Origin of the sequence: Flavobacterium sp. NG2 (assembly GCF_034119845.1) — a bacterium.
Classification (GTDB): Bacteria; Bacteroidota; Bacteroidia; order Flavobacteriales; family Flavobacteriaceae; genus Flavobacterium.
In genome coordinates this window covers 1,885,486-1,943,156 of the sequence record NZ_CP139420.1, presented here as the reverse complement: position 1 = coordinate 1,943,156, position 57,671 = coordinate 1,885,486, and the positions used below count along the sequence as shown (strand labels likewise).

Annotated in this window: 49 protein-coding genes and 1 pseudogene (2 of these 50 only partly in view); 14 read left to right on the top strand and 36 right to left on the bottom strand. The window is 33.3% G+C overall.

Going from position 1 to position 57,671, the window contains the following annotated elements:
- The 6 genes from SLW70_RS08320 to SLW70_RS08295 all read right to left on the bottom strand — a co-directional run.
- Positions 1 to 46, bottom strand: partial view of a MaoC family dehydratase gene (locus SLW70_RS08320; RefSeq protein ID WP_320891647.1) — the 5' portion only. It extends 398 nt beyond the left edge of the window; 46 of the gene's 444 nt are visible here — the first part of the coding sequence; its start codon is at positions 44 to 46; the stop codon falls past the left edge of the window.
- Positions 47 to 56: 10 nt separating this feature from the next.
- Positions 57 to 1,127, bottom strand: coding sequence for a Gfo/Idh/MocA family oxidoreductase (locus tag SLW70_RS08315; RefSeq protein WP_320891646.1), 1,071 nt, complete (start codon positions 1,125 to 1,127; stop codon positions 57 to 59).
- A gap of 448 nt (positions 1,128 to 1,575) precedes the next feature.
- Positions 1,576 to 2,808 carry a sugar ABC transporter substrate-binding protein gene (locus SLW70_RS08310; protein ID WP_320891645.1) on the bottom strand — a complete coding sequence of 411 codons (1,233 nt, stop codon included), beginning with the start codon at positions 2,806 to 2,808 and terminating at the stop codon, positions 1,576 to 1,578.
- On the bottom strand, positions 2,808 to 3,950 hold the full coding sequence (locus SLW70_RS08305) for a CaiB/BaiF CoA-transferase family protein (protein WP_320891644.1): 1,143 nt from the start codon (positions 3,948 to 3,950) through the stop codon (positions 2,808 to 2,810). Before SLW70_RS08305 ends, SLW70_RS08310 begins: the two co-directional genes overlap by 1 nt.
- Before the next feature lie 11 nt (positions 3,951 to 3,961).
- Positions 3,962 to 5,104 carry a CoA transferase gene (locus SLW70_RS08300; protein WP_320891643.1) on the bottom strand — a complete coding sequence of 381 codons (1,143 nt, stop codon included), beginning with the start codon at positions 5,102 to 5,104 and terminating at the stop codon, positions 3,962 to 3,964.
- A gap of 74 nt (positions 5,105 to 5,178) precedes the next feature.
- The gene (locus tag SLW70_RS08295) at positions 5,179 to 6,231 is read right to left on the bottom strand and encodes an L-rhamnose/proton symporter RhaT (protein WP_320891642.1); all 1,053 of its coding nucleotides are present in this window, start codon (positions 6,229 to 6,231) and stop codon (positions 5,179 to 5,181) included.
- Positions 6,232 to 6,346: 115 nt separating this feature from the next.
- Between SLW70_RS08295 and SLW70_RS08290 the strand changes: the two genes are divergently transcribed.
- The 5 genes from SLW70_RS08290 (at position 6,347) to SLW70_RS08270 (ending at position 11,729) form a co-directional block, all read left to right on the top strand.
- The gene (locus SLW70_RS08290) at positions 6,347 to 7,117 is read left to right on the top strand and encodes an IclR family transcriptional regulator (RefSeq protein ID WP_320891641.1); all 771 of its coding nucleotides are present in this window, start codon (positions 6,347 to 6,349) and stop codon (positions 7,115 to 7,117) included.
- Positions 7,118 to 7,563: 446 nt separating this feature from the next.
- Entirely contained in the window at positions 7,564 to 8,262 is a 699-nt protein-coding gene (locus tag SLW70_RS08285) for a hypothetical protein (protein ID WP_320891640.1), read from the top strand.
- On the top strand, positions 8,256 to 10,598 hold the full coding sequence (locus tag SLW70_RS08280) for a DEAD/DEAH box helicase (protein ID WP_320891639.1): 2,343 nt from the start codon (positions 8,256 to 8,258) through the stop codon (positions 10,596 to 10,598). The genes SLW70_RS08285 and SLW70_RS08280 overlap by 7 nt, the downstream gene beginning before the upstream one ends.
- A gap of 488 nt (positions 10,599 to 11,086) precedes the next feature.
- Positions 11,087 to 11,326, top strand: coding sequence for a hypothetical protein (locus SLW70_RS08275; RefSeq protein ID WP_320891638.1), 240 nt, complete (start codon positions 11,087 to 11,089; stop codon positions 11,324 to 11,326).
- A complete protein-coding gene (locus tag SLW70_RS08270) occupies positions 11,307 to 11,729 on the top strand; it encodes a type II toxin-antitoxin system VapC family toxin (protein ID WP_320891772.1) in 423 nt (140 codons plus the stop codon). The genes SLW70_RS08275 and SLW70_RS08270 overlap by 20 nt, the downstream gene beginning before the upstream one ends.
- Before the next feature lie 162 nt (positions 11,730 to 11,891).
- Here SLW70_RS08270 and SLW70_RS08265 read toward each other — a convergent pair whose 3' ends face one another.
- From SLW70_RS08265 to SLW70_RS08250, 4 genes are all read right to left on the bottom strand, one after another.
- Positions 11,892 to 14,024, bottom strand: coding sequence for a T9SS type A sorting domain-containing protein (locus SLW70_RS08265; RefSeq protein ID WP_320891637.1), 2,133 nt, complete (start codon positions 14,022 to 14,024; stop codon positions 11,892 to 11,894).
- Between the two features lie 498 nt (positions 14,025 to 14,522).
- Positions 14,523 to 15,773: an NAD(P)/FAD-dependent oxidoreductase gene (locus SLW70_RS08260; protein ID WP_320891636.1), complete on the bottom strand. Its 1,251-nt coding sequence runs from the start codon at positions 15,771 to 15,773 to the stop codon at positions 14,523 to 14,525.
- A gap of 6 nt (positions 15,774 to 15,779) precedes the next feature.
- Positions 15,780 to 16,088 (bottom strand): 2Fe-2S iron-sulfur cluster-binding protein, encoded by a 309-nt coding sequence (locus tag SLW70_RS08255; protein WP_220763684.1) that lies wholly within the window; start codon positions 16,086 to 16,088, stop codon positions 15,780 to 15,782.
- Between the two features lie 13 nt (positions 16,089 to 16,101).
- Positions 16,102 to 17,253 carry a cytochrome P450 gene (locus tag SLW70_RS08250; RefSeq protein ID WP_220763685.1) on the bottom strand — a complete coding sequence of 384 codons (1,152 nt, stop codon included), beginning with the start codon at positions 17,251 to 17,253 and terminating at the stop codon, positions 16,102 to 16,104.
- Positions 17,254 to 17,755: 502 nt separating this feature from the next.
- On the opposite strand from SLW70_RS08250, the gene SLW70_RS08245 reads away from it, so the two are divergent.
- On the top strand, positions 17,756 to 18,592 hold the full coding sequence (locus SLW70_RS08245; RefSeq protein WP_320891635.1) for an AraC family transcriptional regulator: 837 nt from the start codon (positions 17,756 to 17,758) through the stop codon (positions 18,590 to 18,592).
- Positions 18,593 to 18,976: 384 nt separating this feature from the next.
- On the opposite strand, the gene SLW70_RS08240 is transcribed toward SLW70_RS08245, so the two are convergent.
- The 6 genes from SLW70_RS08240 to SLW70_RS08215 all read right to left on the bottom strand — a co-directional run bounded on the left by SLW70_RS08240 (position 18,977) and on the right by SLW70_RS08215 (position 27,951).
- On the bottom strand, positions 18,977 to 19,774 hold the full coding sequence (locus SLW70_RS08240) for an alpha/beta hydrolase (protein WP_320891634.1): 798 nt from the start codon (positions 19,772 to 19,774) through the stop codon (positions 18,977 to 18,979).
- A 2-nt stretch (positions 19,775 to 19,776) separates the two neighbouring features.
- Positions 19,777 to 22,281, bottom strand: coding sequence for a glycoside hydrolase family 2 TIM barrel-domain containing protein (locus SLW70_RS08235; RefSeq protein WP_320891633.1), 2,505 nt, complete (start codon positions 22,279 to 22,281; stop codon positions 19,777 to 19,779).
- Positions 22,282 to 22,311: 30 nt separating this feature from the next.
- Positions 22,312 to 23,181 carry a family 16 glycosylhydrolase gene (locus SLW70_RS08230; protein WP_320891632.1) on the bottom strand — a complete coding sequence of 290 codons (870 nt, stop codon included), beginning with the start codon at positions 23,179 to 23,181 and terminating at the stop codon, positions 22,312 to 22,314.
- 24 nt (positions 23,182 to 23,205) lie between these two features.
- Complete coding sequence (locus tag SLW70_RS08225; protein WP_320891631.1) at positions 23,206 to 24,324, bottom strand: Zn-dependent alcohol dehydrogenase; 1,119 nt, start codon at positions 24,322 to 24,324, stop codon at positions 23,206 to 23,208.
- 237 nt (positions 24,325 to 24,561) lie between these two features.
- On the bottom strand, positions 24,562 to 26,049 hold the full coding sequence (locus SLW70_RS08220; RefSeq protein WP_320891630.1) for an alpha-L-fucosidase: 1,488 nt from the start codon (positions 26,047 to 26,049) through the stop codon (positions 24,562 to 24,564).
- Positions 26,050 to 26,088: 39 nt separating this feature from the next.
- Complete coding sequence (locus SLW70_RS08215) at positions 26,089 to 27,951, bottom strand: sulfatase-like hydrolase/transferase (RefSeq protein ID WP_320891629.1); 1,863 nt, start codon at positions 27,949 to 27,951, stop codon at positions 26,089 to 26,091.
- Positions 27,952 to 28,309: 358 nt separating this feature from the next.
- Here SLW70_RS08215 and SLW70_RS08210 point away from each other — a divergent pair, with 358 nt between their 5' ends.
- Positions 28,310 to 29,173, top strand: coding sequence for a family 16 glycosylhydrolase (locus SLW70_RS08210; RefSeq protein ID WP_320891628.1), 864 nt, complete (start codon positions 28,310 to 28,312; stop codon positions 29,171 to 29,173).
- A 280-nt stretch (positions 29,174 to 29,453) separates the two neighbouring features.
- Here the strand turns inward: SLW70_RS08210 and SLW70_RS08205 are convergent, their stop codons facing one another.
- Complete coding sequence (locus SLW70_RS08205; protein ID WP_320891627.1) at positions 29,454 to 30,725, bottom strand: Ig-like domain-containing protein; 1,272 nt, start codon at positions 30,723 to 30,725, stop codon at positions 29,454 to 29,456.
- A gap of 192 nt (positions 30,726 to 30,917) precedes the next feature.
- Complete coding sequence (locus SLW70_RS08200) at positions 30,918 to 32,312, bottom strand: S41 family peptidase (RefSeq protein WP_320891626.1); 1,395 nt, start codon at positions 32,310 to 32,312, stop codon at positions 30,918 to 30,920.
- A gap of 87 nt (positions 32,313 to 32,399) precedes the next feature.
- Here SLW70_RS08200 and SLW70_RS08195 point away from each other — a divergent pair, with 87 nt between their 5' ends.
- From SLW70_RS08195 to SLW70_RS08170, 6 genes are all read left to right on the top strand, one after another.
- Positions 32,400 to 32,642, top strand: a complete 243-nt coding sequence (locus SLW70_RS08195) for a hypothetical protein (protein ID WP_320891625.1) — start codon at positions 32,400 to 32,402, stop codon at positions 32,640 to 32,642.
- Positions 32,643 to 32,648: 6 nt separating this feature from the next.
- Positions 32,649 to 33,176, top strand: coding sequence for a DUF4252 domain-containing protein (locus tag SLW70_RS08190; protein ID WP_320891624.1), 528 nt, complete (start codon positions 32,649 to 32,651; stop codon positions 33,174 to 33,176).
- Positions 33,177 to 33,974: 798 nt separating this feature from the next.
- Positions 33,975 to 34,733: a hypothetical protein gene (locus SLW70_RS08185; protein WP_320891623.1), complete on the top strand. Its 759-nt coding sequence runs from the start codon at positions 33,975 to 33,977 to the stop codon at positions 34,731 to 34,733.
- A 36-nt stretch (positions 34,734 to 34,769) separates the two neighbouring features.
- Positions 34,770 to 35,195 (top strand): DUF5675 family protein, encoded by a 426-nt coding sequence (locus tag SLW70_RS08180; protein ID WP_320891622.1) that lies wholly within the window; start codon positions 34,770 to 34,772, stop codon positions 35,193 to 35,195.
- Positions 35,176 to 35,391: a hypothetical protein gene (locus SLW70_RS08175; protein ID WP_320891621.1), complete on the top strand. Its 216-nt coding sequence runs from the start codon at positions 35,176 to 35,178 to the stop codon at positions 35,389 to 35,391. Before SLW70_RS08180 ends, SLW70_RS08175 begins: the two co-directional genes overlap by 20 nt.
- Positions 35,378 to 35,554 (top strand): hypothetical protein, encoded by a 177-nt coding sequence (locus SLW70_RS08170; RefSeq protein ID WP_320891620.1) that lies wholly within the window; start codon positions 35,378 to 35,380, stop codon positions 35,552 to 35,554. Before SLW70_RS08175 ends, SLW70_RS08170 begins: the two co-directional genes overlap by 14 nt.
- Before the next feature lie 87 nt (positions 35,555 to 35,641).
- On the opposite strand, the gene SLW70_RS08165 is transcribed toward SLW70_RS08170, so the two are convergent.
- The 14 genes and pseudogenes from SLW70_RS08165 to SLW70_RS08105 all read right to left on the bottom strand — a co-directional run bounded on the left by SLW70_RS08165 (position 35,642) and on the right by SLW70_RS08105 (position 53,288).
- Complete coding sequence (locus tag SLW70_RS08165; protein ID WP_320891619.1) at positions 35,642 to 35,974, bottom strand: YegP family protein; 333 nt, start codon at positions 35,972 to 35,974, stop codon at positions 35,642 to 35,644.
- 164 nt (positions 35,975 to 36,138) lie between these two features.
- Positions 36,139 to 36,318: a hypothetical protein gene (locus SLW70_RS08160; RefSeq protein ID WP_320891618.1), complete on the bottom strand. Its 180-nt coding sequence runs from the start codon at positions 36,316 to 36,318 to the stop codon at positions 36,139 to 36,141.
- A gap of 18 nt (positions 36,319 to 36,336) precedes the next feature.
- Positions 36,337 to 36,759 carry a DUF6943 family protein gene (locus SLW70_RS08155; protein ID WP_320891617.1) on the bottom strand — a complete coding sequence of 141 codons (423 nt, stop codon included), beginning with the start codon at positions 36,757 to 36,759 and terminating at the stop codon, positions 36,337 to 36,339.
- Between the two features lie 1,131 nt (positions 36,760 to 37,890).
- Positions 37,891 to 41,691: a hypothetical protein gene (locus SLW70_RS08150; protein WP_320891616.1), complete on the bottom strand. Its 3,801-nt coding sequence runs from the start codon at positions 41,689 to 41,691 to the stop codon at positions 37,891 to 37,893.
- A 105-nt stretch (positions 41,692 to 41,796) separates the two neighbouring features.
- Entirely contained in the window at positions 41,797 to 42,639 is an 843-nt protein-coding gene (locus SLW70_RS08145) for a nucleotidyl transferase AbiEii/AbiGii toxin family protein (protein WP_320891615.1), read from the bottom strand.
- Positions 42,614 to 43,612: a type IV toxin-antitoxin system AbiEi family antitoxin gene (locus SLW70_RS08140; protein WP_320891614.1), complete on the bottom strand. Its 999-nt coding sequence runs from the start codon at positions 43,610 to 43,612 to the stop codon at positions 42,614 to 42,616. The genes SLW70_RS08145 and SLW70_RS08140 overlap by 26 nt, the downstream gene beginning before the upstream one ends.
- A gap of 290 nt (positions 43,613 to 43,902) precedes the next feature.
- Positions 43,903 to 44,850 (bottom strand): hypothetical protein, encoded by a 948-nt coding sequence (locus SLW70_RS08135; protein WP_320891613.1) that lies wholly within the window; start codon positions 44,848 to 44,850, stop codon positions 43,903 to 43,905.
- On the bottom strand, positions 44,843 to 46,732 hold the full coding sequence (locus SLW70_RS08130) for an AAA family ATPase (protein ID WP_320891612.1): 1,890 nt from the start codon (positions 46,730 to 46,732) through the stop codon (positions 44,843 to 44,845). The genes SLW70_RS08135 and SLW70_RS08130 overlap by 8 nt, the downstream gene beginning before the upstream one ends.
- Positions 46,733 to 46,771: 39 nt before the next feature.
- The gene (locus tag SLW70_RS08125) at positions 46,772 to 47,368 is read right to left on the bottom strand and encodes a hypothetical protein (protein WP_320891611.1); all 597 of its coding nucleotides are present in this window, start codon (positions 47,366 to 47,368) and stop codon (positions 46,772 to 46,774) included.
- 24 nt (positions 47,369 to 47,392) lie between these two features.
- Positions 47,393 to 47,536: pseudogene (locus SLW70_RS16685) on the bottom strand (hypothetical protein); the annotation flags it as partial.
- Positions 47,537 to 47,553: 17 nt separating this feature from the next.
- On the bottom strand, positions 47,554 to 51,219 hold the full coding sequence (locus tag SLW70_RS08120) for a hypothetical protein (protein WP_320891610.1): 3,666 nt from the start codon (positions 51,217 to 51,219) through the stop codon (positions 47,554 to 47,556).
- A gap of 36 nt (positions 51,220 to 51,255) precedes the next feature.
- Positions 51,256 to 51,882: an AAA family ATPase gene (locus SLW70_RS08115; RefSeq protein ID WP_320891609.1), complete on the bottom strand. Its 627-nt coding sequence runs from the start codon at positions 51,880 to 51,882 to the stop codon at positions 51,256 to 51,258.
- Positions 51,883 to 51,974: 92 nt separating this feature from the next.
- Positions 51,975 to 52,835 (bottom strand): transcriptional regulator, encoded by an 861-nt coding sequence (locus SLW70_RS08110; protein ID WP_320891608.1) that lies wholly within the window; start codon positions 52,833 to 52,835, stop codon positions 51,975 to 51,977.
- A 147-nt stretch (positions 52,836 to 52,982) separates the two neighbouring features.
- Positions 52,983 to 53,288, bottom strand: a complete 306-nt coding sequence (locus SLW70_RS08105) for a helix-turn-helix domain-containing protein (RefSeq protein WP_320891607.1) — start codon at positions 53,286 to 53,288, stop codon at positions 52,983 to 52,985.
- A gap of 421 nt (positions 53,289 to 53,709) precedes the next feature.
- Here SLW70_RS08105 and SLW70_RS08100 point away from each other — a divergent pair, with 421 nt between their 5' ends.
- Positions 53,710 to 53,880, top strand: coding sequence for a hypothetical protein (locus SLW70_RS08100; protein WP_220762811.1), 171 nt, complete (start codon positions 53,710 to 53,712; stop codon positions 53,878 to 53,880).
- Here the strand turns inward: SLW70_RS08100 and SLW70_RS08095 are convergent.
- The 4 genes from SLW70_RS08095 to SLW70_RS08080 form a co-directional block, all read right to left on the bottom strand.
- A complete protein-coding gene (locus tag SLW70_RS08095) occupies positions 53,857 to 55,344 on the bottom strand; it encodes a hypothetical protein (RefSeq protein WP_320891606.1) in 1,488 nt (495 codons plus the stop codon). The two genes, SLW70_RS08100 and SLW70_RS08095, sit on opposite strands and share 24 nt — an antisense overlap.
- A gap of 349 nt (positions 55,345 to 55,693) precedes the next feature.
- Positions 55,694 to 56,512, bottom strand: coding sequence for an isocitrate lyase/phosphoenolpyruvate mutase family protein (locus SLW70_RS08090; protein ID WP_320891605.1), 819 nt, complete (start codon positions 56,510 to 56,512; stop codon positions 55,694 to 55,696).
- Between the two features lie 18 nt (positions 56,513 to 56,530).
- A complete protein-coding gene (locus SLW70_RS08085; protein WP_320891604.1) occupies positions 56,531 to 57,421 on the bottom strand; it encodes a hypothetical protein in 891 nt (296 codons plus the stop codon).
- Positions 57,422 to 57,436: 15 nt separating this feature from the next.
- Positions 57,437 to 57,671 carry the 3' portion of an ester cyclase gene (locus tag SLW70_RS08080; RefSeq protein ID WP_320891603.1) on the bottom strand. 221 nt of this gene lie beyond the right edge of the window, so the window shows 235 of its 456 coding nt (coding positions 222–456); the start codon falls outside the window, past its right edge; the stop codon is at positions 57,437 to 57,439.

Below are 57,671 nucleotides of genomic sequence, written 5' to 3'. Positions count from 1 at the left end.
TACTACCTAATTCGTAGTCTTCATAAAATCGTGATACAATATGCATGTTTTTTATTTTAGATATTATAATTGGGACTTACCCCACCTTTGTCATTCGATTCATAAGCCGCTTCGACAATCGCCATCGAATGCACCACATCTTCTACACTCGTTGGTAATTCGGTTGTGGAACCTTCTACAAAGCGCATCAACGAAGCCATCGTTCCCACAAAAGCATCTGGAAACCACGAGCCTTCAAGAGGAACTTCAACCCATTTTGGTTCTTCACCTTCTTTGAGAATACAATATTGAAACAAATCAGGTTTTCCATTTGGGTAATCTAGTAATAAACCAATTCGTGCTTTGATAGCTCCCTTTGTTCCTTCCCATTTCACAAAACTTTCTTGATTTTTTTCACCAAAATTATGATCATGATTGGTATTGATAATAGCGCGAATCGAATCTTGATAATCCATAATAGTTGTGGTTCGGGTCGAAGACATCGGTTTGGCAGGATTGCGAAGGGTTTTGGAATATACCCCTTTTGGATTTCCTAAAAACGAGCGGATCAAATCAATATAATGAATGCTGTGTTGCTGGATTTCTAATCTTGGATGATGGACCACATTGGGAAAATATTCCCAAGGTGTATAAGTCGTAAGTCTTACTTCAAAATCATACAATTCGCCTATTAATCCTTGTTCTATTAAATATTTTGCTGCCATCACATAAGGTGCAAAACGCATCTGACAGTTGATGGCTGCTTTTAATTTTTTTCTTCTACAAACGTTCAGAATTTCGAGAGTTTGCTTAAAATCATCTCCCATTGGTTTCTGAATCAAAACTGCCGCCCCATCAGGTAATTGTTCTAAGGTTTGCACAAATTGATTCGGCATTAATGTTAAATCAAAAACAGCATTTTCTGGAGCATCTTGAACCATTTCAGCTACTGTTTCGTAAACCATCGGAATACCAAACTGAGTCGCTAATTCTTCAGCCCTTGGACGTGTTCTATTGGTAATTCCAGCTATTGTAAATCCTACACTTTTATAGGCAGGCAAATGAGCATCACGCACAATGCCTCCCGCACCAATGATGTAAATAGGGCGATTCTCTAAAGGCAATTCGGGTTTGTAGTTAATATCCATTTTAATTCTTTTTGCTAATTTCTATAAATTGCTGTATTTTGTATGTTACATATGATTTATTAGCTACCACATATCCGTAATTCGTACTAAATAATAGCTATAATTGAATGTCGTGTCTAAATGAATTCTTTTGCCACGGATTTCACAGATTAGCTTAGATTAATTCTTTAATTGACCTGAAAATCTTTTTTATCATTCTAATTCTAGCTTACTCTTTTGATAATCTGCCAAATTTGCGTGAAAAAACATTACACGCAGATTTACGCAGATTTGGCAGATTTTCGCAGATAATAGTTTAGATTTTAATCTATATTAAAGGTAGGAACGCTTTGTCACCTGAGCGAAATCGAACGAACGAAGTAAAGCACCCCACTTTCTTAAAACCTGTGGCAAAAACTCTTTTAATAATGGCGACTTTAAATCCTTCACCTTATTTACTCTTAAAAATCTAATTTTCTATTTGGTCAATTTTTAGTTGTGCTTGGTTGAGAATGGTTTCGATATCCTTTTCACTATTAATCACATCGAGAACGACTTGATCAATTACATCAGCAATGGTTGACCAATTGCTCTTACGTGGTAACGAACGGGTGTTTTGATGCAATTCTTCTAATTTGTAATAATATGGAACTACTGTATTGACTTCAGGGTCATGCCAAGTGGATTTTCGGCAACCAATACCGCCTTCTAAAGTCAATAATTTATCATTTTGAGCATTGACCGCAAACTGGATAAAATCATAGGCTAACTGTTTGTTTTTACTGCCTTTTCCTATTACGTACATCCAATAAGCATTCAACGAAACACCTTCGCCATTAGGTCCGGCTGGCACATTAGTCACATCCACTTTTCCTTTTACTTTCGAATCTGCATAGACTTCGCTGAATGAGGCAAATCCAAACCAATTCACCATCATCGCTAGATTCCCATTGGCGAAAGCCATACCAGACTTAACCGAATCAAAGTTTCTAGAATCAGGATGAATTGCATTCGTATTTTGTAACGCCTTACGATAAAACTCCATTCCTTCAATCGCAACCGCTGTATTGATTTTTATTTTTTTATTTGCATCAAATAAATCACCTCCACGGGTCCACAATTGCAAACAAAAATCAAAAACCGTATTGTGACCATCAGGAAAAGCTGCAAAAGTAGTCCCGTACAAATTTTCCTCTGGTCTGTTGAAAAAATCGGCCACTTCCATCAAATCATCCCATGTTTGGGGTACTTGCAACGGTTTCCCATAATCTCTGTAAAAAGCGACACCTTCGTCTATGGATTCAAATAGGTCTTTTCGATAAATCAAACATTCAGGTCCATCATGAAAAGGCAATCCATAAGTCCCACCGTCAAAACGTTGTTTGTACAACAAGGATTCTGACCAACCTTCTGGGAAATTTTCTGGTGCTTTTTTAGCAATATAGGGAGTTAAATCTTCGATGGCTTGGGCGGCATAGGCCTCGGTAATCCAATCGGTATTGATTAAGGAAACATCCCAATCGCCATTAGCCAAACCCTTATTTTTTAAAATAGTATCGTATAAAGGATGAAGGTCGAATGCGACAGCCTCCAACTCAAAATCACAGTTTGTTTTTTGACAAAAAGAATCCCAAATTCTAGCTATTGATGATTCGAAAGCATCAAATTTACGTACCGCTATTTTAAACTTTGGCTTTTTCATTATATCTTAAATTCATTGCTTATGGATTCATTATGCTCGCCTAATACGGGTGAGCCTAAGGGGGAAGTAAAATATTGTCCGTCAATTTTAATCGGGCAACGGGTGGTTTCGTATTCAAAACCATCTCCCATGCGCACTTTTTGAATCATTTCTAAAATTTTGAATCCATCATGAGCAAAAAGTTCGTCCCAACTCATCACTTGCGCACACCAAATATCGGCGGGTTCTAACAAACTCAACCAATGCTCCGTTGTATGGGTTAGTAAATGTTGAGCTAAAATCTTTTTGATTTCGTCACGTTCCGTAAACCAACTCGCTCTTTCGGGATAATTTAATAAAGCTTCACAGTCTATTAATTCGCCAATAACTGGAATTGCTCCCATGGCTAGTGACATATAGCCTGATTGTGTTTGATAAATTCCGTAAGGCGCACCTAAATACGCATGTGCACTATTACTCTCAGGACGCACTGTAGGTTGGCCTCCATCGTGATAAAAAGTAGTAATCGATTCAAATTGAAAATCTAAAATAGATTCCAACATAGAGACCGAGATTTTACTTCCTTCCCCTGTTTTGGCTCTTTTGATTAAAGCAGCCAAAATTCCTTGAGCCAAATGAGCTCCTGATAAAATATCAACAATAGCTACTCCTACAGGAACAGGACCATCGGTGGCTTTTCCGTTTAGCCAAGTCAAACCTGATAAGGATTGTGCTAATAAATCCTGTCCGGGTTTTGCCTTCCAAGGACCTTCGGTACCATAACCTGAAATGTTTCCGTAAACAATGGAAGGATTAATTTTTTTTACAGTTTCGTAATCCAAGCCCAAACGGTCAATAACACCGGGGCGAAAATTATGAACTAACACATCTGCTTTGGCAATCAATTTTAGTACTTGTTGTTTGTCGGCTTCCTTTTTTAAATCGGCTTGAAAACTTTCTTTATTTCGATTAATCGCTCTAAAAACAGAAGATTCGCCATTTAATATGACATTGGAAACATATAATTGACGGCAAATATCACCCGTTTCTGGTTTTTCTACTTTGATGACACGCGCTCCTAAATCAGCTAAACGCAAAGTAGCGGAAGGAGCCGATAAAAACTGACTCAAATCAACGATTAATATATCTTGTAATGGTTTCATTTTGGCTTGGGTTACAAATTAAATTCTTTTCTAATATCGTTTGTATGTTGTCCTACTCGGGGTGCTGGTTTTTTTGCAAAAATTCGTTCGTCATTCACACGAATCGGACAACGTAAGGTATGCACCTCTTCACCGGATAGTAATGGTAATTTTTGATCCATTGCCAAAACTTTGTAGGCCTCGTGATTCAATAAAGTTTGGTAATCAAACACATCCGAACACCAAATGCCAGCAGGCTCTAAAACAGCCAACCAATCTTGGGTGTTTTTATGAATTAAGAAATCACCTAAAAGGGTCATAATTTCGTCTCTTTTTGTAAACCAAGAGTTGGTATCGGTATAATTTTGAATAGCCTCACAACCCAAAACTTCACCCAAACGCAGTAGTGAACCCATAGCTAGTGAGAGATATCCATCTTTAGTTTTGTACACTCCGTATGGCGCACCCAAATACGGTTGCGCCGAACCTTTTTCGGCTCTTGATGGCTTTTGGTGACCATCATTCAAATAAGTAGTTAAGGCTTCAAATTGGAAATCCAAAGTTGATTCTAATAAACTCACTTCAACCCAAGCGCCTAATCCTGTTTTAGTTCTTTTGAATAAACTGGAAAGAATTCCTTGTGCCAAATGACAACCCGTAATAATATCCGAAACCGCTGCTCCCACAGGCACTGGATCATCGTTTTTATTCCCTGTTAAATTCACAAAACCCGACATGGATTGTACTAATAAATCCTGACCTGGTTTTTTAACCCAAGGTCCTGTCGTGCCATATCCCGTAACGGTAGCATACACCATTTTAGGATTAATCGCTTTTACTTTTTCGTAATCCAAACCTATTTTCTCCATCACTCCCGGGCGAAAATTATGCGTCATCACATCCGCTTGAGCGATGAGTTTTTTGACACATTCTAAATCTTCTGGATTTTTTAAATCGGCTGCATAGGATTCTTTATTTCTGTTTACGGTATGAAAAACCAAACTACTGCCATCCAAAAACAAGTTTTTAAGTGCAATTTGTCTTCCCGCCTCCCCGTGTGTGGGTCTTTCTATCTTGATTACTCTTGCTCCTAAATCAGCCAATCGCAAACCCGCTGAGGGACCTGCCATAAATTGGGCAAATTCAAGAACTACAATTCCTTCTAATGGTTTCATTACTTTTTAGTTTAAAGTTTTTTTGTTTAAAAGTTTAAAGTTGTTGTTTTTTTTAGCCAATGTAAAAACCAGTTTTAAGCGCCTTGCATACTGCCATAAGTCATGATAAAAAACGAAGCTATTAATACAAATAAGGCCAAAATCAGTGTGTTATACGTTCGTTTACTAACTGCTTGCCATTCTTTCATTATAATCCCGATGATGTAACTAAAGAAAATCAACATCGACATATGGATTACCCAACTGGCAAATTTGAAGGCTCCCATTTGTACGTGTGCAATTCCATAAAAGAAAAACTGACCGTACCACAACGCACCACTCAACACCGACATGCCGAAATTGATTCCGAAACTGCGTTTTCCAATACCTTTGACATCCGTAAATTCCTTTAAGGTATTGTTCTTGATGCCCGCCATTACAAACCAAACCAAATTGGTTGCAAAAGCCCCAAAAGTGGAAAGAATCAAACTAGCATTGCCTTCAAAATTACCCGCGCCATATTTCCCCGCCATTTCAGCCACTGGCGCTCCTACTTCAAGAGAAATCCCAAAAACAGCCGATAAAACCCCTGCAATAAGCGTTAATATCAAGCCTTTTTTCATATCAAAACTGATGATAGCATCCCCTTGCTGAGCATTTCGTTTTAAATCGGCTTCCTTGCGGTAACCTGCTACTCCACAAATGGCAATCCCTATAATGGCAATAAACATTCCTATAAAAATTATAGCGCCTCCCGGAGCCTTGTATTTTTCGACCAAATTCCCGTGCATTAATAAAGGGACAATTGTCCCTAAAACCGCCGAAATCCCAATCGAAATAGTATAAGTCAACGAATAGCCAATGTGCCTGATGGCAAAACCAAAACACATTCCGCCAAAACCATAAACCGCTCCCAGTAAAGTCGCATTAACAATAACCGAAATAGGCGAATCCTTGAAAACGGACACCAAATCAGGCACTGTCAAAAACCCAATAATTACCGGAAATACAAACCAAGCAAAAGCAGCTTGCAACAACCAGTAGGTATTCCACGACCATTTTTTTACTTTTTGAAAAGGAACATAACAAGTAGAAGCAGAGACCCCACCTACGGCATGGACAAAGGTTCCCAATAGCGGATTTGACATAATTTAATAGTTTTGGTTTTTTGATTTTGTTAATTCATATACAAATCTATATTTTATATATGAAATACACAAGAATTAAATTAAGTTTTATTAAATTTGTTTAAAATTTTAAAAGATGACGGAAGAAAACACTACAAAATACAATGCTCCAGCCTTAGATAAAGGTCTTGATATATTAGAATATCTCTCTAAAGAAGGAGTTCCGTTATCACAAGCAGAAATTGCCCAAGGCATCCAAAAAACCCCTAGTGAAATTTACCGTATGCTGGTTTGCCTGGAAGAAAGAGGCTACATCACCCGTAGTTCCAATGCAGGTAAATACCGTTTGTCACTCAAAATGTATAGCCTTTCACATCGTCACACGCCATTTGACGAATTAAAGCGCGTAGCCCACTACCCTATGCACAATTTATCGGCAAGCACCCGTCAATCTTGTCATTTGAGCATCATCAACAACGACCAATTGTTGATTATTGCACAAACCCGCAGCCCCAATGCCGTATCGCTTTCCATCGAAGAAGGAACTCATTTTCCGCTTACATTGACCACCTCAGGAAGGGTTTTCCTATCGATGTTTCCCGAAGACAAAAGGAACGACCTCCTCAACCGCGATGTGCATTATACCAAGTGGAATCAAAAACAAAAGGACGAACTCATACAATCCATCGAAAAGGTAAAACAGGACGGACATCGTTTTGCCCAAAGTAAAATCACCAGCGGCATCACTGATTTTGCCGTTCCCATAGGCCTAGACGATTCCGACCTAAAAGCGGTTTTGGCCATCTCCGTATTTACCTCCTGCTTGGACGAAGAAATAAGCGAGGAACAAATACTAAAAGCACTCAAAACCACCCAAGCCGAAATCAACAAATTAATAGGTGGCTAAAAAACAATACAACCATCCAAAGCCGTGAGTAATCATGGCTTTTCTTTTTTTTAGGAGCTATTCCCGTTATCCGTTACAAGGAATTTGGTTTCAACCCTTTTTTCTAAGCACTGGCAGGAGCTTCTTCCAGTCGCTCTACCAGCACAAGAAAAAAATGGTTTTCAACCTGCATTCGCTTTTCACTGCTACCGGGGCTAGGCGTTTGGTATAAATTTTCATGTATTGTGGTTTACCGTAACACTTATAATAAAGAAGGAATTATCTTTGAAAAATGTTGATAACTGTAAAAGTACTTGTAAGTATTTTTGGGGATTAAATTGTATGTTTGGGAAAAATAAAATCTGACGGCTATCAGACCTATCCGCCCAATTTTGGGGTGATAGGTCTGGTTTTGTCAGACTTACAAACTGGTTGGAGGTAATTATAAAATACAGTAGTATTAAACAATGAAAATAGACTTAATTGACAAAAAAACTTTGAAGCATTTTCCATCTTCTACAAGTTGTGATATAAATTGCCTGCACATCAAAATTAAAGACTTCAAACCTATTGTTAAAGAATTTGAAACTTATATTACAGATTCTAGTTGGATAAATAGCTTAGATGAGATTTCAAAAAAAGTTTTTAAGGTAAACGCCGAAAAAACAATTGATAAAATAGTAAATGAAATAATTGCTGGAATTACTACATCTTTAAATGAAGACATAGGAGAATTTATAGTTTCCTACTCTGCACAACTTGCTTTGGAAATAGAACACTTACACCAAAGAATTCCCTTAGCAGAACTTTTAAAGGAAAAGATTACAGGAAACCCTGGATTTGATTTTCATACGATTAGCACAAATAATTATTTAGTTTTTGGCGAAGCAAAATTCAGTTTGGACTCAACTCCAAGAGCAAAAGCATTAGAACAAATTGAAAAATTCATTGGAGATAGAGACAATGCAGAGCTTAAATGGCTTGAACCTTTTCTAGACTCTACTACAAAAGCAAACATAATCAAGGATGAAAAAGGTTATACTGCAGCATTTTCATTTAACGGGGAAAATATACTTACAATTTTAAATAATGCTTTACTCTCTGCGCCTATAGCTGAAATAATTAAGCATAAAGAACTTTATTTAATTGCTGTTGAATTATGCTAAGCGAAATCCTTTTTAATCAAACTATTGATTCTGAGTTAATCAAAGAAATTTTTTTTGACTTTCATAACTATGGACCTATTGACAATAGCCACCTTGAATCACTATCGTACTTAAAAAAATATAATCCCGAACAATTCAAAGCTTATGAAGGCAAATTGATGTTTTTGATGGGATTATTTTACAAAACAAGTGAGCCTAACTCTTTTATTGAGGCTATCTATAATGCATATGCTCAAACTATAATTGAAGAAACTGGTCACAATTTCACGCCTGTACAAGCCGATGCTTATAACTCAATAAAAAAATATACAAACTTCTCTTTTTCTGCACCAACTAGTGCCGGAAAATCATATCTATTTCAAGAGTTGATTAAGGAAACAAAGGGTGATATAATTATCATATTACCATCAAGAGCTTTACTATCAGAATATCTAATTAAAGTCAAAAAATTAGTTTCAAATGAAACACTAGTTCTACAATTTATTGAAATAGTAAACACAAAAAGAACAAAAAATAGGATCTACATCATAACCCCCGAAAGAGGTGAAGAAATTTTTAAAAATGTTGACAAACTTAATTTAGAACTTATACTATTAGATGAAGCACAAATCTCAGAAGAAGGTATTCGAGGAATGAAATTTGACTCTTTGGTAAGAAGAATTGATAAAAAATTAAATAATATAAAAAAAGTTTTTACTCATCCTTTTGTACTAAATCCAGATGCTCAGTTTAAAAAACACAACATCATTAATAATATAGATTCTGAGACATATAATCAAAAGACGGTTGGTAAAATATATATTGAACATTCAGAAGAAAAATTTAAATATTTTTCTCCATTTGATGATAAAATAAAAGGTTTAAACATTGATGGAAACATAGTAAAAGATGTAATTCTTAATAATGGAACTGCCTTAATTTATATATCCAAATCTAAAATTTATGATGGAAGTTTTCTTGAAATTTTTTCTGATTATATAGAGTTATGTCCTGAAATTACAGATGAAAGCAGTTTACATTACATAAATAAACTAGAGGAATTTCTAGGAACAAAAAATGACAGAGATAAGAATTCAATCTTAATTTTTTTAATGAAAAGAGGTATTGTAATACATCACGGCTCTATCCCATTAAATGCTAGGTTAATAATTGAAGAATTTGTAAATGGTCATCATGCAAAAATTTGTTTTTCAACATCAACATTAATTCAAGGAATCAATATGCCTTTTGATATTGTGTGGATTAATAATTTTAGTTTCATAGGTAATGAAGACCAAAAAACACTTAATTTAAAAAATCTTATTGGTAGAGCTGGAAGAACGACAATAGAAGATGATTTTTTTGACTATGGATATGTAATAATTGAGAAAAAAAACAAGAAACTTTTTATCGAAAGATTAAATAAAGAGTCTTCCTTATCAATAACCTCAAATTTAGATAATGAAACAGATCCGAATAATGAAGATTTTATTGATATTGTTGAAGCCATTAAAAACGATACTTTTAATGCCGATTTACAACTTACAGAAAGACAAATTGAACGAATAACAAATGCAAATCTTGATGATGAAATAACTTTTATTTTAGATAATTTTTTAAATAAACAGCTACAACCATTAACAGTAAAAGAGTATTATGCATTAGAAATTATTCATCGAAAAAAAATAAAGCAAGCATTTGAAAACATCTACAAAGCGCACTTGAGACGGTCAGACTTAGCAGATGGTGAAAAAAATGTTTTAAGTACTTCAATTCCAATCCTACTATGGCAAATTCAAGGTAAATCTTTTGCCGAAATTATATCATTAAGATATGCATTTCTTTCTGAAAAAGATTTTAGAAGAAAACTTAGAAGACAATTAATAAGAAAAGAAATAACTCCAAAAGAATTTAGACTATTATTATCAAAGAAAAAAGTAAGATTCTCTTGTATTGCCGAATCTTTGCCTAATAAATCTTTTAAAAGAGCAGTTCCTCTTTTTTCGCAAAGTACTAGTATTACAGATATTGACTTTGACAAAGTAATTTATGATACTTATGACTATATCGATAAAGTACTTTCATTATCAATAAAAGACCCTGTTTCAAGTTCTTTTTTACTTTATTACCAAAAGACTAATGATATAAGAGCTAAAGTATTAAGTAATTATATCAAATACGGTACAAATAATGATACTGAAATATGGTTAATCAAATATGGCTTTAGCTTTGACGAAATCGAGGAATTAATTGAACATATTGAAAGAATCGATGAAACTGAAATTATCTTTAAGGAAAGTATTAATGAATTTATTATTAATCCAGACAATTTAAAGTTAATCCAACGATATATATAAAATAACTACCCCAAGCTGGCGGCAGCGCAATGTCATTAAGTTAAGCATTTTTTTGTATCATTTCGACGAAGGAGAAATCCCCTAGGCTGGCGAGAGCGTCACGTTAGCTCCCGCAAACTGTATAAAACAAGAAACTACAATCAGTAAAATGGTCGTAGTTTTTTCTATTTCAACCCTGCTAGAGTTTTGAACTCTAGCAGGGTTCTAAAAAAAATAAATAATAAAAACTCCCCCATGTCTAGCGGAAACGCCACACTCGTGCACACAAAGAAAAACATATAACCAAGTACGTAACAATTGGAACGGGTACGAGCGTGACGCTCTCACTAGCAAAAAGGTGATATTTCGCATATTTAAACAAACAACTTTTCTTACCAATAATAAATTACTCACTTACATTTCATTGAAATAAATGTTAGTTTTTTCACATAATGACGTTGGTGACAGAAAACAGAAAAAATCATATCTTTGAATAAAACAACACCAAAATGACTTTTACTGACAAAAAAATTATAGAAAATTATTTCGAATTATTCGAGAGCTTAAACTCAATGAGCAAACTTGAACTAATTGAAAAGTTGACGAAATCATTAAAAGCGGAAACTAAAAGTAAAGAAAACAACTTTTACAAATCTTTTGGTGCATTTTCGAGTGAAAAAACATCTGACGAAATAAATGCCGAGATAAAATCAAGTAGAAAATTTAGAAATAAAGAAATTAAATTCTAATGAAGATTTACTCGATACGAACATCTGCATTCATTTTTTACGTGGAAAGTTTGAAGTAGATAAAATACTTAAATCAAAAGGTCTTGAAAACTGTTACATTTCTGAAATAACAGTATTAGAATTAAGATTCGGTGCAGAAAATAGTGCTGACAAAACTAAATCACATAAAGCTGTTGATCTTTTTTTAAAAGGTATTGTAATAATTCCAATTTTCGGTTCAATCAAAAAATACGCTGAAGAAAAGGTTCGTTTGAACAAACTTGGGAAACCTCAAAATGACGAATTCGACTTATTAATTGGTGTAACAGCAATTGAAAATAAATTAATTTTAGTAACTGAAAACACCAAAGATTTTGAAAGGTTGAAGGATATTAAAATTGAAAATTGGATTGTGCGTAATTAGTACTTTTGCATATACACCTAACCGTTGCCTAACCCCATTAAAAAATTCTAAAAGTAAGCATAAAAAACAACCTCGTTTAAACTCCCGAAACTTCGGGATAAACGAGGTTTATTTTTGTTTTCGGACAGCCTCATTCTTTCAAGAAAAAACTATTTCACACCCTTATTTTTTAATAAACTTCCCGTTGTACGTATTGTTATTTGAAACCACTTTTACCAGATAATTGCCTTTAGCCAGGTTTTGAACTGGAATACTGATGCTTTCTGAGCTTGCTTTCCCATAATGGGTTTGCACCAAACTTCCCAGCATATTGTAAATTTTGATGCTAAGATTCCTTGAAGGCAGTGGATTTTTAAAAGAAATAGATAGTTCCTCGGTCGCTGGATTGGGGAAAATTACAAGAGTCATTTTTTTGTTCAAAAAATCATTCACGCTAAGCGGTTGTCCTGTATCTTCAATGGCGTTTACACCTGCAGTCCAGGCTGTCCCTCCGCGTTCATAGGCTCCAATATCGGGTGCGTTGCCTTTGTACGGATTTGCAAAACCTGCTATAATCCGTCCGCTATCAATGAGAGCTGTTCCTGATTTTGGCATAAAATTTAGATTGGCTGCATCTTCAAAAGGAGACGTTGCGGTAATACTATTGTTTTGTATATCAAACCCAATTCCTCTGAACCAATCCCCAGTAGAGGCAAAATTATTGTAAATGCGATTGTCTTTTTGTTCCCTACCATTAACCCAAGAATCCATCGCACCGCCAGCATTCCATATCGTATTGTTAAAAAAATCAATATTCCAATTGGCCCAATTCACCTGAAATCCTGACCATGAAACATTCCAAATTACATTGTGATGCACCAAATAGCCTTTGCTGTCATTGTCTAAATATATTCCTGCAGCCTTAGCAGAGGAATAAGAGGGAGAAGCCGAATCATGAAACCAATTGTGATGAATGACACTTCCTTTTAATTCGGTATTCCCAACGGTATAAAACACCCCCGAATCACTGTTAATCAATTCGGCACGAGAAACATCATTATAAGACGTTTCACAATTCAGTCCATTTACATACAGCCCATCACGACCCGCATTCCAAACAGTATTTTTCCAGATTTTGACATTATTAGCCGTAGCTCTCACAGGAGTGGCGTGAATCCCAACATAATCAATATTACTAATATAATTTCCTTCGATAATAGTGTTATGTGCCCCTGAATAGCTTTGAATAATGATTCCGTTGACAGCACTATGATCGATGGTACATCCCTTTACCAAGGTATTCCCTCCCAAAACTTCGATAGCGGCTTCCCCTACACTGGCTCCGGTATTATTCAAATTATCATGTCCTTCACTGCCATGAATGACTTTACTATTCAGAAATTCATTATTAGCACCACTAATTTTGATGCTTCCGCCAAAGAAATCCAGACCTTCTACTCTAATATATTGTCCTGTTAATTGAGCAGCATATTTTCGGGTAGCGATTTCGACAGTGCCTGAAGCGGGCATATTTCCGTCGGGAGTTTGAAAATAAAGAGTATTTGTATTGCTGTCAAAATACCATTCTCTGGCATAATCTAAGGCTTCTAATTTATTAAAAAGGTACAATTGTCCTCTATTGTTTCCTGGCAAGTCTCGCCAAACAGTAGGATTGTGCGGGTTGAAAGGCCATTTTGTAATATCGACCCCAGTATGATTGATTTGCGTAGTTGTATTACTCGTGATGGTACGAGTCCAACTCGTTCCTGAATGGGCACCGAGATAATACACCAATGCTCCTGTCCAGTCGATATTTGGAATAGCACTCACGGTAAATGAAGAACCATCACCGCCAGTAACGGGAATAGTGTTTAAGGTCCAGCGATTGTTATCTGTATTGTTAGGCCAACGGGCTAAATCCATAATTTCAGTGTTGTAATAGACCGTACGATACCTGCTTTCAATTGCGGTGCTAACAGTAGCTTTATAAATCGAACCGCTATGCAACTGCCAACCATCCACTTTTTTTGTAGCACGAATAGCAACTTTCTCTCCTTCCTCTGCCTTAAAAATGAGAGGGTTTCCAGAGGTTCCGCTTTTGTTTATTAGCAATTCCTCTTCGTACACTCCTCCTCTAATAATACAGGTTTTACCCGCTGACATCATCGAAACGGCTTTGCTAAAGGTTTTATAAGGACTGTTAATTGTACCCGTATTGGAATCATTTCCTGTAGTGGAAACGTAAATAGTCTGCGCCATGAGAAAAGTGGGCAACAGAAAAACTAAGGATAAAAAAAAGAGTAATGGTTTATTCATTTTATATGGTTTTTGGTTTATAACAAAATTACATACTCCAATTTCCAAACGGTATCACAAAAATCACAACTACTATCACATATGGTTAATACTGCAAGGGAATACTCCTATTTGCCCCTATAAAAACTGAACAAATCCTTTTTAAATACCTAATAATGAATAAAGTGTGGTTTTAACCTATATTACACATTGGAACACAGACCTACCGACAGGCATACTTAAACAAACACAGATTACACAGATTTACACAGATTCTTTTAATAGTTTTTATAACATAAAATCTGCCTAATCTACGTAAAAAAAAATCATCCTTATTTAAAAAAATCTTAATGAATAGTCCTGATGGTAGCGGCATCCTTGTGGCGGCGGGCGTTATGCCGCCACAAGATATAGCGGACAGCAGGTGGATGCATCATTCAATCCTATAGTACCTACTCCAAAAAAAGAAACCCACTTTGAGGCATTCAAAATGGGTTTCTGCTGTGTTTTATTTCTTGCTTAGACTAGAATATTTTCCAGTTTTAGCGGAAGAGAAATGTCTTTTAATTTTTCTTTATCGATAAGTTTACGGTCTTTGAGAGCCTTTGTACCCATGACATAGGCCTTGGCATTATTGACCGCATCTACAGACAATAAGTGTTCGTCCTGAAAGTACCAAACCGAAAAGCTATTCGGGTTTTCTTCATTGCGGATTACAATTTGGTTATAGCCTTGTGACAAGCCCACCATTTGCAATTTGACATCGTATTGATCCGACCAAAACCAAGGAATGCTGTCGTAAACGGGTTGTTTGCCACAAATGGCCGCTGCAGCTACTTTGGACTGATCTACCGCATTTTGCACCGATTCTAGTCGGATGTATCGGTTGTAATGTGGGTTAAAATGATAGGTACAATCGCCTATAGCATAAACATTAGCCTGACTGGTTTGAGAGGTTTCATCGACTACAATACCGTTTTCTATCTTCAGTTGGGCTTTCTCGGCCAATTCTTTATTGACAAAAATCCCTACTCCCACTATAATCATATCTGCAACATAGCGAGAACCATCGGCACAAATAACCGAATTGCTCTCACCGTTATTTTCGATTGCCGTTACATTTTTGTTCGTCAAAACTTCAACCCCATGACTATGGTGCAAATCATGAAAAAAAGTGGACATTTCAGGTGCAGTAACCCGAGCCAGAATACGTGTTTCTCGTTCTAAAACCACGACATCAGCACCCAACTTTTTAAGAGAAGCAGCCGTTTCAAGTCCAATATAACCACCACCGATAACTACGACTCTTTTTTGCGTTTGGTTTTGCATAAAATGGCGAATATCCGTAACATTTTGAGCCGTACGCAACGGAAAAACATTCGTAGCGGTATCTAATCCCGGAATGACAGGAATGATAGGACGAGCGCCCGTAGCAAGAACCAATTTGTCATAGGCTTGTGTACTACCATCGGCCAAAGTGATGGTTTGATTTTCAGGATTTATGGCACTTACCCAAACGCCAAGACAAAGGCGAATATTCTCCTTTTCATAACTTTCTACAGACTTGAGTAGGTTTTTATCGATTCCGTCATCACTAGTCAAATAGGCTTTAGACAAAGGCGGTTTGTGGTACGGCATCACAGGGTCGGCATCAAAAAGGATGATTTGCCCTTCCCAACCTTCGCGACGCAAAGCCGTAGCACAGTTGACTCCCGCATGACTGGCGCCAATAATTACACAAACGCTATCAATAGGTTCTTTTGCTATCATACTCTACTATTTAGCCACTTGCAATACCAATCCATCCAGTGCTTCAGAGATTTCAAGCTGGCAACACAAACGACTGAATTCGGTTGCATTATCTGCCAATTCTAACATATCTGTCTCGATTTCGCTGGCTTCACCCGTTTTAGAAAGATGCTCTGGCAACACATGTACATGGCAAGTAGCACAAGAACACACACCACCACAATCGCCATCAATTCCTTTGACACCGTTATCAAAGGCTAAATTCATCACAGATCCCGAAGTCGCTTCTAAAGTGATGCTTTCGTTATCACTCGTTATAAAGGTTATTTTTGCCATTTCTATTTCTTTTTTAGTTAAACTTTAGTTGTAAACTGTGGAAACCTACTTTACGTTTGAATTCACCTAACTCTTCTATATTTTCTTCGGCACTAAGTATTTGCATGCTTTGTACTTTTTCGGTCAAAACCTCTACTAAAACTTTCATAATCGTACGGGCATGGGTGGCACCTAAACAATTATGGGTTCCAAATCCAAAACTCAAATGCGGATTCATTTTGCGGTCTAATACGACCTCATTAGGATTTTCGAAAACATTTGCATCTCTATTGGCAGAAGCCCAACACAAACCTGCACGTGTATCAGCCTTGATGGCGTGTTCACAAACAGCGGTATCCGTTGTAACCACTCTTCCCATTTGGGTTAAAGGGGCAAAATAACGAATCAGTTCTTCAATCGCGCGGTTTCTAATTTCAGGTTCTACTCGCAATCGGTCTAACGATTGGGGATGCTCCGCAAAATAAGCGATGGAGTTGGATACTGCATTAATAACCGTATCGCGTCCGCCCGCAAAAGTCAAAATCATCACTCCTTTCACTTCTTCTTTGGTTAACTTTTTGCCGTCAACCTCAGCATTTAATAGTACCGAATACAGGTCTTCGCCAGGATTTGCTATCGCTTTGTCAATTTGGGCATCGATGTAATCGTATAAAATAGCGGCTTTGTCTCCATCTAATGCTTCGCCTTCGGAGCGAAAAACATGTGTTCCCCATGAAATCCATAAATCAGACTCTTCATAAGGGATGTTTAACAATAAAGTCAACGCTCTTGACTGTAATTTTAAAGAAAACTCACTAATCACCTCAACCGAATCTTTTGCCAAGACCTCATCTACCAAAGCACTGATTTGCGCTTTTAATTGGGCTTGGTATTCTTCTCCCAGAGGTCTTTTGAACCAAGCATCTAGCAAGTCTCTATAGTCTTTATGTTGCGGAGGATCCACTTCAAAAGGAATTTGACGTGTCGTTCTAATATTTACTTCAGACGGAATCACAATACGACCAGGAACCGACCCTGATTGAAAGGTTTTCCAATCATGCGCTGCTTTACGTACGTCCTTATGGCGCAACAACATGGTCACGGGATCATTTTGATCGTCCATTTCGCCAAAACCTTTGGTGATTCTCGCTTCTTCAAACGGGTCGTTAAATTCACTTTTTTTCATATCAAAAAATGTTTAATTGCTAGTACTATGCAAAGATTGTTATAAAAGCGAAGATTTGACTATTGTTTTTTATCACATAAATAAACTATTCTGTAGATATAAATCTTATTTTTGTTTTTTAATGATGATATAGATACTAATTTCCATTGAATTTAGTAGCAACACAGATTAGAGAAATTTGAGAAATATTAATTCCTTTCAGGATTAAAAATCAAGAATAGAGAATGAAAAACACTTAAATGAACTTATTTTTTACTTAGGTGATAATTTTAAAAAAAACTTATATGACTTATATGTTTAAAAAATAAGGAACACAGATTGGAAAAATTTGAGAAATTAAAAAAATCTTTTTTTCTTGAAAAATCAGTAATAGAGAATGAAAAAACTTCAATGAACTTTTTTTTTACTTAGGTCATAATATTAAAAATTACTTATATGACTTATATGTTTAAAAACAAAGAAACGTAAAATACCGTTTATTTATCAATGCAAATAACTTAACATGAAACCTATTCTTGAAGCCATTCATTTAGGGGAACAAAAAACGATTACTGTTTTTAATTATATCAAAGACAATTTTGATGCGCCTTGGCATTTTCATCCGCAACATGAATTGACTTTTATTGAATCCAGTTTTGGAACTAAGTTTATTGGGGATTATGTTGGTCCTTATGAGCCAGGTGAATTGGTTTTGGTACGATCCAACCTACCCCATTGTTGGAAAAACCAAGAACAAGAAGGCGTTCCCTCTCGCTCCATTGTGATTCAGTGGAACAAAGGTGTATTTGCAAAGGTTCCTGAACTTGAGGCATTATTTGAAATGCTTACCACTGCCTCCAAAGGAATTATTTTTGATACTGAAGAAATAAAACCCATCCTTCCTTCGATTCAAAACTTACTGAATTTGGCTAGTGACGAACTCTATATCCAATTTTTGCATGTGCTCGTTCGCTTATCAAAATGCCACTACAAAACCCTATCCGAATCAAGTTTTGTGGATGATATTCCATACGAACACAACAATCGCATTACCAAAGTACATGATTTTATTGAAAAAAACTTTAATCGAAAAGTCTATCTGAAAGAGGTCGCTGATTTAGTCAATATGTCGGAACAGTCTTTTTCTCGCTTTTTTAATAAAATGATGGGACGTTCTTTTTTTACTTTCCTAAATGAATACCGCATTAATATGGCCAGCCGTATGTTGTTGTATTCGGACAAATCGGTTTCTCAAATAGGCTATGATTGTGGGTTTGAATCCCCTCCATTTTTCTTCAAAAAATTTAATGAAATCTATCAAATCTCCCCTACCCGATATCGAAAGAAGCATCTTAAATAAACCTCTAGGGACTTTTGACCCATAAATTTGGTTGGCAGACTTAAAGTCTGCATATGAAAATATTATAATTAGCCACGGATTTGAAGAAAGTGGTTTTTGGACTTTAACGATAATATTGCTAACTTAGTAAATCAATTAGAATATCTAATTTAGAAAAGCCACGAATTCACGAATTAAGAAATTTAATTCGTGAATTCGTGGCTTTTATTTATTCAACTCAAAAAAAGAAGTTAAATAGATCTAAAAAAGATTAGCACAGATTAATTCTTTTAATCTTTTTAACTTGCCTGTCGGCAGACAGGTCTATGCTCCAATCCGTAATCTAGCTTTAACTATTTTTGGAATCAATAAAAAAGCTGATTCCTAACCGAATCAGCTTTAGTGTTATAATTGATTAAAGAACAGCAAACTGTCTTTGATGTGTTCTTGCCAGTACGGCCATTCGTGTGCGCCTTCAAATTCTTGGTATTGATGTTTTATATTCGCATCTGTTAAACCGCTATGCAACTCCCGATTGTATTCGATGAGTAAATCCTCTTTACCACAATCAAAACGCAAGAGTGGCAATTGGTCTTTATTTTTTATAATCAAACTTAAAACGTCCTCATCAATTGGGTCGAATTGATTGTAGTTGCTTTCGTCTTCTTCTACAAACAAATGCATCTGATTTTTATTGGTAATCGAAGAATGCCCCGAAATGCCTTGGTAATGCTCTGGGAATTTGGCTCCCAAACGCAAAGCACCGTACCCGCCCATCGAAAGTCCCGAGATAAATAATTTGGATTTTTCACTGGTACAACTGATGTTTTCTCTCACCGCATCAATCACATCCTCAACAATCCATTTTTCATAATGGGCATTGTTGTGTGGCAAATAAGCCGAGCCGTCTCCCCATAATCCATCCGAAGGCATTGCAATTACCATCGGTTTAATCAAGCCTTGTTGCATCATTTCCAAAGCTGTAAAATGCACGCCTGCTTTGTGTGCCCAAATCCAAGCACTACCATACACTCCATGCAAAAGCGTTACAATAGGTACATCTTGTGCCTCTGGAAAAGGCGGTACGAATACACAAATATCACCGCGTCCGTTCAAATTGGGCGTCTTCACGGTTATGAATCTAAGGTGGTTACTCTCAAATTCTGGGTTAGAAATTTCGGTCGTTTTGAATTTTGATGCCATATTTATTCTTTTACTTCCAATGCGGTATTGGTTGCTTTTAAATTTTGAGTCGTGGTTGTTAGACTCACATTTCCTATTTGAGTGGATTGAACAAAAATAACCGCTTGGCCATTCAAGAATTTTCTTTGAGGTTTCGATAAGTTTTGCATGTTGACAGGATCTCCATTGCCAGCTGCCAAAAACGTTCCCGCTCCACCGACTTCAATACTCATATTTTCATTAAAATGCGGACATAAATTTCCGTCTTTATCTACCACCGAAACGACATAAACTCCCACCTCACCGTTTTGAATGGTTTTGATTTCAGGTCCAATGCTAATATGATGCGGTGCACCAGCAGTCACTCTTTTGGTCTCGGCTACTTTTTTGTTGTTTTTATCGTAGGCTACAATTTTAGCTTCGCCTGGCTCATAAACTACCTCATCCCAAACGATAGCGTAAGCTTTGAATAACTCCCAATTTCCACCACCTGAAGCCTCTCGGGCAATATTATTCCCTTCAAAACTTAATTTAGTTAAGGGTTGTTTGGTTTTCACCCCATAGCTTTTTCCGTTGACAAACAATTCTGCTTTCTCATACGTCGTATAACATACAACAGGAAATGATTTTACTTCGGTTTTGTTCCAAGTCCAATGTGGGAAAAAGTGAAGTACATTTTTATCTTTCTTCCATTGGGATTGATACAGGTAGAATTTATCTTTTTCTAAACCTACAAAATCAACTGGTGCAAAATACGAACTACGGGACTTGGCATCGTGATAGGGTGAAGGCTCTCCTAAATAATCATAGCCCGTCCACACAAATTCGCCATAAACAGAAGTGTTTTTTTCTTGGGCTGCAAATTCTTTGTAGGCAGGATACCCCCAAGGTACATTTGTGGTTTCATAATTATCCGGATGTCCGTCAGGATACACAATCGTATGGGCAGAATCGCCTCTTTTACCGTGAATGGTATCAAAAACAACTGGAAATTTATAACTGTTACGCACACTAACTGCTCCACCCGTTTCACTGGCATAAAATTTCAAGTTTGGATTTTGTTTGCGAATAGCACCATATATACCTGCCTTATAATTAAAACCAGCCACATCAACTGTCGTTGCCATTCCGCTATCAATGGCATTCTTAGCCGAGTTGAATCCTGCGGTTGTAGCTCTTGTTGTATCTAATGATTTTACAATACCGTTTAAGTAGGCTGTGATTTTATTAGGATCGTGTTTGTATTGTTCCATGATTTCGTTCCCAATACTCCACATAATTATAGAAGGATGATTTCTGTCTCGCAGAATCATATCAGTCAAATCGGTTTTGGCCCATTTGTCAAAATGAATTCCGTAACCATTGATTACTTTTCCTATTTGCCATTCGTCAAAAGCTTCATCAATTGCCAAAATCCCCATTTCGTCACACACATCCAAAGCTTCTGGTGCTGGAGGATTATGCGAAAACCGAATCGCATTTACTCCCATTTCTTTCATTTTTGTCATTTGTCTCACAAACAACTCTCTGTGAAAAGCCGCTCCCACAGGTCCTAAATCGTGGTGCATGTTCACACCTTTGAAGCGTATTTTTTTATCATTCAAATAAAAACCATCTACTTCATAACGAAGCGAACGAATTCCGAAATTGGTTTCGTATTCGTCTATTTGTTGCTCTCCTTTGTAAAGCGTTGTTTTTAATTTGTATAAAGTGGGCGTTTCAAGACTCCATAAATTCGGTTTTGCCAGTTCGAAGTTTTCCGAAAATTTGGTAGTTGCATCAATTGTAACCTCCTTATTTTTGGACACTACTACTTTTCCTTTGGCATCAATAATTTCATTTTTCAGCGTATAATTTCCTGTTCCTTCTAGTTCCAAATCCAGTTTTACAGTTGCTCTTTTTTTAGAAATTTCAGGAGTGGTGACAAATGTTCCCCAAGTTTTGATATGAGTGGGATTCGTTTTAATCAGCGATACTTTGCGATACAAACCAGCCCCCGGATACCAACGCGATTGGCTGTTGTAATTTTCTAATCGAACGGCGAGGGTGTTATTTCCTTCTTTCAAATAAGGGGTGATATCAAAATAAAAAGAGATGTAACCAAAAGGTCTTTCCCCTACATACCGCCCGTTGACATAGACTCTAGCATTACTCATAGCACCGTCAAACAATACTTGTACTTTGCCCTTTAAATCTGCCTTTTCAATCTGGTATTGGGTACGGTACCATCCCACACCTACATAAGGCAAAGCCCCACTTCGTCCCGCTCTGTATTTGGGTTTGGACTCTCCATCTTGAATCACCATCGTAAGTTGCAAATCGTTAGCAAAATCAAAATCTCCCTTAACAGCCCAATCATGAGGAACTGTTACTTTCTCCCAATCACTGTCATCAAAATTTTCTTGAAAAGATGCACCCGAATCGTAATTGGTAAACTTCCATTGTTTCAGCAGTTCAACCTTTCTATTTTGAGCGAGCGTCAGGCTAATGACCCCCATTAAGAACAAAGCGGATATTATTTTTTTCATGTTTTTATACTATTTTATAAGGGTCGAAGTTTAGTTTTTTGCCTCAACCAGTTTATACGTTCGGATGTAATCAATCAATGCGGTACGTTCTTCTTTAGTTGCACTTGTTAGCTTGCTTCCTTCTTTAGGAATGGGGTTCCAATCGTAACTTTCGATAGAAAAATGTAAAAATAGTTCTTGATCAAAATCAACTGGTGGTTTTAGCGTGTACACATATTTCCCATCAAGGTAAAACAACAATTCGGTGGGGCTTTTCCACCAACAACCATAGGTATGAAATTCGTCTGAATTTTTAGTTTCAGGATACATCATCGTTTGGCTTCTGGCTGCTTTGTTGCATTGTGTTTCTCTATGAATGGTATTAGAATGCATAATTTTATCCCATTTTTTGCCCCATTCTTCTGCCAATGGTGAAACGACTCCTATGGATTCTGTGATATCAATTTCGTGTTTTTTACCGCAATTGTTTTTTGACATTAACCAAAAACCGCCACCCATTTCGGTTTTACTCATTTTGAATCGGGATTCAAAATAATTCCCGTACGATATCGACTGAGTAGCGCGAATAATCCCACCATAATATTCATAAGTAGCGGTTTGGGCGTATTTATTACTGACAAACGGGCTGTCTAATTTCCCTACTTCTATGTTCATAAAACCGTCAGCAACCGTCACAGCCGATGCTTTAAAAAGTGCTGGTGGTCTTCCTATCCACCCAAAATCTGGATGTCCTTCAGGATCAGCTACCCACTTTTTTGTATCTAACAATTTTCCGTCAAATTCATCCGAAAGATGATTTATTTTTACCCACTTTTTTCCTGTAGGCGCTTCAATTTGTGCGCATGATGGTGTTGAAATAAGGATACCTAAGAGTAACGCAAAACAGATTTTATATATCATTTTTTAACTTACTTAGTGTACCAATTATTCGAAAACAATCACTCCTTTGGCATTTTTACCTGACAACATATCATCAAGAGCTTGCTGTAAATTTTCTAGCGGATAGGCATTCGTAATCATCTCGTCTAATTTGATTTCTCCTTTTCGATAATGCTCGATAATTATTGGGAAGTCTTTTTGCGGATTGCATTTTCCATACAACGGATTGATGTATTTTTTATCCCATTCGAATAAAGCCATATCAATCAAAACTTCTTGTTCGATACCGCTTACTTGAACGGCAGTACCCGCATTTCGAACCATAGCCAACGGCGCTGCACCCAAAGCCGGAATTGCAGTACATTCAAAGGCATAATCAGCACCACGACCATCTGTCATTTCTTTAACTTTTTGAGCCGCTTGTAGCAAACCTTTATCATTTTTATCTGCCAAAATCGTATGAGTAGCACCAAACTCTACTGCCATATCCAATCGCTGCTGGTTAATGTCAATCGCAATAATTTTGGAAGCTTTAGACACTTTAATTCCTTGAATCACATTCAATCCTACACCACCAGTTCCTAGAACGACTGCTGAAGAACCTGACTCCACTTTGGCTGTATTGACCGCAGAACCAAATCCCGTCATTACCCCACAACTCACAATACTGGCCGCAGGAAAACTCATATCTTGAATAGGATTTTTAACTACTGCCGATTCTTTTACTAAAGTATATTCTGAAAGTGTTCCAATATTAAACGAACGAATAATAGGAGTTCCGTTCCAAGTGGTTCCTTCCAAGTGCGCATGTCCTGGGGTGTACCCATTTCCACCTGCCACTACAGGCGAGTTATTTTCACAAATATGTTCGTTTTCATGTTCGCATTGAAAGCATTTTCCGCAAGGCGTAGCCCAATTTAAAATCACTGCATCACCTACTTGTACGCTTTTGACATTAGAACCAATAGCAGTTACAATTCCAGCTCCCTCATGTCCCATGACAATAGGTTTGCCCCAATTTAAAGAGTCGTGGTCTGTGTGACACAAACCCGCCGCTTTGATGGCTACTAAAACCTCATCTTCCTTTGGGTTTTCTACTGTGATGGTTTCTATTGAAAATGTTCCGTCTCCTTTAGCGATTGCTGCTTTACAATTTAAACTCATATTATATACTTGATAATTAATAGTTATAAACTATAAAATTACAAACTAAGCACAGCGTAAATAGTGCCTATTACATCAAAAAAATAAACTATTACATCAATATTTTATACCAAAACCAATAAACATAACAAAATTGAATACAATCACCACTCGTTCTTTACTATTTCAATAAAAAAAGCCTTTAGATTAAAATTCTAAAGACTTTTTACCAAAACAGTTCAAGTTTCGATGGGTATTTTATTTTTTAAATTCAATTTTAAAGACATAAGCCGACTCACAAGGTTTGTTTCCTTGGACATCAATAACCAATCCTTCCGCTGTTTGTTTCCAGTTTATCTTATTTGGTCCACTAACAAACTGAACTGATTTTACTGCTCTTATTTCATAAGGATTATTTAAAGCTAATGATTTGATGGTGTAATTCCCTTTTTCAGACCAAGCTAAGGCGGTAGCGTACAATACATCTCCCTTGGCTGTAAAACGGATATCCTCGGCTACAGCATCTTTATTTTCTTTTTCAGTATGGTTTCCTTTACTCACTTTGGTAGGGCCTTCACCAAAAATTTTCCAAGGGCGTGTATCAAATATGGCTTGACCATTAATTTTAATCCATTTCCCCATATCTTTTAAAATAGACTGAGCTTCAGCAGGAATAGTCCCGTCGGCTTTAGGCCCCACGTTCAATAGCAAACAACCGTTTTTACTGACAATATCAATCAATTCGTCTAGTAAGTAATCCGAAGTTTTGTATTCCTCGGTGGTGACATATCCCCAGGAAATTTTACCAATTGAAGTATCCGTTTGCCATGGATACTTATTGATCCCGTCCATACGACCACGCTCTAAATCAAGCACAATTAAATCTTCAGGAAACGATTCGTACTTCATGTTTTTATCTTGAAAAACCACCTCTTTTTTCCATTCGACACCTTTGTTATAGTAGTATGCTAAAATTTTCTTGTGTACAGATTTGAATCCTTCATCATCTAATCCATAATCAAACCATAATAAATCAGGTTTATAGTTATCGATAATATCCGTGGTACGATTCCACCATAAATCCAGGTATTCTTGTGTGGGTTTTTCCCCTTCTTTTACTGGTTTTCCGTATAAATCAAAATATTGTGGGTCATTAGTATCCCAACTTGGATCATCACGTTTGTAGTATAAACGATTGTAAGCAAAGTGAGAAGAAACTCCAAACTTTAAATCTTGTTTGTGACATGCATCCGAAAGCATTTTCATCACATCTTTCTTTGGTCCTGTTTGCACCACATTCCATCTTGTAAACTTAGAATTATACATCGCATATCCATCATGGTGCTCGGCAACTGGAACTACATAACGCGCTCCTGCTTCTTTGAAAAGCGTAATCCACTCATTGGCATCAAAATTCTCAGCTTTAAATTGAGGAATAAAATCTTTATAACCAAATTGAGATGGCTCTCCGTAATGTTCTCTATGATAGGTATAAGGTTTTGTTCCACCCTTACTCCATTTTTGGTCATAAATGCCTTTTGGATATTTTTCGCTACTATAAGCAGGTACAGCATAGGGTCCCCAATGCAAAAAGATTCCAAATTTAGCATCTCTAAACCATTCGGCAACTTTATAATTTGCTCTAATAGATTCCCAGTCAGGTTTAAAAACTTCCTTTTTAGCTTGCGAGAATAGGTTAATCGTTACACAAAAAAGTACTAAGGCGATATTTATTTTTTTCTTCATCTTACTTTCTATTCTTAATTTAATACTTTCTTATTCTTCTTATTTTGGAATTATGGCCGAAGGAATATTTATCTTCTTATCATCAGCTCCTAACGCAAAATCAGTCCGACTGTACACATCCTTTTGCTTCCAATCACATTCAATACGACCATCACCCAAAACAATATTCCCCAGTTTTTTGCGAAACCAATCTGTCAATTCGATATACTTTTTGTCATTTGCCACATTATTGCGTTCCATAGGGTCTTTACGCAAATCATATAAGGCGAGTTGCACTTCTTCTCTTGGGGCATCTAATCCCCAGCGAACATTTTCATTCGGTTTATATTTTCCACCAGGGCCACCATTTAAAGGTCTTGGTCGCATCGAAAAAGCAAAATCTCTTGTACGCATATAAGTTCGCGGACCAGCAACACTATTAATTTCTCCAATGATATATTCTTTGTTTAGTTTTTTATTGGCATACAATGCAGCCATATTATAACCATCTAAAAAATCATATTCTTTATCTGACAAATCAACTCCGCCTGCAGCCAAAACTGTTGGCATAATATCAACGTATTCGGTAAAGCCTTCATATACTTTTCCGGCTGGAATGGCTTTTTTATCCGAGGAAACTAAAATACCTGTAGTATGAGTTGACAAATCCCAAGGCGAAAATTTAGATTCAATTCCTTGTTCACCCAATTGCCAACCGTGATCTCCTGAGGTATATAAAATCACGTATTCTTGATTGTTTTTTTGAGAATAAACTTTGAATGCTTCAATGGCTTTACCAATAATAAAATCACCATAAGCACAAAACGCATAATAATCACGTATAGCCTGCTGTTTTTCTTTATACGAATACCCATCAATTTGCAGTTTTTTGTATAAATCAACCAACTGCTTTGGCAACTTGCTTAACTCTTCTTTTTTGTCAAATTCAGGTATTTTATATACCTTATCCTTAAAACGATCCCTAAATTCCTTTGGAGGCATTACGGGTGTATGAGGAAAATGAAAACTTAAACTCGTAAAAATGGGCTTCCTTGAATCGGCTCCATTCATTTTTATACCTTGTAATGACTTATAAGGCTGACCTTGATTTTTTAGATAATTCAAATACTCAGTCAAAATATTGCCGTCTAAGGTTTTGTCAGCAGGCATCGAGTTTACTCCTCCAATTATTAGTCCCGATTCTTCGCCATCTGTTGTATTGTGGTAAAGTATATCCAATTCCTTTTCAACCGATGCTTTAATTGCTTTTTCTTCATCAGATATGGTATTTTCCCTACTCCATGATTTCTTTTCTCCGTTTGGATAATAAAACTCCACTCGAGTATCTAATTTCCCTGATTTACCATTAGGTTGCTTACCATAAATGGCAGCGCTATTCCAATCCGTAATTCCAGCCTTAGACAATTCTGTATCTAAAATATATTGTTGATAAAAGCCTTTATAAACTTCTTTACTCTTTTTATCTACACTTTTGTTACGGTATCCCGCTTTTCCAAACAAGCTAGTTTCATACCCATTTTCAGCCATGATCTGAGGCATTGTTTTTGTAAAAAATGGAGCTTCTCCATTAAAATATTCAAAACCATACACTCCAGAATGATGAGGATATTTACCTGCTAGAATACCATTTCTAGAGGGGGCACAAGCAGGTGAATTGCAGTACATATTAGTAAAGACGATTCCTTCTTTTGCCAATGCATCCAAGTTAGGAGATGAAACATACCCCAGTGGGCTATCATTTTTTCCAGACGTAATTTGATTATAATATCCATTAGAGTCTTTTCTTTGATCATCTGTTAAAATCCAAAGAATATTGGGTTTCTTAGATTGATTTTGCGCTGTTACTTTTGGTATCAATGATATCAAAGCTATCATTGCAAGCACATATACTTTTGTATTCATAATAAATTATAGAATTAGATGAAATAGTAGTTTTAATTTCTGTTTTTTGATTCACCAAAAATATTTCAATCCATTTATTAAAAGCTTTTCAAATGTATTTATCCCCACCACAAATGGTTTTTACAATCAATATTTACTGACAGATACATTTTCAAATCTCGTATTTCTTTTTATAGGAAAAAGAAATATAGGTGGGCGAATAATAAGATTTGATTTAAAAACTACCACATTTGGTTTTTTAAGTAGCACTCTAGTGCATGCATTTTTCTTCTCCTATAGAACTCATTATATTTAAACTTTAAATTCCTATTATATAGCGCCTAAAACCAACTATAAAATATTGCTAATCTCTATTATTATGAAAACAAAAATCATCCTACTACTTACTATGGCTTTTTTAACAAATGCCTACTCCCAGGATTTAACAATACCTCCCAAAAAATATGCTGATTCTATTACGTTAGAAAAAGCACCTAAAAGACTCAATAATACATTTCCGCTTTCAGACCAAAAAAACAGTTCAAAATGGGTATTGCTAAAAGAATATTCAGACGAATTTGATTCGAATAATTTAAACGAAAGCAAATGGTTTCCTAATAACCCTAAATGGAAAGGCCGTCAGCCCACGTATTTTCACCCTTCAAATATCAGTTTAAACAAAGGTGAATTAGTGATTAAGGTGAACCAACATGGAGATGAAAAATTACCCGAGGGTTTTACACACTCAACAGGATTTATTAAAAGCAAAAAACAATTTTTATACGGTTATTTTGAAGCTGAATGCAAATTGATGGATGCTCCTTGGGTATCAGGTTTTTGGATGACCAATGTAAGCAAAGACTGGTGGACAGAAATTGATATTTGCGAAAATGCCCCAGGAGTTCTACAAAACCGTCATGACTTGAATTCGAATATTCACGTTTTTAAATCACCCGAAAATCAAGGCAATGTAAAAGCTCATTTTTCCAGAACCGAAAAATATTATTTCCCAAAAGAGTTACAAGCTGACTATCATGTTTGGGGATTAGAATGGACGCCTGAATACATTCGGTTTTACATTGACGGCATCTTGTTTAGAGAAGCTAAAAATACGCATTGGCACCAGCCACTAGAAATTAATTTCAATTGTGAATCCAACAAATGGTTTGGCGCCTTACCTGATGACAACAGCTTAAATGGAGAAATGCGTGTGAAATATTTTAGAGCTTGGCAGAAAAAATAACAATCGTAGAAAATATTTCAATACTTTATAAATCAAAAAGGTTATTCTGAAAAACTATTAGGATGTTTTTCCAGAATAACCTTTATAGCTACAAAGCTGTTCAATCACTATAACTAAACTACTATGAACTGAAAGCCCGTAGATTTGGTTGTCAGATTAAAAAGATTAGCACAGATTAATCCTTTAAATCTTTATAATCTGTGGCTAAAATTTTTAGAAGCTAAAGCGAAATGCACTAAAGTGCATAGTTTTAACTCTTTTTTGTGACCAATAATTGAGCTTATTTATTTTCTAATTTCCAAGTTCTTACCCAGTCCACTTTCATTGTATTGATTGAATTATCCCCTAAATCAGATTTGGATGCAAGACCACCTAGCCAACTAGCATCGGCTGTCCATAGGTCAAAAATGATCTCTAATTCTCTTGTAAACTCACGATTGATATAGGTTTGTCCTGAACGGTCTTGTCCTACCACTACCTTACCCGCTGGCTCACCATCAAGATAAAATTGAATGTTTTTAGAATCTTTCCACCAAACCCCGAAAGTGTGGTAGTTTTCGTTCCACTTTACTCCTTTAAGCGGATTCACACTTGATAAATTGTTTTGATGAAAATTGTCCTCATTCCTTATTTCAACAGGTGTTTTATTTGAATCAGCATGAAAATATTGCGAATTCATTTGCAATGGAAAATTAGGTTGACAACCACAAGAAGGCTTTGAGTTGTTTTCAATAATATCAATCTCATCTCTATTTGTGGAGTTTCCGTTATTTAGCCAATAAGTATTGTAGGCCGAAATATGTGCTGCTTTAATTCTCGCCTCAGTGTACATAGGGTAACTAATCTTAGTCTTAGAGTGAATCCTAGCCGACTGAAACCAGCGCCCTTCAGGATTAGTTTCATTCAACGTAGCTTTTATCCATAAATTTCCATCAGCAACTCCAGAATTAGCACTAGATGTAGACATAAAAACAGGAACGCCGTAATTCCATGTAGATTTAAACCATTTGTTAGCATCCCAGCTGTTAAATTCATCCGATAAATTTTCTTGTTTTACCCATTTTTTACCCTCTGGCGTGGTATTCTGTAAGGATACGAAAGAAGGTAAATTAGGATCAATATTGTTAAAATCTGCAGCTACAAGTACAAAATTTACTGTAACATGAACAGTTGCTGTAGCTTTGTCGCCATCTTTGTCAGTTATGGTGTAGGTAAAACTATCCGATCCATGAAAATTTGCTTTGGGAATGTATTCAAAAACCCCGTCTCTAATTTCAGTTACCGTACCATTTGTGGCATTTGACAATAATTTAAAATTATCACCACTACCACCATCTTTACCTATGTTATCATTGGAAGAAACCGTCACTTGGTTAGCCACTCCAGAACTACTGTTTCTATTTACAGTTAGATTATCGTCCTGGGCTGTAGGTTTACTATTCACAGTTGCAGGTTCTTCATTTGGAGAACTACTACAACTGAATAAAATAACCGCAGCTATCAAAATGAGGCTAACTTGTTTTTTAATTTGCTTAAAGTTTTTTGCTTGCATTGTTTTTTATTTGATTTTAATTCATTTGAATCAAGATTAATCCATATACAAAATTAATTATTCATGGAGTGACTTAATGAATTTCAAACTAGACAATAACTGAACATAACTACTATTTTCTACTTAGGATAGCATATTTTTCATGACTAGACAAAATATAACAATAAAACAAATTTCAACAGTTCTTTACTACTACTCAATATGCAATTCGTTACGACCACTTAAGGTTTTTGAATCATTAACTAAGTCTATCGCTCCATTTTCCGTAGTTTGTTTTACCCATCTACTTGTACCTGTAATTTTCCCAATTGCTGTACTTAATAATGGTTCTGAGGCATCACCAAGAACACCAAGTGTACGTAATGACTCTTTCAAACTATGATTAGGAACCAATCCTTTTTCGTACTCGCCAAAACCATTTTTATTTACTGATTTGGCTACAATAGGCTGCATTGCATATTTATGATCTGGATTTCGATTTGAAGAACTAAAATTAGAAGAATCATACAAAGTAACCGAAGCAACGTTTTTACCGTAAGTCACATCCCCTATTTGTATAACATTAATATACGGAGACAAACCATTAATAATTAATTCACTTGCAGAAGCCGTACTTTGCGTTGTTAGTATGTATATTTTAGATAAGTTTAAACTATTAATCTCTGTAGCGCTAATTTTACTAGGAAATAGGTAATTCACATTATTAGCACTCTTTTTTTTATTATAGGTTAGTTTAGTAAAAACTTGATTAGTGAACTGTCCTGTTATCATACTTGCTAATCGTGTTGCCGTAAGCACAGACCCTCCACCGTTATATCTTAAGTCTAATACCAAATCCGTAATCCCTTCACTTTTTAAAAAACCAAAAGCATTATTTAATTGTACATCATAATTGGAATAAAATCCATTATACATTAAATAGCCTATCTTATGACTTCCTGAATTGATTATCTTATTGATAAAAATAGGATTTTCATTCAAAACCGTTTTTGTAAAATCAATAACTTTACCATTAGGAATAAAATTGGTTCCATCAAAATCAGCAAAACTTAAACTATAATTTTCCGCTGCACTATATAAAAGCGATGAATAATTTGAAATCGTCAGCGACACATTGTTAACTGCATAAAATATATCCCCTCGTTTTATATTTTTTGTGGCAGCATCTGAACCCGGAATTATATATCGAACATAGCCAATAATTTCCGTTTGACTTCCTGGTTTATAGCTCAATCCAAACTCTATTCCGTTATTTTTTGTCGTTCCCTGCAAAGCCTGCTCTAATACCGTATAATCACTTACAATCCAACTAAAGCGATCAATTGACTTATCAATTCGCAAAACATTAAATAAATCCTCGGGAGTATAATTAGACAAAAAGCTGGTGTATTGTCCTTGATTTGGAAATCGATTATCTGCTAAATTAGAAACATCCGCTTGCCATAAGTAATTTATATTAAGTCCTTTCCAAATAAAATCATTAATTTGAAGCGAGGTAGGAAGTGCAATATCATCATTATCTTCACATCCCTGAAAAACAAAGCCTGCAACTAAAAAGAAAAATAAAATCGATAATCTGATCTTCATAATATTGTTTTTATAACTAATTAACGTAAAAATACTATCTTTAGTTTTAATTAATTGCTTTACGAACTTAAATAATTGATTACTACCATGAATTTAACAATAGCAAAATGTATCGTTTTATTAATATTTGTGGGTATCATCATAACAACTATTTTTAACCTTAAGAGCAAAAAAACAGAATTAGGAAGTTTTGAAAATCCTGAAATAGCACTCCTGTACACACAAAAAACATTAACTTCAGTTTCTATTCAATTGAATCGTGGCATGAAAAGTGTAATACAGATTCAAGAATACGAACTTGCAAAAAACAAAATATTTAAAGAAAAATAAAAAACTATGAAAAAATACATCGTGCTATTCTTACTGATAGCAGTTGCACCGACTTTGTTTGCTCAAAACATATTAGATAAATTCAGTGACCAAGATGGCATTACAGCAGTTGTCGTAAATAAAAAAATGTTTGAATTGATGAGTAAGGTAAAAGTAGATGCCTCCGACAAAGAGATGCAACAATATATGACTTTAATCAAAAAACTAGACCATCTGAAAGTATTTACAACTACAAATTCCAAAGCTGCTTCAGATATGAAAGCTACTGCAGATAAATACATTAAAACAGTGGGCTTGGAAGAACTAATGAAAGTAAACGAAAACGGAAAAAACATTAGAATTGTTGTAAAATCAGGTGCTTCAGATTCTCAAATAAAAGAATTATTAATGTTTATCGAAGGTAGTGGCCGAGATAACGAAACTGTTTTAATGTCTTTAACTGGAAATTTTGGCTTAAATGAAATAGCCGTTTTAACCGACAAAATGAAAATACCCGGCGGCGATGAATTGAAAAAAGCTACCAAACAGAGGTAACAAAATTATTCTCAATTACAATCTTAAAACAAAAAACCCGAAACTTTCGTTTCGGGTTTCTTTTGGCGGAGAAAGAGGGATTTGTATTCCTCTTTTTATGCTAGTGTTTATAAGGCTTTAGCTGTTATATGTTTCGATAGGTCATTAAATAGGTCACTAGTAAAAACCAGTAAAGAACATTAAAAAATATTTCATGTAAATATAATCAATATTCCTATATAATACAATACTTTAGACTATTCTTTGAACTACTTAATAAACTAGTTTTTAATGAATAGGGAACAGTTTAAAGCTTCATAGAAGCATCAAATGCTATCCGATAATACAACGTAAAACGTGTTCAATTTGTAGTCCTGAAAAGTCACAAAACTCTTCTATTGAAATTAATTGATGAGGCTCTTTATTGAGGCTGTTTTTTACCTTAATTAAATACAATCTTGCCTGTCTATATGTTTTACCTGTAATACGTTGTACATCCTTTGGATAAATACATACCCTAGTATTACTTCCTACCACATTTCTATATTTTAATACATTATCTATGCCTTTGGTATGCTTATGAGTAACCTCAACATAGAATCAATAAGCTTCGTTTTTCTACAAAGTTATGGAATTCACTTTATGAATAAGTGATTAAAATGGGTAATTATTTACTCTTTAGTACCATTATTGACATTCGCTTTTTGAAATTAGGTTTAAAAGGTAGAAACTTTGCTAAAAATCATTCGAGATTTAGTTGCAACGAGTATTCGGAATGAAGGAGTGTTTAGTGAGTTTTAAACTTAAATTTTAGAAATTATGGCAAGACAGAAAGGCATAATTAAATTGAAAGGTACTATCGGTGATATTACTTTTTACAAAACGCAAGATGGGCATTTGGCACGTGAAAAAGGAGGTATTGATGCCAGCAGAATTAAAAATGATCCAGCGTTTCAAAGAACACGTGAAAACGGTTCTGAGTTTGGTAGAGCAGGTAAGGCGGGAAAGATTTTAAGAACGGCTTTTAGAGCTTTACTATTGAATTCTGCAGACAGTAAAATGGTTAGTCGATTGACGCAACAAATGGTTAAGGTTATCCAAGCTGATATCATAAGTGTTAGGGGATTAAGAAATGTAATTGATGGCGAAGCTGAACTTTTAGCAGGCTTCGAATTCAATATTAGAGGGAAACTGGGAACCAGTTTATTTGCTCCTTTTGTAGGGACAATTGATCGTGCGACTGGAAATATTACTGTTGATTTGGCTTCATTTGTTCCGTTGAATATGATTGCTGCTCCATCTGGAACAACGCATTTTAAAATCATATCTGCAGGTGCGGAAATTGATTTTGAAGCGGAAACATTTGTTGAAGCGCATTCAGAAACGGCAATTTTGCCTTGGGATATAAATGCTACGGCCGTAATTAGCCAAACAAATGCTGTTACACCAGCTAGCACAAAACCGTTATTCTTGGCTCTTGGACTAGAGTTTTACCAAGATGTAAATGGAGCAATGTATCCTTTGAAAAATGGTTCTTACAATCCATTATCGATTGTGAAAGTTGATAGCGGTGTTTAATAATTAGTATTCAGTGTTCAGTAATTAGTGATCAGTATGATACTTATATTAAATAGAACTTATTTCACTGATGGAACTAATGGTAAACTTGAATGCGAGGGTAAATTCATCTGTAACACCATTGAATTGCCTTGGAAGAATAACGAAACGCAAGTTTCCTGCATTCCGGAAGGGAAATATTGTATAAGAAAGCGATACAGTCAAAAATTTCAATGGCATTTGGAAGTATTGGAAGTAAAAAACAGAAGTCTGATTTTATTTCATCCTGCCAATAATGCTTTGCATGAATTGAAAGGTTGTATTGCTCCAGTAACAAAACTTTCAGGACCAGGTTTAGGTTTGATGTCTAGAAAAGCTTTTACGAGCCTAAAAGCCTTTATTTATAAAGCTTTAGACAATAACGAACGGATCGAGTTAATTATTCAATCTAAATTTAAAAATTATGAAAAAAATTATAAATAGAGCGACAGCTCCCACACCAAAATTTTTTAAAGTGCTTCGAAATGTTGGTTTGGCTATGGCAGCTATCGGAGGAACAATCTTAGCAGCTCCAATTGCTCTGCCTGTAATAGTAATTACTATTGGAGGTTATATTGCTGTAGCGGGAGGTGTTTTGTCAGCTGCAAGCCAGCTAAGTACGATTGATGACAGCCAATAACCATACTTTAATGGGAACTGCTGGAGGCACATTTTTAAGTATAGTACCTAATATTCAATCTGAAGATATTGTAAAAACAGCTGTCTTGGCTACTGTTGGAGCAATTGTCAGTTTTACGATTTCGTTACTGCTTAAAAGCCTAAATAAGAGGCACAAAAAATAAGTTTAGCCCTAGTTGTGGTGACCTTTGGGTTAAACAAAATTAAAGCCTGGTCGTGAGATCAGGCTTTTTTTGTGTTTAGTAAAATCGTTAATTTGTTAAGTCTTCAACTGAAGCATCTGGTGCATTGCTTTTAACTGAAGCTATTCCATTATCACGAGCAGCGGTACTTTCATACATTTCACTTGTCCCAATGATTTGACCATTGGTGGCTTTTAGATTGAAATATGGTTTACCATTAGAGGAAGTTTTGCGGTCGAATTTATTATCGTCTTGGGAATTACGTCTCACCGATTCAATACCATTTTCACAGGCACTTTTAGTAGTATAACCTTCACTGCTTAGGATGATTTGGCCATTATTCGCTTTTAAATTAAATTGAAATTCACCATTGTTTCTTTTAGTAATTACAAATTTCCCCATTTTATTGATTTTTAAGTTTATAGATTACTAATTTAAATAATTATGTTTTATAAATCCTACAATAAAATCAAATATTTTAATTTATTTATTTTTGACAGTACATTAAAGAATATTCCAAAAGAAAACAAAGCCTAATTTAGATTGATTAGACTCTTTATTAATTGTTAACTTTCTTCAAATTGGTTCAAAGTGATTTCTTCAATTACCACTTCGGCACAAGAACAATATAAGCCATGGTATTTTGCAATATCAATAGCCTTATTTCTGCTATCAAATACACCAAAGTAAACTCTAGATGCTTTATTCTTCCATTTATCCGTTTGATATAAAATAAATAGTTTCATAGTTAAGGTTTTTTAAGATTATACTTTGTGATACCAATGTAAAATAGCTGTACGCATTGTATTAATCATTGCTATATTTTGCTTCAAATGGTTTTCTTTTTGCTCTAGCAACCTCAACGCTTGAACTTGTTTAAGGTGTTGTTCGTGTTCCTGCAGCGTTAGATTTATTTTGCTGCTAAATGTATTTTTGAAATCATGAATCCGTAAAAATGGAATTACAGAACCAACAAGTAATGGTTTCCAAAAACTGGATTTCCAAAGACTATATGCTAACCAATAAATTGTTTCGATATCTTCTTCGTTTTGGAAAAGAATTACATAGCTATTGGTAAAAGGTTCTTTTTGGGGTTTACCACTATTTAAACCTTTATTCAAAATAAAGATTTGGCTTCCTATATAAACAGTGCCTTTTTGGTGAGTTTTAATGATGAAGTTCGACATAAGACTTTTGGTTTAAAAATTTCAACCTATTTTTTAAAAAGAAAAAAGAGAAAAAAAGAAAGCCACTATAATAGCAGGAATGACGAACGAAAACGGAGGGAGGAACGACCGACTGAAAGTGAGGAATGGATGCTAAACTTGCTGCCTTTTTTTCTTTTTCTTTTAAAAAAATGCAGTAGCGTTCTAGTTTTTTTGCATAAACGTCTTTATAAAAACAGCAATCAAACACCCCCAAGCACCGCAAGGAGCAAATAAAGTGGTGCCCCTTTTTTGGGGCAAGGAACTTTATTTGCGGATGAGGAGCGCAGTGGCGGGGTTGCGGCAATCGAACAGCCACCATAGACGCGAGAGTTGAGCGCAGGTACGGAGCGAAACGTAGCGGGTATGAGCGTGTAACGGCGGGGAAACAATAAAAGACTCCCGCCTTTTTTTGGCGGGTAACCTTGATTCAGGGCATAGCGACCATCAGGTACTAAAGTTGAAAAGAAATCATAATAGCCCTTTTACATTAAACATACTTATATGTAGATTGTGGAGCGAGCCAACCCCGATGGCTGGGCGAAGGAGCAACCGCTGAAAAAATGGAGGGCGGCAGACATAATACTGCTGGAATGTAGAGAAACGTAGCCTGCGGAGTGTAACGGAATGAAGCGGTATTATGGATGCATAAGCCCGACCGAACGCAGGAAGAGACCGTGTGAAGATGAGGAACAAGCAGTGCAATAAAACAGCTGCTTATTTTCAAGCTGCTGTTTTATTGTGACTGCGCCGTGTCTGTGGAACGGAGGGCAATTCGAAAAGTTCAGGATTATGGGTAGTTAAATTGAAATAAGTAATTCCACAAAATAGTGTAGCCCGACTGGAACAGCCGAACGGAACAAAGGGAACGACCGAAGAGAGACCGCTTGATTGCCCGTGATTTTTTATGCACTATAATGCCATATTATGCAACATAGCTTTGGAAAGTTGTTGCCCTACCATTAAATTTTCTTTTGAACCCTAAACGTTCTAGGACGTACAAAAACTTTAGGAGCGTTGGCAAAGGAGTGACTTATAAAATGTAAAATTCCCTTTTACCAGCGAATGAAAAAAATATTATTTTTAATTTATATCTTTTTGTTTACTAATACATTAACTTAAACTTCTAAGTAAAGCATTTTCATCTTCCCAATTCCCTTCTCGTAAATATTTTTCTCGTAAATTTTTAAATATTAAAGATACATTAGGATAAATTATTTTTGTGTCTTCAAAAAGAGTATTGAAGAATTTAGCTTTGTGGCGTTCTATATTTCCACCTTCAAAAGCTCCTCTGGTTGTAGAACCTAAGTTGTTTGAAATTTGCATTTCAAAGGCTGAATTTATATTCTCACTATTTATATCTTCAATTATGTCATATATTTCAATAGGATAGCCTTTTGTCTCCGAGATATTAATCGGGTATTTAGCTAATAATTTTCCAATGCATCGATCTGTAATTTCTGCTCTATAATTATCTTTTGCTAAATTTTGAACCTCATTAACCCAACCGTTAAGCTCTTCTTTAATTAATGTTCCGTCTAACTTTAATGAAGGGATATAATCAAAACTTTCTAATAAGGTATAATTAAATTCAAAAAAAAGTTGCGAATTCTGATTCTTGGTTCTTGTTTCTATCTCCTCCGCTCGAAGCTTTTCATCATCTGGTAAATACATTTGACAAACTACTGCCATATACTCAGAAGGATTTTTAGACATTATTTTATAAAGATTTTTAGGTTTGAGATAATGATAGCTTTTAAACATAAAATGGAATTTCATTTCAATTTTTGCTCCTTGTTCTTCATCATAATCATTTTGGGAATACAGAAATTCCAGTATATTTTCAAAGCTATGACTGTCAAATTGAGAACTATCTTCAAAATCAATCAGTTCAACTTTTTCCAGTAAGATTAATAATTCATCTGAAGAAATTTTTATTTCAGAATACTGATTAATATTTGTTGCTAAAGTATTCAGGAAAACAATAGATTTTTTAAATTTATGCAGTTTATCTAATGAAAACATTAATTCTTCTTTACTATTTGGGAAAAGGTTAGACTGCTGAGATTTCCAATAGAGGCTTTCAATTTCATTGTTTTGCTCTTCTTGTATGTATTTCCATAAATCAATATTTCCTCGCATAGACATTAGAAACTTCACAACTCCATTTTTAGAAATGCCGGATTGAATCATTTTGTCTAAAACAATGATTTGTTCTTTCCTACTTGTCCTGTTTTCAGAAACCCAAATAAAATTATTTGCTAAAGAAATATATTTAGAATTATCAGAATCTATAAGTTGATAGATCTTAAAAGTATCTTCCGAAGAAATTTCTAAAATCATAGCTAAAACATTTCCATAGATATGAGGATGTTCAACTGTGTCTGCTAATTCGAAAACTTTCTCAATCCCATAATTTAAAATGATTTTTTCTAAAAATATTTTTCTCTTTTCTAAAATTTCTTGTTCTTGTTTTCTGTAATCATTTCCAAGCTTTCCTTCAATTGATGTTGGATGATGATGTTCAAAAAGATATTTTTCGCTTAATATATAATCATCAGTTTTAAATTTTACAGCTGTCTCCTCAATGTGATCAAGTATCTCAGTATTTAATGACCAATCAGCATCAGGATAACTCCGATGTCTCCCAATAAACTCTCTGAATTTTTGATAAACTTCATTTTTTGATTCTGAATCGAATGTTAAACCTGTTTCAATTGCATTAAGAGTCACTTCGATTTTGTCCCAATCAATATCATCTAGTAAATCAATAAGATTTAGTGTCCTATTTAAATTATTTAATGAGAGTGTAATTATATTATCAACACAAAATCTCCTCAAATATGAAATCTCATTATAAGTAACTTTAATTTTTCTTAATTCAGAAAACAATCTAAATTTGGGTCTTGGAGTATGAAAGGCAGTATCATTACGACTTCCAACCATACTTACAAGAAGATTGTATGATATGTCGGGATGTTTTTTTATAATTACATCTAATATTTTTTTTCTATCTTCAGCACTAGCATTAGTCTGAGGGTACCAAACTCGGTATATACTTTTTATAGTGTCATAAGGTGTATTTGTGGTTGGGAATTTATCAGGAGAAGAATTTATAAGTTCACATAGAGTTAAAGTAACACGAGTTAAATTTTCTGGCATCCAGCCAATAATATTTAAGCACCATAATAAGGGAGCTAAATCATTCGAGGTATGTAAAAATCCTTGTTGTTCTTCAAAGAATGCTAATGCGGATTTATCTTTTAATATTCTTTCCAAATTGTTTAGGAAAACTATCGGTGATGCTTCTGCAAGTATCATAAGGTTACTTGATAAAGACCGCCAAACAACAGTGTCTTTTTCGAGGATAAGTTGAATTATTCTATCAACAAATATGTCAGGAAGAATAGTGTCAATTCCGTATTTTTCACCCAATATTGATATTATTGCTAAAGTTTCACATAAGCCTTCTTTAAGGTTGGATGAAAATGTAGATGATGTAGTAGGTCTTTGAATAAAATCACCTCTTTCAGCTACTGGTAGACTATACTTATAAGCAATTTCACTTAAAACATCTAAGCAGATTTTTTGTAGTTTTTCAAAATCATCTTTTGAAACGTATTTTGCGATATATAACCAAATATCTGTTGGAGAGATTAATCTCCAAACACCATTTATATGGTAAATAGGAGTATCTTCTTGATTTAATAAGTTCTTTAAAAATTTTTCATATTCAGGAAATGATGTACCACTTATTCTTTCAATTATCTCTTTGTCTCCATTTTTGTATTCGGAAAATCTATTTGCTAAAAGTATTGGAATGATATCGGTAGCATTTATCTTTTCAAGCCATTTAGGTTGCATATTGTCGAGCTTCAATAATCTTCTAAGGACTGAAATATTTCGTCCCGAATTTTTTGTTAATAATCGAGCTTGTTCGTCATCAACTCCCATCTTTTTTAAGCCATTTTCAAAATCATCCGATGAAATGATTGATAAATCGATTTTATCTGCATTAATTTCATCAGAAGGACTCAATGGAACTATAATTTTATGTCCTTTGTGTATTGCTCCACTTATATCAGTACTATCTGCTTGAAATTTTGTGATAATAATTAGAGGACTACTTGTTTGTATTATTCGATTAAAAGATTCCTTATTATCAATTATAAGTGTTCTTGATGATAAATCATTTTTTTCGGATACATCAAATTGCTCTAAAATTGCTAAAGGAAAAACTAGGGCTTCATCTTTTGTAATTGATTTTATATATAAAACACCATATTCACTATTTAAGAACTGTTTTACTTTTTCGATTTCTTGTTTTCTACTCTCTCCCGCAATTATTTCTGGTAGTATTTTAACTTCTTTATTATCACTCCATCTTTTCCAATATTCCTCAGCAGTAAATATTCCATTAGTAGGTTTTCCTAATTTTTCTGCAAGCCAGATTTCAACTTGTGGAGCCAATTCGAGCCATTGGTCAATATCAATTGCATCTAGATACCTTACATCCTTCCAAAAACTCTCTGCTTTTTTTTCAGTAATCCACTTTTTTTTATCACGATATTTTTTTCCATTAATATTTACATAAGTAGTTTCACTAGGTATTTTATCTAATGGGTTTAATTTTCTTTTTTCATAGTCTTCGTCTGCTTTTCCTTTTTTATTATTGGTTGTTCCAAATTCCCATACAGTTTCTCCAAAAGGAACAAATAAATTTTCAGATTCAGTTAATAATTCTCCATCATACCCTCCTGTATTTACATCCTCACCATAAGAGAATTGTAAATGTTTTATAGAATTAAAATCGATAGTTGCTATTATTAATTTCCTAATCAGTTGTGGAAGATAATACTTGCACTCAATCGTGTCAGCCCAATTCTCGATCTCTCCAGTAGTAATAAGTCTCATAATATTTAATTACGTTATAATAATCTATTTATGGATTGAAATGTAAGTGATTACATTAAATTTAAAACGAATAATTCATTTTAGCTATTGTAAAAAAAAACAAGGCTACTTTATTTCTGTCAATCCTTTTTTTAATTCCTCCAGTATTTCAACAGCATATTTTAAGTCCCAGTCTTTATCCCTAATCCATTGTTTTGCGATTGCTGATTTCTCGACATTTACAACATTCTCATTTATGGTTTTTAGGATTCTATCGTTTATTGCTTTGGAAACATTTAAAAACTTACTGGCTTTTCGTCCTAATACTCTTGCTGAAATTTTAAGTTGGTCTAGTTTATCATCATTTGGAAAAATATCAAAATGGTGTTCTACTATTTCATCAAAATTTAAGTCAAAATAATGTTCTATAATTCTTAAAATATCATACAAATCATTACCACGATCTTCGGGTCTATCGCTCCAAGCAATTAGTTTTAAAACAACCATTCCAGGTAATGATGGAATTTGCAAAGATTTTTCTTCTATCTTAATTGTTTCCGGCTCTTGTAATACTTCCGTAAGTCCTAATACGTGTAAATAGGTGTTACGCTGATTGAAATTTACTGTGAATTTTTCTTCAATTTCGCCAAATGGCATTAAGTCAATAACGGTATTAAATTTGGGATGGTAAAGTGTCCAAGGTGCTTGCACTTTGTTAAATCCAAAGTTAACAAGTTCTTCCACAATTGATTCGAACTCCTGAATAGAAGAAATCATTATTGCAAAATCGATATCTTTTGTACCTCTACTGGGTTTGATTCCGTCTCTTAAAAGGTTTAAAGCTACTGCACTTGCCCCGATTAAATAATAGGGTACATTTAGTTTGATCATTACTTCATCAATACAATCGAAAACTTCTTTGAAGTATGGTATCGCTAGTTCTTTATAGGTTTGGTTGGATATGTTCATTGAAAATTAATTTTGCAGTTTCTTTACACCTTTTATCATCTGTAATCATTAAATCAGTGTATACTAATTCGTTTGGGGCTGTATTCGTATTGTATTCATTATTCCAAAACATATCATAGACTGTTATTTCCCCCTCATCATCAGGCAATAACTTGTAGTTTAGTATTAGTTCTTTTGTGGTCTCTTTTGTATAAATAGTAAATTTTTCTGGACGTAAATGGTTTGTAAGTATATCTCCAGCAGGCTCGCCACCCCAAACTGTTTTGTCTGTGTTTAATGGTATTGTTCTCCAGTCTTTATCTTTATTTTGATATCTAAATCGTTGTTTGAAAAGAGTAGGTTTCAACGTTTGTTCGAACTCTGTAATCCACTTGTTTAATAGTTCTTCATAATTATTGATTACATATTCATTTTTGTTTAGCCTAACAATCAAATTAGTTTCCAATAATCCATTTATAATTAATGGAATGTTACCCAAAGCCACATTAGTAACTTCTGCAATTTCTCGTTGTGTTTGATTGATTAATTTAGGGTTTAATAGAAATTGAAAAATTACTTTTAATCCCGTCTTCGTAAATGCTCTATTTCCTTTTTCTTTTTGAGTTTTAGCCACTTCATTCGTATCAATATATAGAAACAAATCATCTGTATTAATATAAACATTCCCATTGCCCTCCAGATAATTTACTCGATTTTCACGAAGTTCTTTTTTTACTTTAGGGTATAATTTTTCTGCTACCAATAAAAAATTAGTGAATTTATTTTTATAATTGAGAATATTAAATAACTGATGGTTCTTAACATCTTTCTTTATCTCAACAAATAGTGTCACTTTTTGATTGTTTACAATAATAGCTAATTCTCCATCAATCTCTTTTTGCTCTTTATAATCAAGAGTTTTCCAGTCCCAATTTATTGGAATATTTTTCTCTAAATTATGTATCGCATTATTTAAAATATCTATTTCATTCATTCTAAAAACTCTTTATGTTCATTATTTTTTTGCGTTCATTATTCGTGAACGAATAAAAATTATGAACAAATATATTGATTTTATATGAATAACGAAGATAAACCTCAAATTATGAGGTTTATCTTGTGTCAAAAGGTAAAGATTATATGTGCAAAAAAAACTGTAGTAATCTTTTTATGAACGTATTTAAAAAATAGATGGAGTATTGAGAAATAGACTTTTGTTTAAATTAACCTTTGGCAATAAAACAGTTTTTTTGCCAAAGGTTAATATTTAACTTAATAAATACATTAAGGTTTGGTATAATTTAAAATATCAAAAGTTAGCTTCGAAAAAGGTCTTTTATAATAATATTGATGGTTGAAATTAGTTCCATAAAGTGTTGTCCTCAATTGGCTTAATGAGGAACTATTACTAAGGGGTAATTGTTGACTAATAGCCTTAATATATGTCAATGGATACATTCTTTGTTTATTGAGAATATCTTTTATAATTTCTTTATGGGTTCTATATCTATCTAATAAACCTATTGTTGAAATAGAATTTTTGAATTCATCTTTATATTTAGTTTTAATTAGAACTAGATTTAATTCTAATTTACTAGTATCTGTAATAAAACCAGCTCCTGTAGGGTTTAGAAGAAAAAAATAAGAATCATTAACGTTAATATTTTGATGGGGATTAAAAAAATCTATATTTTGATCTGATTTAATAAAATTACAGACTTTACAGCAAGGAACTAAATTAAAGAATGAAATGGCTAAAAAAGGATAATCCGTTTTGGAGTAAATATGATCCCAATCAAATGTTCTTCTAACAGGATTGACACCAGCTTTATACCTGAATGAATATGTAAAATTTTCATTGCAATATGGACAAGCGAAGATGTCTAAGTTATCGGCTAAATACGAAGATGAATATTTAATACCAAGTTTTTTATTTTCGTAGATTCCATTAATAAAATAATTATACAGGGTTTCGAGGTCAAAATCTTTGTTGATTAGTTCTCGGTCAGCTAAAGGCAGTGCATCGAAATAAGTTTTAATTTTATATAATTTTTCAGGACTAGCTTTTAACAAATCCTCAAAATCACTTATAAATCCGTTAAAATAGTTTTTTATCAAACTATCTATATTTTTAGTACTATATTTTTTAGCAATTGTATTACAATAGTCCAAAATAGATTCTGAATGTGTTTCTAAAAAAGATTTATAATTTGAGTAATGTACACTAATCATTTTTGTTGGTAGATTTATTGGTTTTAATGAGTTCGTAATATTCATCAAAATTTTTCATTTTTTTGAAATCAATCATTTTTTGAATTTCATCTCTAATTAAAGATTCGCCTATTAGTTTATTGAAATTTTCAACTTCAAGAATATCTTTAAACTCTGATTCTTCATCATTTAACCACTTTATAGCTTGATTAATTTTGTGGAAAGCAAACTCGCTAATAAATTCCTTAACATAGAATCCATCATTGAAAAGTTCAAAAATATTGCCTCCCATAGTTGGTAAGTGATTTTCCGACTTAGATACTTTACAATTTCCTTTTCCATCTTTTGTCAAAAATATTAGGTTGTGTTTTGGAATATCAGAAACTATAAAAGGAGAATGCGAGGTAATAATGATTTGGATTTTTTTCTCATATTTTTTTCCATAAAGTTGGAAAAATTGAAATAAGGTATTTATATATTTTCTCTGCCATTCAGGATGTAAATACAATTCTCCTTCATCAATACTAATTAGTATATTATCTTTTTGGGAGTGATTGAATGCTTCGTGAAACTCTGATAATTGATATAGAATGGCTTCTTCTCCTGAACTAAAAGGAGTAATACGGTAATCTATTAAAGCTTCAAATTTGAAATCTGTTATTTGAAGTATTTCTTTTAGAAATTCCCATAAATGCTTGTTTATTGAGAGTTCATAATTTCCATTACCAAAGAATTCTTTTGACTCATTTATTTCGATATTTTCGAGTAGAATATCAAGGTTTTTTAATAAAACATTAATTTTATCAATCTCATAATTTTGTTTTTCACTATTGTGAGAAATTAAAAATTCAAATATTGAGTTAAAAATATTACCATCTAAAGAAACAGATTTAACAAAAGTTGAAATATTCTCTAGATACCCAAATTCACCACTTCTTTTAAAAAAATCATTATAGAAAGCAAAAAAGAAGTAATGAAATTTTATTCCATTTTTTAATTTCTCTTTAGGATTTGTGATTTGATTATATGATTTAAAACAATGCTCAGATATTTCTTTTAATCTTTTAAAATCGTATTCAGAATTTTCTAAAACTTTAATTGTCTGAGAAAAAATATTTTCATTAAACCATATTGTTATTCTATCGGGGAAATTTATTTCACCTAAAATTGAAAAATTATTTTCTTTGTAATCAGAAAGAAAACGTACCATTCTTTCTAACCTATTATTTTGATATATAGATTGTAAATTGAAGCTTTCTTCTAAAAGTAAAAATTTAGGATTGTCTTCTTTCTTTTTATTATATTGTTTTAAATATTCAGATACATTTTCTGGAGAGAGAGATTGTCTTAACTGATAATCAACAGAACGGTTTAAATGATTATCTAAACCTAAATAATTCACATTTTGATTAGATGTTAAGTTTGAATAGAAGATTAAATCAATTTCTTTGAATGGATTTATATTTTTTTTGATTGTTAACTTTTGTTTTTTTTCTGTTTCTTTTGAAAAATCACCTTTTTCAGGAAGTAAAATAGTAATAGCTTGGTTCATTCCAAAACCTCCGAAAGTACTACTTCTATAATCAAATATTTCAAATGACTTTTTTTCTTCGTTTTCAATGATAATGACAACATTTTTTTCAAGAGGCTTTTCAGCTGAAATTACATTTATCAATTTTAATAAAGAGCTCTTTCCTGATCCATTTATGCCTATTATTCCAGATATATTTTTGATTTCAGAATTATCAAATAAGTCATAATAGTCTGGTGTATTGACTGAATTTACTCTCAGTATTCTTTCCTCTTTATTAAAATTGAAATCATAAGTATTTTTACCTCCAAAGTTAAAACCTTGATTCTTAATTCGCATAAAATCTTCAACCCAAATTGCTACTAGTTTCATTTTGTTATAAGTGTTGTTTTTTTATTCTAAATTTAGTGTTTAGTTTGTTCCAATATAGGTTAGTTTATTATAATCTTTATCAGAATTCAATAAAATCTTTGGTATATCAATATAGAAATCATTATTGAAACCCAATTTTAAATTTAAAGCGTATTTATTAGGTGGTATAAAATCATCCATACTTTCAGAATATAATTCTATTTGAAACTTGGAAAATTCTCCTTGCGGAATTACTATTTCATCTATTAGAGATGTATTGATTGTTTTATTGTTTCCAGGTAATTTAATTTTATAAGTTATGATTGGTCTCAATATATACGGTAATGGAGTATATGGTCCATTAAGACCAACAGGCAAATGCTTATTTGTAATAACAATATTAGTTAGTAAAACCGGTTTGTCAGAATTATTTATTAAACTGAAATTAAAAATGGGAAATAAGGATTTAAGGTTAACTGCTTTAAAAGCATTAGGGATATTCTCGTATGATTCCCAACTACAATTTTCACTATCAATTGTTGTTGAAATAAATTGAATAATAGAATTTAGGTTAGTTTTATTTTGCTTTACTTTCAAAACTTCATCAATAAGAATGTCCTTTTTAGTTATTTTAGAATGACAGGTTGGGCAAAGCAAAAGTAAATTTTCAGTTTTATGATTATTTGGATTTTCATCAATATGATGTATTTCGAAATGTCCAACATCAGTTCCACTACAAAAAGGACATTTAGAGTTTATTTCTTGTTGAAGAATTGCCCTGACTTTATTGAGTTGCGGAATTGAGGTTCTTGTTTTTTTACACATATTTAATTACTTTGTTATTAATCCCATTCACTAACGAATTCACTTTTTCTTTCGCTTTCAATACTCATTTTAGAATACATAATATTTCGATTAATGATTTCTATAAATTCATAGTAGTTTATGTTATTTTGTTCTATAAGAAAATCTCTCACTTTTTCAAATTGAGATAATTCAAATTGCATATTTGGCAATCTACTACCCATTGTTATTCCAGCAGAAGTATAAAAATCAAGTCTTTTGAAAAGTTCTGCATCACAATTTTTATCTAAAATCAATTTCAGAAAGTCTAACATTTTATCTCGGTAAATACTAGTGATAATATTGAATATTAATTCAATCATCTTTTTATTTTCAGTATTCAGCAATTGATTATGTAAAAAATCAATTTCTTTTTGGCTATCCCCTCTAAATGCACTAGAAAGTTCTGAAGCACGGTGGAGAAATATACTTTTAAAATTGACTAAATAATTAATCATATTTTTAAAAACAATTTCATAATTGTCCAAATCCCAAAGTTTCTTGAAATCATTTTCTTCAAAATCTCTTCTAGACAAATAGTCTTTATCGTCAAAATTATATTTCAATAAATCAATTATAAAATTAGGGTTTTGTGATAAAATCATCTTTAATACTTTCAAATCATAATCAAAATGCCTTCCTGCATTATCTAAATACAAATAAATCTTTTCAATTTTTTTTAAGTTTCTTATGAAAGATGATTGATAGTGGTCATTGACTATTTCGAAAAAATCACCAGACATAAACAGATTATCATTTAATTCAGTTTTTAGAATTATTATATCGAGTAACTTCTCAATTTCAATTTCAATATTCAATTCTAAATCAGAAACCCTTTTTATAAGATGATCTATAAACCAAATATTTTTGAAATCATCTTTTTGTATTATATCCACAATTGAATTATAGTGCTCTATTTCTAAATATTCTTTTGGAATTCTTATAAAGAGTTCCATTAAATTAATATCACTATGTCTACTGTTTTTAAATACTAATTTTAATTTTTCAACCTTATCTTTATCAAAATTTATATTTGATATTATTACTCTAAAATATAGATTTTTTGAATATTCATACTGAAACACATTTTCCAATACTTTAATAAACAGATTAAAATCTTTCTTAGCGAGATTTTTAAATATGTCCGAAACTGGACTAGTTATTGTCTCAAAACAAGAATAATTTCCACTCTTATTTTCGAAAATTATATTCACGGACTGCATTAAATCTATATAATCATCAAAAGTATAATCTGAAAAATTATTAATTATCTTTTCATTTCTTTCAAATTTTTCTTCGTCTAGTAATAACCATAATTTAAATTCTTTTGAGCTAATAAGATTTTTCACCTCTTTATTTACCTTAATTTTTAAATAACCAAGTTTCCTTATATAATTATGTACAATTGAAGATTCTCTGAATTCTCCATTATTAAATTTTTTTTCAAAAAAAGGAAGTATCAGTTTTTTATCAAAATTTATTATTCTTTTCTCATTTTGATGTAGGTGTGAATACCGATGCTTATCAAAGAAATCATATACACTATTTTTTAATTCTGTATTTTTATAACAGTCAAAAATGAATTCAAAAAGTTTAGTTCTAAAATTCTTTTGTTCTTCAGTTAGTACAATGTATTCTTGATTAAAATAGAATTGTCTTCCGTTTCCACCATAATGACACTCATAGCTATCAATTAAATATTTATTCGCTATAAATAGAATGATTTTAGAATAAAAAAGACTATTTTCATTAACCTTAGAATATAAAAAATCAAAAAGTTTTATTTGAATTTTATAACCATATTCATAGCTAAATCTTTTATATGTAAATGATTGTGTAAAAACTTTTAGGACTTTAGTAAAAAGCAGTTGACTTGATAATCCGTACTTTAATAATAATGTTAAAGCCACTTCAAACTTATCCGGAAGGTCTTGAAAATTTACTAAAAGATTGATTATTTTATCATCATATGATTCAATAGAATTGTCCTTGTAAATTTCAAACTCAAGAGTATCTATTTCAAAAGCCGTTTCTGAACTTATGATTTTGTTTATAAATACTATTGTTTCCGTTTCTAAATAAAACCAAAAGCTTTCTAAAAATTTTATTGATTTATCGCGGTCTTCTTGAATAGCATTCCATTTTTGATTCACATCATACAATATCAAATCTTTTATTTCGTGAAAACCATAATTGCTAATTATTGGATTTAAAAGAGACATCAATGAAATTTTACGGTCGTCAAAATGTAAATTCAATAGTTGTTTAAATGGAATATGTTGTTCTTTTATAAAAATTAAATAGAAAATATATTCTCCAAGAATTTGGTCAGCAATTTTATACGTGTTTTTGTATTCGTCAGCAATTTCATTTTTTACTAGTAGGCTTAATTTTTCTACCAATTCATTTTTGCTGATATCAAAATGCTTTGAAATTTCATCAATTACTCCTGAATTTGAAATATCGATAGATCTAAAAAGTGTTAGTATCCCGGCAGTCTTTAATAGAATTAAATCATCTTTTATGCTGTTATTAGCCGAAGAAAAATACTCTTCTAATATTAATGATGCTTTAGTAAGTTTTTCGATTTCTTTATTTAAGCCAGCAATAGCCCCCATAAGAGCAATTCTTGGATTACCTTTTGAAATTGAATGTATTCTATCAGTATAATAATCATTAATATTAAATTCAGGGGATTGCAAGATTTTTGCTAATTCTGATTTCTCAAAATTTACCAATTCAATTAAACCGTTTTCCTTGAGTTGATATTCAATTTCTTGTTTCAAATAATTTCTAACAGTCATTATAATTTTAATGTCCCCAGAATTGAATTCATTTTTAAAATTTATAATTGATGTTAAATTACTTTTGAGTTTATTAGCATCATCAACAACAATTATATATTTATTGTTTTTTGTAATTTGTATTTTTAAATCATCCCAGATTAGTTGATTATTGTTTCTAATGTATTTTACAATATATTCTGGATTACTTTTCAAATAATTAGTAACTAACTCTATTGAAAATCTGGTTTTACCGACACCTGCTTGGCCAGTAATTAGTAAAAAATCATACTGCTTTAATAGTTCTATACTTTTCTCTAATTCCGTTTCTCTATTGAAAAAAGCATTTGATAATGGTGTAGCAAATTTTGATTTTTCATACTGAATTACAAATTCATTCATTTCTAAAATTTGACCTGTATCGATAGGTAATCCTAATTCTTTGGACAAGGAAGGGAAATCTCTGAAAATAATAGTTGCAAAAGCATCCAAACCAATTACTTCTAGTTTGGTATATCTATTTATTGAGTTTTTGTGATCATTCAGTTCTTCTTGAATTTTCGTTGTAATTTCTTGATTACAGATTAAAATAATTCTAATTATTTTGTCTGAAGAAATATCACTTTGATTAAAACAATGTTCAATATCTTTTTTTAATTTCGGAACTAATTGGTTTTTATCAATGGTTGTAATTTCACTAAATATATAAGAATCATTATCCGAAATAAAATTATCGGGAGTTCCTTTCTTTGACTTTTCTTTTCCGACTACTAATCCAGTTGGATTTACAATTGGATACCTATAACTTAGGTATAATCTACAAATATTGGCAAATTTATCTGGATTGCAACTTAATAGTGCTTGTTCTATACTAGTTATCATTATAATGATTTAGATTACAAAAATAACTATTAATATCTATTTTCTTTTATCATTTATATCTCTTTCAAAAGCTATCAAATTAATCATTTCTCTCAATCGACTTCTAACTCGATTTCCATAAACATTCTCAATTTCACTTGCAGAAAGATTTGTCGTTATATGCGTTTGAATTTTTTTACTTGTGAAAATATCATACCGACTTAATAGAATTTCTGCCATTACATTACATTCATTTCCGTAGTATTTTAGGTTGTTTTCAGTTCCTAGATCATCAAAGCATATTGTTTTAGGTTCTGATTCGTATAGTTTTCCTTTGCTGTATTTGTGAATGATTTGGTAACCGTCCTGGATAAATTCAAAGCTGATATCCCGGCACGGTTTTACATAAAATTTATAGTCAGTAGAAGTGAGGTGTTTCATTAAATTCATTAGTGATGTTTTTCCACAACCAACTGGACCAGAAAGTAAAATTCCTTTGTTGAGGTTTAGGTTGTATTGAAAACAAGTCGCTTCGTCTTTGAGGAAATAAGCAATGAGTTTGTAAATTATGGGATAATCGCTTTCAAGGATTTTGAAATGATTTCCGTATAATTCGATGCCTTTTTTTTCGAGCCAAAGGATTATAACGGGATAGTTGTAATGGTTTTTTATTTCTGTTTCCATAATTTTAAAAAAATTAACCGCAAAGGGTATAAATGTTGAACGCAAGGTTCGCAAAGTGAGATTGCTTCGTGCCTCGCAATGACAGTACTGGATTAAAGGGGTTCGGAATAATCTTTGTCTGTACCTGTGTTGAGGTGTTTTGCTCGATGTATCGGTGTTGTATCGGCGTTGTGTTTGAAATTTATGCTATTTAACATCCAGTTTTTTGCTGATGCCTGCCAATCGACCATCGGGGTTTTGCCACCCACTAACCAACCGTTGCTGGAGAAGTAATTGAAGAATTTATTGGCTTCAAGTTCCGGGAAGTTTTGTTGGAGGAAATAGGATTTGACTTCCTCCAAAATAGGATTTGACTTTTGATTTGGATGCACTTCGACAAGCTCAGTGTGACAACTTTCCTCTTTTTCTTTTTTGACGGAACTTTTTTCTTTTTTGTACGTACTCCCATTTTTTAAATCTTCATCTTTATTTTCAAAATTTTGAGGTTGCTCGTCCAAGTTTAAAACGTTTGAAATGTTTGTTTTGTTTATATAGTTTATAGAAGGTACTAGCGCTTGTTCAGTGCTTGTTTCATTACTAGTTTGATGCTTGTTCAGAACCTGTCCTGCATTTGATGATTTTTTTTTGGTATTGCTTACTCTTTTTTGAACAGGTTTTAAGTCTTCTGAAAAATTAAAAAGTATGACCATACTACCCTTGAATGGGTTGAATGATGGTTCGTATTTGATGTATCCTTTTTCGTTTAGTTCCCGCATACATTTATGATAAGTTGCTTTAGAACAAATTTTACTGATGCGCATTACTTCATCACGAGTTATGCTGATTGGATTTTGAAAACGGTTGACATTCCAAAATTGAAAAAGTGAGATATACAAACTGATGTGTGTTGGATTTAATGAGCGGTCTTGAACAATTCGGTCGAAGAATCCTGTTAGATGTTTTATGTAATTCATTTTTTTTTTAGTGATTAGTTTTGAGTGAATAGTAATTAGTACCTAGTCGTTAGTATTTAGAATGTGCAAATTTTTAGTTACTTATGGGGTGAATGTGTTTTGCTTTGTAACTATTGAGTAGTTTACTGCTGTGTTTACTATTGTGATTTATCGCACGAGCCATTTTGGATTAAATAAAGTAACTGAAGCATCGACTTTGTTAGCTTCTAGCAGCTTGTCTAAATCTGCAGTGGAGTAATATAGAATGCCGCCAATTTTGGTGTACGATATGGTTCCATTGATGCGGAGGTTTTGCAAAGTACCTGGTGAAATGTTTAATAGTTTGCGTACTTCATTGGATTTGAGCCATTGTTTGGTTTGCTCTGGTTGGGATTGCAGGATTTCTTTTAAATCGTTTAGTAAAAGACTTCTGAATTCTTCTAAATCTTCTCGAGTAATAACTTCGATTGCCATAATAATGAGTTTTAATGTTCATGGCAAATAGAATTAATTATTGTTTAGTAAAACAGTTGTGGGGGTTGTACAACCCCCTACAAATAGCAGTAAAACAAAGCAATTAAACAAAAAAAGTTTTTTAATACTGGACTAATTAATTGTATTTATATTGTTTTATGACTAGATTTGCTTTGTAAATAAATACAGAGGGTTTTCCCTCTTACGACATATTAGCGAAAGTTATTTCGAGCCACAGAAAACCGCCAAAAAATTCTATGCAAGCTCTACAAATAAACTGTCGCCTACGCAATGCGTGGGCTCGGTTTATCGGAGCTGTGGGTGCTTGGCGGTACCTCTGTGGCTGGTGATCGATGTCCCACGCAGCTTGTTTATAACAACTCCAGTTGGGACGTGATTTTAAATTTTATACTTTAAAATTATGAATGCAAAGCAGGAGGTTATATCGCCAGAACTTCAAGAATTTATGAACACACAAAGAATCCCAAGTGTGGCCGCTCTATTAGTTATTGATGATGAGCGCTTACTTGGGATGGAAGGTTTTGGATATCGGTTGCTAAAAGAGGTTCTACAACTTCGTAAAATTCAATAATTCGATTATTTTTTCTCTTACAGCATTCTTTGTGGTCAATTCTACATTGTAGTATTTTGAATTCAAACTATCAACTGAGATTGAATTGGTCATTTTGGTTTTGAAATGGTCCGCAATAAATCTAAAAATAGCTCTTTGCGTGGGTGGTTGAATGATTCCCACTTGAATTAATAAACCAAAAAAATAGCTTAATTGTGGTACCGATAAGTCTGTGTGGAATTTGGTTTTCATTTCAACGCTTATTGGATGCTCAGTAGAGTAAGATTGTAATACCCTTTGCTGATTCAAGTACTGAATTTCTTCTTCTAACCAACCCGCAATTTGTTTTTTAGCAGATGGTAGGTTCGGATTCCATTTGTTGTTTGTATATAACTGTTTTTGATTGGTGTTTTTAAGATATCTATACAAGATTTTAAATTTCTCAATGTCATCTTCATGTTTGTTTAGTTCTTTATTAATTTCGTCCGTGTAAAAGTCAAAAAACTCTAATGAATTGAAATTAAATTCTAGCATAATATCTTTTAACCACTTTTTAGTTTTCTGCTTATTACTAATTTGGTTGTATAAGATGGGAAGAATATCAGAAGCAAACAGAAGCTCGTTATAAGTGATTTTTTGTTGAAAATCTACTTTTATAATTTTTGAAAAACACTCTAATAGAATTATAATTGCTTTTTGGTCGGCACTTCTATTAAAACCTAATTGGAGGGCGTTGTATATAGGGGCCAGATGTACCTTTGTGTTTAGGATGGTTTTAATTGAAGCTTGACTATTTTTATCCAGGTATTTGAAATATTCCTTTTCTAAAAAGCGTATTGCTTTTTCAACATAATAGTAGATGATTTTAAGGCCATTTTGGTCTGAATAAGTTGTAGAATATGAGAATACATCATTTGCGTTTTTGGGTTTGATTATCTTAATCAATTTTGCCACTAAATTACTTAATGCTAGTTGCTTTTTAAGAATGTAGGTTTCTATTTGTTCTTTTGAGTTTAATTCAGAAATGGTTTCTTTTATTTTCTTTTGGATTGTTTCTGTCTCTATTTTTAAGAGTTGATTGTAATAGAGAAAATTGAGTTCGTCTTTTTCAATTTCTTCCAAATTTATGTCGACTAGAATGAAGAGCTTCGTTGAATTTCCAGCCACTGACCAGATCAACTTTTTGTTTAGATGTTCTATATTGAGTTCTTGTTCGATTTGAGGTAGTAGTTTTTCTAAATCCGTAACGATATTATTCTTGTAATCTTTTAGAAGTGGAGCTCGAGGATGCCAATTATGAACTGGATCTTCTATTCTATATTTGATAGAGGTATTGGCGTTGTTGAAATCAACAGTATAAATGTTAAAGCTGTCAATATGATTGCTAGTAACAAATTCAATAATTTGAGATGTGGGACTGTTTTTTGAATTTAGTATTTCGCTAATTAGCGTATCATAAATTTCTAGTAGGTAATTGAACTTCATAAACGGAATAACTATATTCTTTTAGTATTGATGATTTTTTAAAGCTTGCTTTAAGAAAGTAACAATTGAATAGTTCTAAATGGGATTCGTTTCAGAGATGAAGTACAAAATCAAAGATGATTTCTAGGTGCTGAAATTTAGAAGTCCTAAAATAGTAAATCAATTGTACTTAAAAGTTATTGATCATTGTATATTTTGGACAACTGTAATTTATCGATAGGGAAACTTTAAGGCATAATTACCTAGTTGTTTCCCTAAATGATAAATCCGTGGTATTAAGTTGAATAAATTTGTTTTTCCTTTTTCACAAAAGGTGTAAGAAACGGGGCTATGTTATTAGATAATCATTTTAGTTTTTTTTAAAGGAAAGCTTAATAAGGTCATTAGCGCTAATTGACTCGTCTGCAAAATCAAATTTCCCATTTTGATTGATGCCCTTTATCGTTTCGATGAAAGTTGTCATTGCATTTCTGTACAATGATGCTCCTAGACTAATTCTTGTTACTCCACTATTTGACAAATTATCAAAGTTTAGATTGCTTCCTTTTATTCCCATCATTACATTTAATGGCTTGTCTATTTCATGGAGTATTGATTGAATGTCTTCTAACGTTTTAATTCCAGGTGCGAAGAGTACATCGGCTCCAGCATCTTGGTAGGCTTGTAGTCGTTTTATAGTATCTTTTATATCTGTTTTACCAATGAAATAGTTGTCTGCACGAGCGGTAAGAATAAAAGGAAAATCTAATTTTCGAGATGCTTCTACTGCAGCCGTAATTCTTTCAGTTGCGAATTCTAATGGATAGGCAATTTTAGAATTAACGTCTTCAATTGAGGCTCCAACGATTCCAGTTTTGGCAGCTTTCTTAATCGTTTCGAATATTTTTTCTGGAGTATCATAAAAACCATTGCCTAAATCAGCACTAACCGGTAAATCTGTTACAGCTGCAATTTCTTGTAAATGTTGTAGAACTTTATCAATTGGTAATTGGTTATCAGCTACTCCTTGCGAAAATGAATGAGCAGCACTAGAAGTCGCCAATGCTTTAAAACCAAAATGAGCTAAAATTTTAGTTGATGCAATATCCCAAGGGTTTGGTATTATAAAAGTAGATTTTTCATCGTGCAGTTTTTTAAATAGTACTGCTTTCTCGTATTGGCTTTTCATATATTAAAAAAAAATATTTTATAATTTTAATGATAAATCAAGATCTAATTTTATAAAATGAATTTCTCCAGTCATCATTGCAGGAACAATTAATTGATTGTTATCGATAATGAAATCAGCTGGACCAGCTATTGGTTGTGAGGTATTAATTGTAGCCACTCTTTTAGAACTATATATACCTATTCCTTGAATAATTCCCTTTTTTTCAAAAGCTACCCAGTTGCTTACATACAACACATCTTTACTTATGAATATTCCATCATAATAGCCTTCTAAATTTGGGATTTGTGTAAATGTCTTGTCTTTTAAATCAATGTACCCGACAACCCCATTTGGTTTATTGTCGCTTCCAAATCCATTTACATAAATTCGATTTGCTTTTTTGTAGCAAAACAATCCATTTATCCCAGAAATAGTGACATTAGTTTTAATTTCAGAATAGGTTTTGTCAATTAGATCTACTTTGTACAATTTGCTTTTATCCGTTGCTGAAATATATAAGGTGTTGTTGTCCCAAACCGCTATGTCATTTAGGAATGAGGTATCCTTGCTAAAATCTATTTCGTATAACTTAGTTCCAGTTTTTAAGTCGATTGCAAGAAGTCTATCAATATCATTTATGTATAAAATTCCTTTGTTTATTGCTAGTCCTTTTGGAGCATCTAGTTTTTCTTTTACAAAAAAGGCATCTAATATTTGTCCTTTTTTGTCTAGCTTAATGATATGACCATCTCCATCTTTTGCAGTTGGGTTTAATTCTTTACCAATATCGGCAGCGTAAATAAATTTGCCATCGGTAGCAACACTTTCTATGTGATTAAAACCAGTAATTGTTTTTATTTTTTGAGCGCTCGTATTTAGGACTATAAATAGGCATAATGCTATGTTTATTTTTTTTAGAGTTTTCATTTTATTAGGTTTTGATTAAACGAAATCATTCTCTTTTTCTCCAGTAATTAAATTTTGATACAATTCATAAGCACTTCTTTCAACCCAACATTCTGAAAGTCTATTGTCTTTTATCGTCCAGATAGCAATTCCAGTAAATGATATATGTCGGTTGTCGGGTTTAAGGCCGAAAAGACCATTATTTCTGCCTGAGGTATTCCATCTCGAAACAACTTTGTTTTTCTCTTCATTGTAGAAAAGATCTACACTT

What these genes read in the sequence shown, in the direction of transcription:
- SLW70_RS08195 (WP_320891625.1), top strand. Translation starts at nt 32,400, where the DNA reads ATGAATTTAACAATAGCAAAATGTATCGTTTTATTAATATTTGTGGGT.
- SLW70_RS08160 (WP_320891618.1), bottom strand. Translation starts at nt 36,318, where the DNA reads ATGAAACTATTTATTTTATATCAAACGGATAAATGGAAGAATAAAGCA.
- SLW70_RS08255 (WP_220763684.1), bottom strand. Translation starts at nt 16,088, where the DNA reads ATGGCAAAAATAACCTTTATAACGAGTGATAACGAAAGCATCACTTTA.
- SLW70_RS08150 (WP_320891616.1), bottom strand. Translation starts at nt 41,691, where the DNA reads ATGAGACTTATTACTACTGGAGAGATCGAGAATTGGGCTGACACGATT.
- SLW70_RS08090 (WP_320891605.1), bottom strand. Translation starts at nt 56,512, where the DNA reads ATGAAAAGCCAATACGAGAAAGCAGTACTATTTAAAAAACTGCACGAT.
- SLW70_RS08185 (WP_320891623.1), top strand. Translation starts at nt 33,975, where the DNA reads ATGGCAAGACAGAAAGGCATAATTAAATTGAAAGGTACTATCGGTGAT.
- SLW70_RS08200 (WP_320891626.1), bottom strand. Translation starts at nt 32,312, where the DNA reads ATGAAGATCAGATTATCGATTTTATTTTTCTTTTTAGTTGCAGGCTTT.
- SLW70_RS08235 (WP_320891633.1), bottom strand. Translation starts at nt 22,281, where the DNA reads ATGAAAAAAATAATATCCGCTTTGTTCTTAATGGGGGTCATTAGCCTG.
- SLW70_RS08240 (WP_320891634.1), bottom strand. Translation starts at nt 19,774, where the DNA reads ATGGCATCAAAATTCAAAACGACCGAAATTTCTAACCCAGAATTTGAG.
- SLW70_RS08220 (WP_320891630.1), bottom strand. Translation starts at nt 26,049, where the DNA reads ATGAAGAAAAAAATAAATATCGCCTTAGTACTTTTTTGTGTAACGATT.
- SLW70_RS08300 (WP_320891643.1), bottom strand. Translation starts at nt 5,104, where the DNA reads ATGAAACCATTAGAAGGAATTGTAGTTCTTGAATTTGCCCAATTTATG.
- SLW70_RS08135 (WP_320891613.1), bottom strand. Translation starts at nt 44,850, where the DNA reads ATGATTAGTGTACATTACTCAAATTATAAATCTTTTTTAGAAACACAT.
- SLW70_RS08245 (WP_320891635.1), top strand. Translation starts at nt 17,756, where the DNA reads ATGAAACCTATTCTTGAAGCCATTCATTTAGGGGAACAAAAAACGATT.
- SLW70_RS08105 (WP_320891607.1), bottom strand. Translation starts at nt 53,288, where the DNA reads ATGGCAATCGAAGTTATTACTCGAGAAGATTTAGAAGAATTCAGAAGT.
- SLW70_RS08205 (WP_320891627.1), bottom strand. Translation starts at nt 30,725, where the DNA reads ATGCAAGCAAAAAACTTTAAGCAAATTAAAAAACAAGTTAGCCTCATT.
- SLW70_RS08110 (WP_320891608.1), bottom strand. Translation starts at nt 52,835, where the DNA reads ATGAATTACATAAAACATCTAACAGGATTCTTCGACCGAATTGTTCAA.
- SLW70_RS08280 (WP_320891639.1), top strand. Translation starts at nt 8,256, where the DNA reads ATGCTAAGCGAAATCCTTTTTAATCAAACTATTGATTCTGAGTTAATC.
- SLW70_RS08215 (WP_320891629.1), bottom strand. Translation starts at nt 27,951, where the DNA reads ATGAATACAAAAGTATATGTGCTTGCAATGATAGCTTTGATATCATTG.
- SLW70_RS08085 (WP_320891604.1), bottom strand. Translation starts at nt 57,421, where the DNA reads ATGAAAACTCTAAAAAAAATAAACATAGCATTATGCCTATTTATAGTC.
- SLW70_RS08130 (WP_320891612.1), bottom strand. Translation starts at nt 46,732, where the DNA reads ATGAAACTAGTAGCAATTTGGGTTGAAGATTTTATGCGAATTAAGAAT.
- SLW70_RS08100 (WP_220762811.1), top strand. Translation starts at nt 53,710, where the DNA reads ATGAATGCAAAGCAGGAGGTTATATCGCCAGAACTTCAAGAATTTATG.
- SLW70_RS08315 (WP_320891646.1), bottom strand. Translation starts at nt 1,127, where the DNA reads ATGGATATTAACTACAAACCCGAATTGCCTTTAGAGAATCGCCCTATT.
- SLW70_RS08180 (WP_320891622.1), top strand. Translation starts at nt 34,770, where the DNA reads ATGATACTTATATTAAATAGAACTTATTTCACTGATGGAACTAATGGT.
- SLW70_RS08175 (WP_320891621.1), top strand. Translation starts at nt 35,176, where the DNA reads ATGAAAAAAATTATAAATAGAGCGACAGCTCCCACACCAAAATTTTTT.
- SLW70_RS08275 (WP_320891638.1), top strand. Translation starts at nt 11,087, where the DNA reads ATGACTTTTACTGACAAAAAAATTATAGAAAATTATTTCGAATTATTC.
- SLW70_RS08310 (WP_320891645.1), bottom strand. Translation starts at nt 2,808, where the DNA reads ATGAAAAAGCCAAAGTTTAAAATAGCGGTACGTAAATTTGATGCTTTC.
- SLW70_RS08230 (WP_320891632.1), bottom strand. Translation starts at nt 23,181, where the DNA reads ATGATATATAAAATCTGTTTTGCGTTACTCTTAGGTATCCTTATTTCA.
- SLW70_RS08190 (WP_320891624.1), top strand. Translation starts at nt 32,649, where the DNA reads ATGAAAAAATACATCGTGCTATTCTTACTGATAGCAGTTGCACCGACT.
- SLW70_RS08120 (WP_320891610.1), bottom strand. Translation starts at nt 51,219, where the DNA reads ATGATAACTAGTATAGAACAAGCACTATTAAGTTGCAATCCAGATAAA.
- SLW70_RS08155 (WP_320891617.1), bottom strand. Translation starts at nt 36,759, where the DNA reads ATGTCGAACTTCATCATTAAAACTCACCAAAAAGGCACTGTTTATATA.
- SLW70_RS08165 (WP_320891619.1), bottom strand. Translation starts at nt 35,974, where the DNA reads ATGGGGAAATTTGTAATTACTAAAAGAAACAATGGTGAATTTCAATTT.
- SLW70_RS08225 (WP_320891631.1), bottom strand. Translation starts at nt 24,324, where the DNA reads ATGAGTTTAAATTGTAAAGCAGCAATCGCTAAAGGAGACGGAACATTT.
- SLW70_RS08140 (WP_320891614.1), bottom strand. Translation starts at nt 43,612, where the DNA reads ATGAATGAAATAGATATTTTAAATAATGCGATACATAATTTAGAGAAA.
- SLW70_RS08295 (WP_320891642.1), bottom strand. Translation starts at nt 6,231, where the DNA reads ATGTCAAATCCGCTATTGGGAACCTTTGTCCATGCCGTAGGTGGGGTC.
- SLW70_RS08145 (WP_320891615.1), bottom strand. Translation starts at nt 42,639, where the DNA reads ATGAACATATCCAACCAAACCTATAAAGAACTAGCGATACCATACTTC.
- SLW70_RS08115 (WP_320891609.1), bottom strand. Translation starts at nt 51,882, where the DNA reads ATGGAAACAGAAATAAAAAACCATTACAACTATCCCGTTATAATCCTT.
- SLW70_RS08170 (WP_320891620.1), top strand. Translation starts at nt 35,378, where the DNA reads ATGACAGCCAATAACCATACTTTAATGGGAACTGCTGGAGGCACATTT.
- SLW70_RS08290 (WP_320891641.1), top strand. Translation starts at nt 6,347, where the DNA reads ATGACGGAAGAAAACACTACAAAATACAATGCTCCAGCCTTAGATAAA.
- SLW70_RS08250 (WP_220763685.1), bottom strand. Translation starts at nt 17,253, where the DNA reads ATGAAAAAAAGTGAATTTAACGACCCGTTTGAAGAAGCGAGAATCACC.
- SLW70_RS08210 (WP_320891628.1), top strand. Translation starts at nt 28,310, where the DNA reads ATGAAAACAAAAATCATCCTACTACTTACTATGGCTTTTTTAACAAAT.
- SLW70_RS08285 (WP_320891640.1), top strand. Translation starts at nt 7,564, where the DNA reads ATGAAAATAGACTTAATTGACAAAAAAACTTTGAAGCATTTTCCATCT.
- SLW70_RS08095 (WP_320891606.1), bottom strand. Translation starts at nt 55,344, where the DNA reads ATGAAGTTCAATTACCTACTAGAAATTTATGATACGCTAATTAGCGAA.
- SLW70_RS08265 (WP_320891637.1), bottom strand. Translation starts at nt 14,024, where the DNA reads ATGAATAAACCATTACTCTTTTTTTTATCCTTAGTTTTTCTGTTGCCC.
- SLW70_RS08260 (WP_320891636.1), bottom strand. Translation starts at nt 15,773, where the DNA reads ATGATAGCAAAAGAACCTATTGATAGCGTTTGTGTAATTATTGGCGCC.
- SLW70_RS08305 (WP_320891644.1), bottom strand. Translation starts at nt 3,950, where the DNA reads ATGAAACCATTACAAGATATATTAATCGTTGATTTGAGTCAGTTTTTA.